Genomic DNA, 54,170 nt, shown 5'->3' with positions numbered 1-54,170 from the left:
ACCGAAGGTAAGCGCCGCAAGATGAAACCGGTTTCGGAAAAGATCTAACAGGAAGTACCGGGCCCTGGTCAGACCGGCCGCACCAGAACGTGTTTCTTCTTGCCGAGCGACAGTTTCGCGACGTTTCCCGGGCCAAGGTCCTGCAGCGTCACCATCCTGCGATCGTCGGAAACTGGCTGGTCGTTGAGGCGCACGGCGCCGCCCTGGATATGCCGCCGTGCCTCGCCGTTGGACCCGGCCAGCCCGGCGGTGACGAACAGCGACAATATGCCGACGCCGGCTTCAAGATCGGCCCTGCCCACCTCGACGGTTGGCAGTGTTTCGGCGAGCGCCCCTTCTTCGAACGTCTTACGCGCCGTTTCGCTGGCCTCCTCCGCCGCCTCGCGGCCATGCAGCATGGCGGTGATTTCGGTGGCGAGGATCTTCTTGGCTTCGTTGATCTCCGAGCCGCCGAGCCGTTCGAGGCGTCCGACCTCGGCGAGTGGCAGGGTCGTGTAGAGCTTCAGGAAACGGCCGACATCGGCATCCTCGGTGTTGCGCCAGTATTGCCAGAACTCGTACGGGCTCAGCATCTCCGCATCGAGCCAGACCGCGCCCGAGGCCGACTTGCCCATCTTGGCGCCGGACGAGGTGGTGAGCAGCGGCGTCGTCAGCGCATAAAGCTGCGCGCCTTCCATGCGATGGCCGAGATCGATGCCGTTGACAATGTTGCCCCACTGGTCGGAGCCGCCCATCTGCAACCGGCAGCCGAGGCGCTTGTAGAGCTCGACGAAGTCGTAGGCCTGCAGGATCATGTAGTTGAATTCGAGGAACGACAGCGACTGCTCGCGCTCCAGCCGGAGCTTGACCGAATCGAAGGCCAGCATGCGGTTAACCGAAAAATGCCGGCCGACATCGCGCAGGAAATTGACGTAGTTGATGTCCATCAGCCAGTCGGCATTGTTGATCATGACGGCGTCGTTGGGGCCGCCGCCAAATTTGAGGTAGGGCGTGAAGTTGCGGCGGATGCCGGCGAGATTGTCCTCAATATCCTGCGGCGTCAAAAGCTTGCGCGCCTCGTCCTTGAACGACGGATCGCCGATCATCGAGGTGCCGCCGCCCATCAGCGCGATCGGCCGGTGGCCGGTCTGCTGCAGCCAGTAAAGCATCATGATCTGGATCAGCGACCCGGCATGCAGGCTCCTGGCGGTGGCGTCGAAGCCGATATAGGCGCTCACCGTTTCCGTGGCGAAAAGCTGGTCGAGGCCGGCATCGTCCGAGGTCTGGTGGATGAAACCGCGCTCGCTCATCGTGCGCAGGAAATCGGATTTGAAGGCGGACATTTTCTTTCCCGAAAAGCTTCCGGCCGAACGCGGCTCGGCTATGCATGAAGGCGGGCGTTTAGCACTCAAGCGCGATCAGCAAAAGTGGAATCCGGTTTTTGCGACACCCTCTTGCCTTCTCCCCTTGTGGGAGAAGGTGGATTGGCGCGCAGCGCCGAGACGGTTGAGGGGTGTTGGACGGAGTGCCGTCGTTGCCAAGCTGGAACACCCCTCATCCGACCGCGCTTCGCGCGGCCACCTTCTCCCACAAGGGGAGAAGGGAGAACCCCAAGCGTGCGGCCTGCTTGCGTCATTGTTTCGGCTGGCGTAATGAGGCGCCGCGCCAGCGGGGCTCTTCCACTGGACCGCGCGGCATCGATCGAATGCCATATCCTGTGACAGAGTCGAGATGCCGGAGATATCCATCGTCATTCCTTGCCGGAACGAGGCGGCGAACCTGCCGCTTCTGCTCGACGAGATCGGCACTGCCATGGCCGGGCGGGACTTCGAGGTCATTGTCGTCGACGACGGCTCGACGGACGATACGCCTTCGGTGCTTGCCGCAGAGGCAGCGCTTCGCCGGTTTCCGCTGCGCCATCTCAGGCATGAAAAATCCGCCGGACAGTCGCTCTCGGTGCGCTCGGGCGCCTGGGCGGCGCGCGGCGATATCGTCGCCACCATCGATGGCGACGGTCAGAACGACCCCGGCTACATCCCGGTGTTGATCGACGCGCTGCGGCAGGCTGGTCCCGAAGTCGGGGCCGCGCAGGGACAGCGTCTGAAGCGCCGCGACAGCAAGATCAAGCAACTGGCGTCGCGTTTCGCCAACGGGCTGAGAAAAGCCATCCTGCACGACGAGACGCGGGATACCGGCTGCGGCCTCAAGGCGATCTACACCGACATTTTGCGGAAATTGCCGTTCTTCGACGGCACCCACCGCTTTGTTCCGGCGCTGGTCATCCAGGAGGGCTACCGCGTCGTCCATTGCGATGTCGTCGACCGCTCCCGCCGTCACGGCAAATCGAATTACGGCATCTTCGATCGCGGCCTGCAGGGCGTGCTCGATCTTGCCGGCGTCTGGTGGCTGCGCCGCAGGCGCCGCAGAATGCCCAAAGTAGAGGAAATCAGGCATGGGTAACGTGCTTCAGGAATTGGCGACCTGGCTTCACGATGTTTTCGTCAAGCAATTCGATGCCTGGGTTCTGCTCGGCTTCGTCGCCCAGTTCTTCTTCACCATGCGCTTTCTGGTGCAGTGGGTGGCGTCGGAAAAGGCCAAGCGCAGCGTCGTGCCGATCGCCTTCTGGTTCTTTTCGCTGTTCGGCGGCGGCCTGCTGCTGATCTACGCCATCCAGCGTCAGGATCCGGTGTTCATCGCCGGCCAGGCCATGGGCCTGTTGATCTACATCCGCAATCTCTGGCTGATCGCCAACGAGCGCAAGGCGGCGATGACCAAGGTCGATTGAGCCCGCCACCGCGGCCTGAACCGGTCGAGCAAGCAATCCGGATTACTTGCCGTCCAGCCCGCCGTAAGACCTTACCAGCCGGACCATGTCGGCCGAATCGGCAGTCTCGCTCTCGAGCCCCTCGGCGACACCGACGCGGTCGGCGGCCGGGCGGTTCTGGCTGACTTTCCATTTGCCGCTGATTTCGGTGATTTCGATCTCCAGGCCGACGATGCCTTTGATCTGCGACTGGATGAAGGGTGCCGGCGCGTCGGTCACCGCCCACGGCGCCGAGCGGCTGCCCTCCTGCGACATCGTCAGATCGGAAATCTGCTCGGCCAGCCAATCCTGGTCTTCGATCACCGCGACGCTGCCGCGCACCTGGACGATGGCGTAGTTCCAAGTCGGTACCACCTTGCCGGTTTCACGCTTGGTCTCGTACCAGGACGGCGTCACGTAGGCATCGGCGCCCTGGAAGACGACCAGCACCGGCGCCGGGGGATTGTCGGCCAAAAGCCGCCATTGCGGATTGGCTTTGGCCAAATGGGCGCGCAGCCTGCCGTTCGGTGGCACATCCGCGTCTAGAAGAAAGGGAATCGCGTTGGCGACCGGCCCCTCGACGCCGTTCGACACCAGCAGGCCAAGCGGATGCGCCCGGACCAGCCCGTGCAGGACGTCCGGCCGTGTTTCCTGGAAGTGAGGCGGTTGGTACATCGCCGATTATCTCAGCCGCTTCGGCCGTGGGTCGGACAGTTCCCCGGCCAGCCGGCGATCGAGGTAGTCCGCGCATTCCTCGATCAGAAGCTCAGCATGGTTGGCAAAGAAATGGTTGGCGCCGGGCAGGGTCTTCTGGGTGATGGTAATGCCCTTTTGCGTGTGCAGCTTGTCGACCAGGCCCTGCACGTCCTTGGGCGGCGCGACCTTGTCGGCGTCGCCGTGGATGATCAGGCCGGACGACGGGCATGGCGCCAGGAACGAGAAATCATAGGTATTGGGCTGCGGCGCGACCGAGATGAAGCCCTCGATCTCCGGCCGGCGCATCAGAAGCTGCATGCCGATCCACGAGCCGAACGAATAGCCGGCAACCCAGCAGCTCTTGGAATCCGGATGCAGCGACTGCACCCAGTCGAGCGCCGCGGCGGCGTCGGACAATTCGCCGGTGCCGTGGTCGAACTCGCCCTGGCTGCGGCCGATGCCGCGGAAATTGAAGCGCAGCGTGGTGAAATTGCGCTTCTGGAACATGTAGAAGAGGTCATAGACGATCTTGTTGTTCATCGTCCCGCCGAACTGGGGGTGCGGGTGCAGGACGATGGCAATCGGCGCGCTCTTTTCCTTCGAGGGCTGATAGCGACCCTCCAGACGGCCGGCCGGACCGGTGAAAATGACCTCAGGCATGAAATACTCCACTTGGCATAAATTGCGCGGCGCCCGGAACAACTTTTCCTCTGGCCTTGACGCAGGGCGAGCGTCTTTCTAGAAGCTAGTTTAGAATTGTTCAAAACTGGGCGGCCAAAAATTGTGGCTCGGCCACCCGCGCCGCAAGCCGCGTAAATAGGACGTCTTGCCTTGCAATTTCAAGGAAATAACGCGCTATCTTCGCGGAACGGCTTTTGAAGGGACCAGTTGGACGGAAATGGCCGGAGCACGCGCCTATGTCGACTACAACGCCAGCGCGCCGCTGCTTGCCTCGGCGCGCGCGGCGGTGGTGGCTGCGCTCGACGTTGCCGCCAACCCGTCCTCGGTTCATGCCGAGGGCCGCGCTGCACGGCGGCTGATCGAGGACGCCAGGCGCGACGTGGCGCGACTGGTCAACGCCAAAGCCGAGCATGTCGTATTCACCTCCGGCGCGACGGAAGCGGCCTCGACGCTGCTGGCGCCGGACTGGCAGATGGGGCGCGGCGCTGTCCGTATGAGCCGGCTCTATGTGTCCGAGACCGATCATCCTTGCCTGCTGAACGGCGGGCGTTTCCCAGCGGCTCAGGTGACACGGATCGGCGTCGACACCGACGGCGTCGTCAGGCTCGACGTTTTGGCCGAGGCTCTCGCCCAGCATGACAAGGCCGAAGGCTTGCCGCTGGTGGGGATACACGCCGCCAACAACGAGACCGGCGTGATCCAGCCGGTTGGCCGCATTGCCGAAATCGTCAAGGCGGCGGGTGGCATCCTGGTGGTCGATGCGGTGCAGGCGGCCGGCCGCATTCCGCTCGATATGTCAGCGGGTTACGCAGATTATCTGATTCTCTCCTCGCACAAGATCGGCGGACCCAAGGGCGTCGGCGCCATTGTCGCGGCGTCGGACCTGATGATGCCAAAGCCGCTGGTCAGCGGCGGTGGCCAGGAAAAAGGCCATCGCGGCGGCACCGAAAACCTAGCGGCGATTGCCGGGTTTGGCGCGGCGGCGCGAGAGGCGTCTGCCGGCTTGCAAACGATCGAAACGGTGCGGCAGCGTCGCGACGAAATCGAGGCGATCGTGAAAACGCTTGTTCCGGACGCCGAAATCTTCGGGACCGGCGCGCCAAGGCTTGCCAATACGACATTCTTCGCTATTGCCGGCATCAAGGCCGAGACGGCGCAGATTGCCTTCGACCTGGCTGGTGTGGCGCTGTCGGCGGGATCGGCCTGTTCGTCGGGCAAGGTCGGCCCGAGCCATGTGCTGAAAGCGATGGGTTACGGTGACGGCCTCGGCGCGTTGCGCGTGTCCATCGGCCACGCGACCAGCGCTGAGGACATTGAGCTGTTTCGTTCGGCGCTGGCGACGATCGTCGCGCGCCAAGCCGGTAAGGAAAAGGCAAACAGGGAACGAGCCGCCTGAGCGCGGCAGACGAAATGTAGGGCCTTGCGGCCTGGTAGAGCCGTGCGTTCGAATTTGGCCGGGTGAATTTCCGGCATGAACGCACTATATGAAACGTACGCCGCCTCGGGTGCCTGATGGGTGCTTGTTTGCGGTGCCATAGTTTGAAAACTGCCGGGCCTTGACCCCGGCGTGGATGGAGAACGCTGATGCCTGCTGTGCAGGAGACGATCGATCGAGTTCGAAAGATCGATGTCGACCAGTATAAATACGGATTCCAGACCGACATCGCGATGGACAAGGCCCCCAAGGGCCTGAGCGAAGACATTATCCGCTTCATTTCGGCGAAGAAGGACGAGCCGTCCTGGATGCTGGAATGGCGCCTGGAAGCCTATCGCCGCTGGCTGACGCTGGACGAGCCGAAATGGGCGCGCGTCCACTATCCCAAAATCGATTTCCAGGATCTCCATTATTACGCGGCGCCCAAGAGCACGCCGGGTCCGACTTCGCTCAGCGAGGTCGACCCCGAATTGCTGAAGGTCTATGAGAAGCTCGGCATTCCGCTCAGGGAACAGGAAATCCTCGCCGGCGTGCAGAAGACCGATGCGTCGGAGCTCGAGGAAGCCAGCGACAACGTCTACAAGTCGGGCCGCGTCGCCGTCGATGCGGTGTTCGATTCCGTCTCCGTCGTCACCACTTTCAAGAAGGAGCTGGCGCAGGCCGGCGTCATCTTCTGCTCGATCTCGGAAGCCATCCGCGAGCATCCGGAGCTGGTGAAGAAGTATCTCGGCTCGGTCGTGCCGACCTCCGACAATTTCTACGCGACGCTGAATTCGGCCGTGTTCACCGACGGCTCCTTCGTCTTCGTGCCCAAGGGCGTGCGCTGCCCGATGGAACTGTCGACGTATTTCCGCATGAACGAGAAGAACACCGGCCAGTTCGAGCGCACGCTGATCATCGCCGAGGAGGGGGCTTACGTCTCCTATCTCGAAGGCTGCACGGCGCCGCAACGCGACGAGAATCAGCTTCATGCCGCGGTGGTCGAGCTGATCGCGCTCGATGATGCCGAGATCAAATATTCGACGGTGCAGAACTGGTATCCCGGCGACGCCGAAGGCAAGGGCGGCATCTACAATTTCGTCACCAAGCGCGGCGACTGCCGCGGCCATCGCTCGAAGATTTCGTGGACGCAGGTCGAGACCGGCTCGGCCATCACCTGGAAATATCCGAGCTGCATCCTGCGCGGCGACGATTCCAGCGGCGAGTTCTATTCGATCGCCGTCTCCAACGGCTATCAGCAGGTCGACAGCGGCACCAAGATGATCCATTTGGGCAAGAACACGTCGAGCCGCATCATCTCCAAGGGCATCGCCGCCGGCTTCTCGCAGAACACCTATCGCGGCCAGGTCTCGGCCCACCGCAAGGCGACCAACGCCCGCAACTTCACTAACTGCGACTCCCTGCTGATCGGCGACCAGTGCGGCGCGCATACCGTCCCCTACATGGAAGCCAAGAACTCGACGGCGCAGTTCGAGCATGAGGCGACAACCTCGAAAATTTCCGAGGACCAGAAGTTCTACGTCATGCAGCGCGGCATCCCGGAGGAAGAGGCGATTGCGCTGATCGTCAACGGCTTCGTCAAGGACGTCATCCAGCAACTGCCGATGGAATTCGCGGTCGAAGCGCAGAAGCTGATCGGGATTAGTCTTGAGGGGAGTGTTGGGTGAGTTAACTGGAACGGCGATCATGGATTTGTTCAAGCGGATAGAAGGCTTGATATTTGCCGTTCTGATGCTCTTGCTGACATTGGCTGTTGGTGGTGCTGTGATGGCGTTGATAGGCGCAGTGTTTGGCTTGAGTTCGACAAAAACTATTGGTGGTTCGATTGCAGGCTTAAGCGCGGCTGGGTTTTTTGGCTGGATGTTGGTCACCAGCAAGTTTGTACGCCCTTTTCGAGCTTTTAGAAAAGTTCCGTCGCAGGCCGGGCACCGCGAACAAGAAAGTGGAAAATAATGCTTGAAATCAGAAACCTCCATGCCCGTATCGTCGATGACGGCACCGAGATCATCCGCGGCCTGAACCTGACGGTCAGGGCTGGCGAGGTTGCCGCCATCATGGGGCCGAACGGCTCGGGAAAATCGACGCTGTCCTATATCCTCGCCGGGCGCGAGGATTATGAGGTCACCGAGGGCGATATCCTCTACAACGGCCAGTCGATCCTCGAAATGGATCCGGCCGAGCGCGCTACCGCCGGCATCTTTCTCGCCTTCCAGTATCCGATGGAGATACCGGGCGTGGCGACGATGGAATTTTTGAAGGTTGCGATGAACGAGCAGCGCAAGGCGCGTGGCGAGGAACCGCTGAAAATCCCGGAATTCCTCAAGCGCGTGAAGGAAGCGGCCGCCTCGCTCAACATGGACATGGCGATGCTGAAGCGGCCGCTCAATGTCGGCTTCTCCGGCGGCGAGAAGAAGCGTGCCGAGATCCTGCAGATGAAGCTGCTCGAGCCGAAGCTGTGTGTCCTCGACGAGACCGATTCCGGACTCGATATCGATGCGCTGAAGATCGTCGCGGACGGCGTCAACACGCTGCGCTCGCCGGATCGGGCCATTGTCGTCATCACCCACTACCAGCGCCTGCTCCAATACATCGTCCCGGATACGGTGCACGTGCTCTACAGGGGCCAGGTGATCAAGTCGGGCGACAAGTCGCTGGCGCTCGACCTCGAGGCCAATGGCTATGCCGGCGTGATCGGGCAAGCCGCGTGAGATGCAAGCGGGCCCGGAAGGCAAGCCAAACAAGGCGATACTGATGAATATGCACACGACACCCCAGCGGACATTAGCCGAAACGGCGCTGATCGACGCCTTTGGCGAGCGGCTGTCGCTGCTGCCCGGCGACGGCGCGGTGATGCTAAAGCGCGACGACGCCATCGAGGCGATCAAGAGCGGCCTGCCGACGCGGCGCATCGAATCCTGGCACTATACGGACCTGCGCCGGCTGCTGATCTCGGTGCCGGACTTCGATCCGGCAGCGGTCGCGAAAGCCATTGCGCCGATCGTCGAAGGCTCCAGCGTTTTACCGGTGCTGAACGGCGTTTCGAGCGCGAAATGGGCTGTTGTCGAGGGCGTCACGGTGCAGCGCCTGTCGGAGAAGCTGACCGACGGCAGCATCGCTCCGGGGTTAGATTCCTATGGCGCCGACGATGCCATCGGCGCGCTCAACACTGCCTTTGTCGCCGACGGCTATTTCGTCGACATCGCCGACGGTGCCCAACTGGAAAAGCCGATCGAATTGCAGAATTTGCAGGCCGGTGGACAGACGCATGTACGCCTGGCCGTCCGTGTCGGCGCCGGCGCCAAGGCTGTCGTCGTCGAGCGCCAGGCAGGCGAGGGGGCGGCGCTGGTCAGTTCGGTCAGCCAGCTTGTGCTTGGCGAGGGCGCCGAAGTGACATGGCTCATCGTGCAGGAGCATCCGGATACGGCGACGCACCTTGCCCAGTTCAAGGCGCATCTCGGCAAGAATTCGAAACTGACGCTGTTCGTCATGAATGCCGGCGGCAGACTGGTGCGCCAGGAGGTCGTCGTGAAGACGATCGGCGAGGGCGCCGAATTCACCTTGCGCGGCATCAATCTGCTCGCCGGCGACACCCATACCGACGTCACCATGGTGCTCGACCACGCCGTACCGCACACAGCCTCGACCGAAGTCATCCGCAACGTGGTGACCGGCAAGGCGCGCGGCGTCTTCCAGGGCCGCATCAACGTCCACCAATATGCGCAGAAGACCAACGCCAAGATGGCCTGCAACACGCTGCTTCTGTCGGACGACGGCGAGTTCTCGACCAAGCCGGAGCTTGAAATCTTTGCTGACGACGTCGTCTGCGGCCATGGCGCGACCGTCACCGAGATCGACCACAGCCATCTGTTCTACCTGATGGCGCGCGGCATCGACGAGAAGACCGCGCGCGGCCTGCTGGTCAAGGCCTTCGTCGCCGAGGTGATCGAGGAACTGGACGACGAGGCCATCGTCGAGGCGCTGGAAGCGAGACTCGACGATTGGTTTTTGACGCACGGGTAGAGGTGACTGAGGGGTTGGTGCCAACACCCCTCATCCGTCGCCTTCGGCGCCACCTTCTCCCACAAGGGGAGAAGGAGAGGCGCTCTTCCTTCTCCCCTTGTGGGAGAAGGTGGCCGAGCGAAGCTCGGTCGGATGAGGGGTGCTGGACGGAATGAGGCGGTGCCTCGAGAGAGCTTGTAATGGACCAGAAAGTCGAAAACATCCCCTACGACGTCGAGGCGATCCGCCGCGACTTCCCGATCCTGTCGCGGCAAGTCTACGGCAAACCGCTGGTCTATCTCGACAATGGCGCCTCGGCGCAGAAGCCACAGGCGGTGCTCGACGCTATCCAGCACGCCTATTCCCAGGAATATGCCAACGTCCATCGTGGCCTGCATTTCCTGTCGAATGCCGCGACCGACGCCTATGAGAAGGCTCGCGAGACGGTGCGCCGTTTCCTCAACGCACCGAGCACCGACAACATCGTCTTCACCTCGAATACCACGGCGGCGATCAACACGGTCGCCTATGGTTTCGGCATGCCGAACATCGGCGAAGGCGACGAGATCGTGCTGTCGATCATGGAGCATCATTCCAACATCGTGCCGTGGCATTTCATCCGCGAGCGGCAGGGCGCGAAGCTGGTCTGGGTACCGGTCGACGATCTCGGCGTCTTCCACATCGAGGAATTCGAAAAGCGGCTGACCGACCGGACAAAACTGGTCGCCATCACCCATATGTCGAATGCGCTGGGCACGGTGACGCCGATCAAGGAGATCGTGCGCATCGCGCATGCCCGCGGCATTCCGGTGCTGGTCGACGGCAGCCAGAGCGCCGTGCATATGCCGATCGACGTGCAGGATCTCGACTGCGATTTCTTCGTCTTCACCGGCCACAAGGTCTATGGCCCGTCGGGCATCGGCGTGCTCTATGGCAAGAAGGATATTCTGGAGCGCATGCGCCCGTTCATGGGCGGCGGCGAGATGATCGAGGAGGTGACGCAAGACATCGTCACCTACAACGATCCGCCGCACCGTTTCGAGGCCGGCACGCCGCCGATCGTGCAGGCAATCGGGCTTGGTGCCGCGCTCGAATACATGGAAAAGATCGGCCGCGAGCGCATCGCCGCGCACGAGGCCGATCTGAAGGACTATGCGCATCAGCGGTTGCGCGCCATCAACTCGCTGCGCATCTTCGGCGATGCGCCCGGCAAGGGCGCCATCATCTCGTTCGAGCTGCAGGGCATCCACGCCCATGACGTGTCGATGGTCATCGACCGGCAGGGCGTGGCGGTCCGCGCCGGCACGCATTGCGCGCAGCCGCTGTTGAAACGCTTCGGCGTAACATCCACATGCAGGGCATCGTTCGGCATGTATAATACCAGGGCCGAAGTCGATGCTTTGGCCGATGCGCTGGAAAAAGCGCGAAAATTCTTCGGGTGACGACCATGGATGATGCCAGCCACACCGCCGAAAGCACTTCGGAAGCGACGACCAATGCGGCGGTTTCCGGATCGACAATCCCCGCCGACGAATTGGCGCGGCTGACCGACGACATCGTCTCGGCGCTGAAGACGGTCTACGACCCTGAAATCCCGGCCGACATCTATGAGCTCGGCCTGGTCTACAAGATCGATATCGAGGACGACCGCTCGGTCAAGATCGACATGACGCTGACCGCGCCGGGCTGCCCGGTGGCCGGCGAAATGCCGGGCTGGGTCGAAAATGCCGTCGGCGCCGTCGAAGGCGTTTCCGGCGTCGAGGTCAACATGACCTTCGATCCGCCCTGGTCGCCCGACCGCATGTCGGAAGAGGCGCAGGTGGCGGTTGGGTGGTACTAGCATGCGACCAGCCGGAGGCTGGCGCACTTGCGCCGGGTACAAAACTTCACCATTTTAGGTGAGGAATGCGCGCAATGGAGAAGGAAAAACATGGGACGCTTTGCCGTCATCACGATGACCGAAAAGGCCGCCGACCGGGTGCGCGAGATCGTTGCGACCCGTGAGAATGCACATGGCATTCGCCTTGGCATCAAGAAGGGCGGCTGCGCCGGCATGGAATATACGGTCGATCTGGTGACCGAGCCCAACACCAAGGACGACCATATCGAGCGCGACGGCGCCCATGTCTATGTCGCGCCGGAGGCGGCACTTTTCCTGTTCGGCACCGAGATGGATTTCGAGCTGACGACGCTGCGCACCGGTTTCACCTTCCGCAATCCGAACCAGAGCTCGGCCTGCGGCTGCGGCGAATCGGTCGAATTGAAGCCGGCTGATCTGAAGGCACTGGCCGAGGCGCGCGCTTCGGCCTGAGGTTTTCGTTCTCCCCGTCACTATACGGGGAGAAGGTGGCCCGAAGGGCCGGATGAGGGGCCGAGCCGGCGTTCGCAATGTTTGCGCCACCCCACATCTGCCTGCCGGCATCTTCTCCCCGTATAGCGACGGGGAGAAGAACGCTAATCCACCCACATCCCCGTTCGCTTGTGCCAGTCTGCGATCGACTCCTCCGGGTAGACATCGAAAACCTTGTCGCCCTTGCCGATGTCGGGCTCGACCCAGTTCGCCTTGTATTTCAGCATCAGATGCACCTTCTCCGGCGGCTTTGGCAGGTCTGTGTCGATCGCCGAGGCGAAGGGGTGCACCAGCTCCGGCCAGGTCGGATCGTAGAGCCAGAGTGCCGTCCCGCATTTCATGCAGAAGTTCCGCTCGCCGGTCGAGGTCTCGCGTTGCGGGTGCTCGTCGTCCTCGATCTCGGCGCGGTAGACGCCGAGATGGCGCTTGCCCTGGATTTTCAGCGTCTCGTAATCGGCGCCGAGATTGATGGCAAAACCGCCGCCGCCCTGCTGCTTGCGGCAGATCGAGCAGTAGCACAGCATGAACGGCACCGGCGTGTGGCTTTCCACCTCGAAACGCACGGCATTGCACCGGCAGGACCCTTTGAGCAGAAGCGGCATGAGAAACTCCGACGAAAGTGATTTGCACTTTGTCAGGATGGCGCCGGTTGCGGCGATGACAAGGGGAAATCCGGATGACATGATCGCCGCATGGACAACGAGCGCATAGAAGAGCTTTTCGAAGGCCTCGGCCCGGTCAGCATCCGCAAGCTGTTCGGCGGCAGGGGCATCTATTTCGACGGCGTCATCGTCGCCATCGTCATCGGTGGCGAATTGATGCTGAAGGCCGACGCCGAAAGCGCGCCCGATTTCGAAGCGGCCGGCTGCCGGCAATGGACCTATACCGGCTCGCGCCACGGCAAGCTCGTGTCGATGCCCTATTGGAGCGTTCCCGACAGCGCGTTCGACGATCCCGACGAGATGGCGATCTGGGCGCGCCGCGCCTACGAGGCAGGACGGCGCGCCGGCAAATAGGCTGCGTCATGCTTCGGCAATTCCGGGCCGCATTTCACGCCAGGTCCCGCGCCTCGGGCACGAGCGCCAGCGCTTCGGCAAAGCCAGCGCTGGTGAAGGCGGCGCGCTCGACGACGAGCATCGCGGCGGCAATGCCTTCGCGCAGTGCCGCGCGCAGCGTCAGGCCGCGCAGCAGGGCAGCGATCGTGGCGCCTGCCAATGCGTCGCCGGCGCCGGCAGCATCGGTCCGCTTTTGCAGCGGCGGTGGCGAGATCGAGAACGCGCTCAATTCGTCGAAACCGAGCACTGGTTCGTCGCCGGCGGTGATCACGCCGCTTTTCAGCCCGGCGCGTCTCAGGCCGTCGACGATGCCTTGATCGATTTGGACGCCGGCGAGCACGCCGGCCTCGCGCCGGTTCATGAAGGCCATCGCCAGACGGTCGAGCACCGGCGTCAGCCGCGCCGCTTTGTTGGGCGAGACCGCAAGCGCAAACACCGGCTTGCCGGCGGCGAGTGCCGCCAGCCGCTCCAGCGCGGTCGACGGCAGGTTGGCGTCGCACAGGACCGCGTCGGCCGAACCGATCGCTTCCCGCACCTTGGCGCGGCGGATCTGCTTGGGAAGCGCCAGCTCGTAGAGCACCATGTCGGCAAGGCCGGCGATCAGCCCGCCGTCGCTGTCGATCAGCATCGTATGGCTTGGCGTTGCTCGGTCGAGGAACACCGCCGACAGGTCGGCAATGCCGGCCTCGGTGACGGCGCGTAAAACCGTGTCGCCAAGGGCATCGCCGCCGCGCACCGAAAGCAGCGAGGCCGAGACGCCGCGGCGCACGGCACAGCGCAAGGCGTTAAAGACGGCGCCGCCGATATGCTCGCGCATCGTGCCGGGATTAGACGCTGCTGGCACGAAGGCGCCGGCAACCCGGCCGCGCCGCTCGATATAGGCGCCGCCCACGGCCAGGATCGTCGAGGATTTGATCATGCCGTCAAAATGCCCTTTAGCTGTTGCCCGGAGAGACTAGGTCGCCGGGCGGAACCCTGCAATCACGGGTCCGATTCGGTTGGTAACGGCAACGGCGCCGCATGCGAGGCGAGACGCATCGGAAGCAATAATTGCGAAACAAAAATAGAACAAATAGGGATATGCGTTATTTTTCAAACCCTTGGTGCTCATTGACAAATGAGAACAAATGAGGTACATTCTTTTAAGGATTGCGGGATTGTCCGGCCTCCATTGACGACCACGGGGTGATGTATCATGGCTCAGAATTCTTTGCGGCTTGTAGAGGACAAAGCGGTGGACAAATCAAAGGCTCTGGATGCGGCGCTGTCGCAAATCGAGCGTGCCTTCGGCAAGGGCTCGATCATGCGGCTCGGCGCGAACGAGCAGGTCGTCGAGATCGAAACGGTGCCGACGGGCTCGCTTGGGCTGGACATCGCGCTTGGCGTCGGCGGCCTGCCGCGCGGCCGCATCGTCGAGATCTACGGGCCGGAAAGCTCGGGCAAGACGACGCTGGCGCTGCACACGGTGGCCGAAGCCCAGAAGAAGGGCGGCATCTGCGCCTTCGTCGATGCCGAGCACGCGCTCGACCCGGTCTATGCCCGCAAGCTCGGCGTCGATCTCGAAAACCTTTTGATCTCGCAGCCCGATACCGGCGAGCAGGCGCTGGAGATCTGCGACACGCTGGTGCGCTCCGGCGCCATCGACGTGCTGGTGGTCGATTCGGTGGCGGCGTTGACGCCGCGGGCGGAAATCGAAGGCGAGATGGGCGATTCGCTGCCCGGCCTGCAGGCCCGCCTGATGAGCCAGGCACTGCGCAAGCTCACCGCCTCGATCTCGCGCTCCAACACCATGGTCATCTTCATCAACCAGATCCGCATGAAGATCGGCGTCATGTTCGGTTCGCCCGAGACGACGACCGGCGGCAATGCGTTGAAATTCTATGCCTCGGTCCGCCTCGACATCCGCCGCATCGGCTCGGTCAAGGATCGCGACGAGGTCGTCGGCAACCAGACCCGCGTCAAGGTCGTCAAGAACAAGCTGGCGCCGCCCTTCAAGGTGGTCGAGTTCGACATCATGTATGGCGAGGGCGTCTCCAAGACCGGCGAGCTGGTCGATCTCGGCGTCAAGGCGGGCGTGGTCGAAAAGTCGGGCGCCTGGTTCTCCTACAATTCGCAGCGTCTTGGCCAGGGCCGCGAAAACGCAAAACTGTTCCTGCGCGACAATCCCGACACGGCGCGCGAGATCGAGCTGGCGCTACGGCAGAATGCCGGGCTGATCGCTGAGAAATTCCTTGAGAACGGCGGCTCCGAAAGCAGCGATGACGGTTTCGAGGACGACGCTGGGGTGATGTAGGGCAAGCGACGCCTCGCTGAGCCTCAGCCAGGTTTCGATTTGATGTTTTGATTTGAGTTTGCGTAATCGATGCGTTTCGAACCGCCGGCCCAGGGCCGGCGGTTCGCGTTTGACGGCGAGGCAGACGCATTTCAAGGCGCTGGTGAAAGCCGGGATTTGAGCCCATTTGGTGTTTCTGGACAGGCTGCGGTGCGACCGCTAAAAGGCCATGTCTATTTTCCGCCGGCAGCCGGCGGTTCTCTCGAAAAGGCAGTATTCATGAGTGGCGTCAACGAGATCCGGTCGGCATTTCTCGACTATTTTCGCAAGGAAGGTCACGAGGTCGTCGCGTCAAGCCCGCTGGTGCCGCGCAACGACCCGACGCTGATGTTCACCAATGCCGGCATGGTGCAGTTCAAGAACGTTTTCACCGGTCTGGAGAAGCGGCCCTATTCGCGCGCCACGACTGCCCAGAAGAGTGTTCGCGCCGGCGGCAAGCACAACGACCTCGACAATGTCGGCTACACCGCGCGCCACCTGACCTTCTTCGAGATGCTCGGCAATTTCTCCTTCGGCGACTATTTCAAGGAGCGGGCCATAGAGCTTGCCTGGAACCTGATCACCAGGGAGTTCGGGCTGAAGAAGGACAAGCTGCTGGTCACCGTCTACCACACCGACGACGAGGCGGCTTCGTACTGGAAGAAGATCGCCGGCCTTTCGGACGATCGCATCATCCGCATCGCGACTTCGGACAATTTCTGGGCGATGGGCGACACCGGGCCTTGCGGGCCGTGTTCGGAGATATTCATCGACCGTGGCGAGCATATCTGGGGCGGCCCTCCCGGCAGCCCCGAGGAGGATGGCGACCGTTTCCTCGAATTCTGGAACCTGGTGTTCATGCAGTATGAACAGGTGACGAAAGACGAGCGCATCGACCTGCCGCGTCCGTCGATCGACACGGGCATGGGCCTCGAGCGCATGGCCTCCATCCTGCAAGGGGTTGAAAGCGTCTTCGAAACCGACCTGTTCCGTCACCTGATCGACGCTGCGTCGTCGGCGCTTGGCCGCGGTCCGGATGCGGACGCCGTCGCATCGTTGCGCGTCATCGCCGATCACCTGCGTTCGTCCTGCTTCCTGGTCGCCGACGGCGTACTGCCGTCCAACGAAGGCCGCGGCTACGTACTTCGTCGCATCATGCGCCGCGCCATGCGCCACGCGCAGTTGCTCGGCGCCCGCGATCCGCTGATGTGGCGCCTGGTGCCGGCGCTGGTCCGCGAGATGGGCCAAGCCTACCCGGAACTGGTGCGCGGCGAACAGATGATCACCGAAACGCTGAAGCTGGAAGAGACGCGCTTCCGCAAGACGCTGGTGCGAGGCTTGGGCTTGCTTTCGGAGGCGACGGAAAAGCTGGCCTCCGGCGACATGCTGGATGGCGAGACAGCGTTCAAGCTCTACGACACCTATGGCTTTCCGCTCGATCTGACGCAGGACGCGCTGCGCCAGCGCAACATCTCGGTCAACCTTGCCGGCTTCACCGAGGCGATGGAGCGGCAGAAGGCGGAGGCGCGCAAAAGCTGGGCCGGCTCCGGCGACGTGGCGACCGAGACGGTATGGTTTCCGGTGCGCGAGAACGCCGGCGCCACCGAGTTCCTCGGCTATGAGACCGAGCAGGCCGAAGGCCTCGTCCAGGCGCTGGTCAGGGACGGCAAGACCGTCGACAGCGCCGGCAAGGGTGACGCCGTTGCCGTGGTTGTCAACCAGACGCCGTTCTATGGCGAGTCCGGTGGCCAGATGGGCGACACCGGCGTCATTTCGGGCGACGGGTTCTCGATAGAGATATCCGATACCCAGAAGAAGGCCGATGGGCTTTTCGTCCATCTCGGCAAGGTGGCTACCGGCACGGTCAAGACGGGCGCGACCGTCGAGCTGAAGGTGGACCACGCGCGTCGCACCAGGCTGCGCGCGAACCATTCCGCCACGCATCTGATCCATGAAGCGCTGCGCGAGGTGCTGGGTACCCATGTCGCGCAGAAGGGCTCGCTGGTTGCGCCCGAGCGTCTGCGCTTCGACATCTCCCACAACAAGCCGATCTCGCATGACGAGCTCGAAGAGGTAGAGCGCATGGCAAACGAGATCGTCGTTCAGAACGGCCCTGTAACCACGCGGCTGATGTCTGTCGACGACGCCATTGCCGAAGGCGCCATGGCGCTGTTTGGCGAGAAATATGGCGATGAAGTGCGCGTCGTTTCGATGGGCACGGGCTTGCATGGCGCCAAGGCCAACCGGCCTTATTCGGTCGAGCTATGCGGCGGCACGCATGTCAGGGCGACCGGCGATATCGGCCTGGTGCGCATCCTGTCCGACAGCGCGGTCGCTGCCGGCGTTCGCCGCATCGAGGCGTTGACCGGCGAGGCGGCCAGAAAGCATCTCGACGAACAGGACAAGCGGCTGAAGGCGGCCGCCGCCGCGCTGAAGATTTCGCCGGCCGATGTGCCGGCCCGCGTCGAGGCGCTGCTCGACGAACGCAAGAAGCTCGAAAAGGAGCTGACAGAGGCGCGCAAGAAGCTGGCGCTGGGCGATCGCTCGCCAGCCGGTGTGCCTGCGGAAAACGAAACCATTGCCGGTGTCGGTTTTCTCGGCAAGGCGGTATCGGGCGTCTCGCCAAAGGATCTTAAGCCGTTGGCCGATGCCGGCAAGAAGTCGCTCGGCTCCGGCATCGTCGTCTTTGTCGGCGCCGGCGAGGACAACAAGGCAAGCGTCGTCGTCGCCGTCACCGATGATCTGACCGGCCGCTTCAGCGCCATCGATCTGGTGCGCGTCGCGTCCGCGGCATTGGGCGGGCAGGGCGGCGGCGGGCGACCCGATATGGCTCAGGCCGGCGGCCCGGACGCCTCGAAGGCCGAAGACGCGATCGCTGCGGTGAAGGCGGCTCTCGAAGCGGCGTGAACCTGCACCGGGGGCGGCACGGCCGAAATGGCGCGTCGCCCAGCGGATATCTTTGAGGGCCGATATGCCGACGCTGACGATGTATCAGGTCGATGCCTTTGCCGAACGGGCCTTCCAGGGTAACCCTGCCGCCGTTCTCCTTTTAGAGGAATGGCTGTCGGAGCAGGTAATGCAGGCCATCGCCAACGAAAACAATCTTGCTGAAACCGCGTTTGTGCGGCCGAATGGCAAAGGTTGGGATTTGCGCTGGTTCACGCCGGTCCACGAAGTCGACTTCTGCGGCCACGCCACTCTTGCGGCCGCCCATGTGCTGGCTACGGAATACAATGGTCAGGGCGAAATGGCCTTCGCCACCCGGGTCGGCGAGCTGCGGGTTTCCCGGTGGGAAGGGGGCTATCAGCTCGATCTGCCTTGTTTTCCGCCGCAGCCCGTCGAGGAAGAGCTGAACTCGGCGCTGCAAGCGATATTGCCTCAGCGGCCGGTTGCGAGCTTCCGCAATTTCGAGAACCTGTTTGTCGAGCTTGCCGACGAGACAACCGTGCGATCTTTCGTTCCCGATCTGCTCAGGATCGGACGTTTTCATCCTCTCGGCCTGGTTATTACCGCGCCTGGGCGAGCCCACGATTTCGTCTCCCGTTACTTCGTGCCTGGGGCGGGCATTCCCGAGGATCCGGTAACCGGCTCCATTCATGCGACGCTGGTGCCTTACTGGTCTGAAAAACTCGGCAAGACGCATCTGTCGGCATTCCAATGCTCGCAGCGCGGCGGGCATTTGCTATGCGAACTGGCCGGAGATCGCGTGCTGATCACAGGCCGTGCGAAGACCTTCATGAAGGCGGAGATCTACCTTCCCGATTGAGCGGCTTGCCTCCGGTTCCTCGCCCCCACGAAGTGGCGGAGAGGTGGCCGCGAAGCGGCCGGAGAGGGGGCCCGCGCAATCAAAAGGCGCTTTAGGAATGCGCCGATTTCCCCTCTCCGTCTCGGCTTCGCCGAGCCAGCTCTCCCCGCAAGCGGGGCGAGGAACCCAGGTCGTGCGAAGTTGCCGCGCCTCGCCGCGGTTTCACCCTGCCTTTTCGGTTTTCGCAAAACTCGCGCGTTGAGTGATGCGCGCATAGCAATCCCGGATCTCGGCAAACTCGGCCAGCAGGGCTTGTCCCTCGGCGACCTTGATGAAATAGCCGATGATCGGTGCGGCGTGCAGGTCGGCCAGCGTCAGGTCCGTTCCCAACAGCCAAGGCCCTTCGGCTTTCAGCGAGGAGAGCGCCTGCAATGCCGTTCTCGCCTGCCGCAACCCGTTGGCGATCACGGCTTCGTCGGGCGGCGTTTTTTCCAGCCGCTCGACAGCGACATCCCAGACCATGGCCCTGTAGGCGTAGGCGTCGAGCAGGCCGGTGATCTGGTTCAGGCGTGCTCGAGGCCGGGCTTCGACCGGTTGCAGCGCCGGGCCGCCAAAGGCTTCGTCGACATAACGGGCAATCGCGCCGGTCTCGTAGAGGCGAAAGCCGTCATGCTCGAAGGCCGGGATGCGGCCGAACGGCTGGTGCTCGAAATACCAGCCGGGAATGCCGTCCGCGGCAAAGATGTCGACGGGCACGAGCTCGTAGCCGACGCCCTTTTCCTCCAGCACCAGCCGCACGATGCGCACATAGACGCTGTAGTCCGCGCCGTAGACGACGGGCTTGCCCATGCCGGTTGGGCTCAGGCCATCGCTTTCTGCAAATTCTCGTCGATCTTGTCGAGGAAGCCGGTGGTCGAAAGCCATGGCTGGTCGGGGCCGATCAGCAGCGACAGGTCCTTGGTCATGAAGCCGGACTCGACCGTCTGGATGCAGACCCTTTCCAGCGTCTCGGCAAAGCGCCTCAGTTCGGCATTGTCGTCGAGCTTGGCGCGGTGCGCGAGGCCGCGCGTCCAGGCAAAGATCGAGGCGATCGAATTGGTCGAGGTCTCCTCGCCCTTCTGGTGCTGGCGATAGTGGCGGGTGACGGTGCCGTGCGCGGCTTCCGCCTCGACGGTCTTGCCGTCCGGCGTCATCAGCACCGAGGTCATCAGGCCGAGCGAGCCGAAGCCTTGCGCCACCGTGTCGGACTGCACGTCGCCGTCATAATTCTTGCAGGCCCAGACATAGCCACCCGACCATTTCAGGCTCGAGGCCACCATGTCGTCGATCAGCCGGTGCTCGTACCAGAGCTTCTTAGCTTTGAATTCTGTTTCGAACTCCGCCTCGTAGACCTCTTGGAAGATGTCCTTGAAGCGGCCGTCATAGGCTTTGAGGATGGTGTTCTTGGTCGAGAGGTAGACGGGGTAATTACGCAGCAGGCCGTAGTTCAGGGAGGCGCGGGCGAATTCGCGGATCGATTCGTCGAGATTGTACATGGCCATGGCGACGCCGGCGCCGGGTGCGTCGAACACGTCGTGCTCGATCACCTGGCCGTCCTCGCCGACGAATTTGATCGTCAGCTTGCCCTTGCCGGGGAAGCGGAAGTCGGTGGCGCGGTACTGGTCGCCGAAGGCGTGGCGGCCGACGATGATCGGCTTGGTCCAGCCGGGCACCAGCCGCGGCACGTTCTTCATGATGATCGGCTCGCGAAAGATGGTGCCGCCGAGGATGTTGCGGATGGTGCCGTTCGGCGACTTCCACATCTTCTTCAGCTTGAATTCCTCGACGCGCTGCTCGTCGGGCGTGATCGTCGCGCATTTCACGCCGACGCCGTATTTCTTGATGGCATTGGCCGAATCGATGGTCACCTGGTCGTTGGTGGCGTCGCGGTGCTCGATGCCGAGGTCGTAATATTCGAGCTTGAGGTCGAGATAAGGGTGGATCAGCTTGTCCTTGATGAACTGCCAGATGATGCGGGTCATCTCGTCGCCGTCGAGTTCGACGACCGGGTTCGCCACCTTGATCTTCGCCATGGAAAGAATGCCTCGCTTTTGGGGAACGGAACGGCCTTGCCCGCACGGCTGCCGGCCCTGGGATGCGGCCCGTATATCAAAGGCTTTTTGGCCGCGCAAACGGCGAACCGCGCCGTAGTGTAGGCATTCCTTGCGAAAGCTTCATTTTCGCCGCCAAATGTGGCAGGGGACTGCGAAATGCCGCAAACAGCAGTTCACTGACAACCATGGCCGCTACCCAGGATCCCGCCACCCCTCTTGCCTCCGGAACTCCAGCGTCCGGACCGGCGATCGTCCTGGTCGAGCCGCAGCTCGGCGAGAATATCGGCATGGTTGCGCGCGCCATGGCCAATTTCGGCCTTTCCGAGCTGCGGCTCGTCAATCCGCGCGACGGCTGGCCGAGCGAGAAGGCGCGTGCCGCCGCAAGCCGCGCCGACCACGTCATCGATGCCGTCAAGGTGTTCGATGACCTGGCCTCGGCGGTTGCCGATTTGAACTTCGTCTTCGCCACCACGGCGCGCGCGCGCGACAATTTCAAGCCGGTGCGCGGTCCGGTCGAGGCGGGCAGGGCAATGCGCGCGCGGCAGCGGGCCGGCCAGCGCACCGGCATCCTGTTCGGCCGCGAGCGCTTCGGCCTCTATAATGACGAGGTCGGCCTTGCCGACGAGATCGTCACCTTCCCCGTCGATCCAGCCTTCTCCTCGCTCAACATTGCCCAGGCGGCCCTACTGATGTCCTATGAATGGATGAAGTCCGGCCTGGAAGACGAGACCAGGACCAACTTGTCCGGCCCCGAAATGCCACCGGCTGCCAAGGAAGAATTGCACGGCCTGTTGGCGTATCTGGAAGGTGCACTGGAGGCGCGCGGCTATTTCCGCCCGGCAGCGAAGAAGCCGAAGATGGTCGACAATTTGCGTGCAGTGCTGACCCGCCCCGGCTTTGCTGAGCCGGAGCTCAAGGTGCTGCGCGGCATCATATCATCGCTGGACAGGTTCTCGCCGGCCATGCCGCGCGGCGACGGATCGCCCGGCGATGATCCAAGGCGGCTCCCGGCGGCCGCGGCACGCGCTGCGAGGGCGAAAGACAAAGACTAGCCTCGGAACTGCCCATACCTCACCAGTAACCGAATGTTATTTGGTGTGATCCATTGTCTGGAAAACGATGGATCTTTCGATGTTCAATTCAAATATCGGGCGTCTTCGCTTTTTCTTCTATTCCGCGGCCTTGCTGGTTGCGGAAATCGTGACATTCGTGCTGTGCGTCGTGGGGACCGTCGGCTTCGAGGGTTTGGCCAATTCGAGGCCCGGACCTTCCAGGGAAGGGCTGGCCGCGGCTGTTCTCGTTACCTCGCTGGTGATCGTTCTGTTCCGCGCGAATTTCGCCTGGCGTCGAAGCCGCGACGCGCAAGGGTCGGGTTGGATCCTTTGGTCCTATATCGTGTTCTCGACGCTGTTTGCGATCCTGCAGGCCGGCACTGTTCTTGTCGTAAAATTCGACGGCGAAGATTCGCATTCCGGCCTTAACCTGCTGGGATTAGCTCTTGTCGGGCTGTGGGCCGTCATCTTGGCGGGCAAGCCGGCGGGTGGCGGCTCTTCGGATATAGCGTCATCCCTGAGTTTCGACGATTTCGACCCGCCCGGGCCGCTGCGCGGCGCCGCCGCGCTCCATTCAGCGTCAGCCGCCGGCGCGACGGCCCTGGCTCCAGCCTACGCCACGCGGGCCGCGCCGGTGCCGTCGAACCACCCTGCATCTCAACCTGCATCTCCGGCGAACGGCCGGCCGCGGCCCGGCGGCTTCGGCAAGCGCGGCCTTGTGTGACCGGCTCGCCGCATCAAGGCCATGATGGTTCCACATAGAAGCGGCCGGGATAAAGCATCATTGGCCGAAGCAGAAAGCATGGGCCGGGCCTTCCCTCGTGATCTCGTTTGTGATTCCCAGCCCTTAGTGATTCCCAGCCCTTAGTGACTCAATGACAATAACCGATCCATCGAGCGCCCGTCCGATCCTGATGTTCGATTCCGGCATTGGCGGCCTCACCGTGCTGCGTGAGGCGCGCGTGCTGATGCCTGACCGCCGCTTCATCTATGTCGCCGACGACGCGGCGTTCCCCTTCGGCGGCTGGGAGGAACCGGCGCTGAGAACACATATCCTGGAGTTGTTCGCCAGGCTGCTCGACCGGTTTTCGCCGGCCATTTCGGTCATCGCCTGCAACACCGCCTCGACACTGGTCATCGATGCCTTGCGCGAGCGGTTTCCCGGCCACCCTTTCGTCGGCACCGTGCCGGCCATTAAGCCGGCGGCGGAACGCACGCGCTCGGGCCTGGTTTCGGTGCTGGCGACGCCCGGCACCGTCAAGCGCCAGTACACGCGCGACCTGATCAGCAAATGGGCGCAGAAATGCCACGTCCGCCTGGTCGGCAGCGACAGGCTGGCTGCATTGGCCGAAGCCTATATGCGCGATGGTTTTGTCGACGAGGACGCCGTGCGCGCCGAGATCGCGCCGTGCTTCGTCGAGCATGACGGGCTGCGCACCGACATCGTCGTGCTTGCCTGCACCCATTATCCGTTTTTGGCCAACCGCATGCGCAAGACAGCACCGTGGCCGGTCGACTGGCTCGACCCGGCCGAGGCGATCGCACGCCGGGCGCTGTCGCTGCTTGCCGATACCGAGGCCCGCTATCGCAGAGAGGCACTGCCGGAAGGCGCCGACCTTGCATTCTTCACCTCGAACAGCGCCGATTTTCCGACGCGCCGGCTGATGCAGGGATTTGGCCTGGCGATATCCTGATCGCAGGCAATTTTCGCTTTGGGAACATCACACCGGACAATGCGTTTTCCTCTCATTGGAAACGGGAGAAACCATCATGCCAGCCACCTCAAAAGCCCAGCAGAAAGCGGCCGGCGCGGCATTGTCAGCCAAGCGCGGCGAGACCAAGAAGGGCGCGCTCAAAGGCGCGTCGAAGGGAATGTATAAATCCATGAGCGAAAAACAGCTCGAGGAATTCGCCGAGACCAAGCGCAAGGGCCTGCCGGAAAAGAAGTCGAAACACTGATCGACTGGCCATTCTGACGGCGGATGCCGGTCAATAAAAGGCCCGCGGCTGAGCCGCGGGCCATGAAGTCTCAACGGGCGAGGACGAAAATTACCAGTTCCAGCCCCACCCGCAGCGCCGCACTTTGTAGCGGATCACCTTGCGATGACCGTGGCGCCACACCACCTTCTTCTTGACCACGATGCGGCAGACCTGGTGATGCCTGTGCCCATGCCAATGCCGGGCCTGCGCCGGCTCGGGCGCGACCGCCATCGTGCCGGCCATCACCGCGGCGCCTACCAACGTAAGGAAGAACTTCTTCATGCGAATTCCAGCTCCTCTGATTTCAGTCCCTTCCTGATGCCGCTGGCGCAACCTCCCGCCACATCCGGCACGTTCTACAACCGTAACACTATCCGGTTCGGCGATTCGCGCCAGCCGGAAGCTTGACAGCGGTTAAATCTCCGTTTAACCAGCCCACCAACACCGGGCCGCAATGCCCGGTGGTTTTCTTTATGTGTGCAAGACGTTTGGGAAGCCGGTTTACTTTCCCTATGTCTTGTTTGAAATGACGTGTCCCGTGGGTTTTCCGTCGCGTTGCGTGGAAAACCCTGTCAGGTCTCGAAAACGGAGGCCAGAGGAGGGCGCGTTTCCTTCGCCCGGACCATGAGGTTCCGGGTGTGTTGTTTTGAAAGGGAATGCGATGAGCAAGCGCGAATCCGCGAAGTACAAGATCGACCGCCGTCTTGGCGAAAACATCTGGGGCCGCCCGAAGTCCCCGGTCAACAAGCGTGAATACGGCCCCGGCCAGCATGGCCAGCGCCGCAAGGGCAAGCTTTCCGATTTCGGCCTGCAGCTGCGCGCCAAGCAGAAGCTGAAGGGCCACTATGGCGACGTTTCGGAAAAGCAGTTCCGCAAGGTCTATGAAGAGGCGGACCGCCGCAAGGGCGACACCTCGGAGAACCTGATCGGCCTGCTCGAATCGCGCCTCGACGCAGTCGTCTATCGCGCCAAGTTCGTGCCGACCATCTTTGCGGCGCGCCAGTTCGTCAATCATGGCCACGTCAACGTCAACGGCAAGCGCGTCAACATCGGCTCGTACCGCTGCAAGCCGGGCGATGTCATCGAAGTGCGCGAGAAGTCGAAGCAGCTGGTCATCGTGCTGGAATCGGTGGGCCTGGCCGAGCGCGATGTGCCCGATTACATCGACGCCGATCACAACAAGATGACCGCAGCTTTCACGCGCATCCCCGGCCTGGCGGACGTTCCGTTTGCCGTGCAGATGGAACCGAACCTAGTCGTCGAATTCTATTCGCGCTGATCGGCGCGTTCGTCGCGATACAATCGAAGGCCGCCCGTCGAGGCGGCCTTTTCTTTTTTCGTTTCCTTTTCCGCGGCGTGATTCCGAAATCGATTTCGGTTTTCGGTCCGATGCGCTACTGCGGGCGGCAACAGGATCTTGGGGCCGACGCGCCATGAATATGCTGCCAGACGCCGAAACACTCGAACCGGTCGCCGACACCGAAGGCGGCTTTCATCCGCTGTTTGCCGATGTGCCGTCCTCCGTCGAGTTCAACAAGCTGCGCAAGCGGCTGTTGCGGCTTGCCCGCCAGGCGATCGACGATTTCGCCATGGTGAGACCCGGCGACCGTTGGCTGGTCGCACTGTCGGGCGGCAAGGATTCCTACGGCCTGCTTGCCGTTCTGCTCGATCTCAAATGGCGCGGGCTGCTGCCGGTCGAGCTGTTGGCCTGCAATCTCGACCAGGGCCAGCCGAACTTTCCCAAGCACATATTGCCCGACTATCTCGACAGCTATGCCATTCCGCATCGCATCGAATATCAGGACACCTATTCGGTGGTCACCGACAAGCTGGCCGAGGGCAGCACCTATTGCTCGCTGTGCTCGCGGCTGCGGCGCGGCCATCTCTATCGCATTGCCCGCGAGGAGGGGTGCTCGGCGCTGGTGCTCGGTCATCACCGCGAGGACATACTGGAAACCTTCTTCATGAACCTGTTCCATGGCGGACGCCTCGCCGCCATGCCGCCGAAGCTGCTCAACGACGAAGGCGATGTCATGGTGCTGCGGCCGCTCGCCTATTGTGCGGAAGCGGATCTCGAGAAATTCGCCGGCGCCATGAAATTCCCGATCATTCCGTGCGATCTGTGCGGTAGCCAGGAAGGCCTGCAGCGCAACGCCATGAAGGCGATGCTCGACGACATCGAGAAGCGCATGCCCGGCCGCAAGGACACGATGATCCGCGCCATGACCAATGTGCGGAGTTCGCATCTGCTCGACAGGAAGCTGTTCGATTTCGCCGCCCTCAACGAAACCCTCACCACCAGGCGTCCCGATGACATTTGACGATAGCGCGATCGACTGGCTTGCAGACCTTCTGTCGGAAGCCGCTGTCGCCGAGATCATGCCGCGCTTTCGCCGGTTGAGCGAGGGCGACGTCCGTCGCAAGACCTCGGCCGCCGATCTCGTCACCGAGGCCGACGTCAATGCCGAACGGCTCATCACCGCCAGGCTGCGCCAGCGTTATCCCCACGCAATGATCGTCGGCGAGGAGGCCTGCTCCGACGACCCGACGCTGCTCGACGGTCTCGGCGATGCCGAACTCGCCTTCGTCATCGACCCGGTCGACGGCACCTTCAACTTCGCCTCCGGCGTGCCGCTGTTCGGCGTCATGCTTGGCGTCGTGATCAAGGGCGAGACGGTCGCCGGCATCATTCACGATCCCGTCGGCAAGGATTGGCTGATCGGCGTTAGTGGCGCCGGCAGCCATATCCGCCATGCCCATGGCAATCTGGAAAAGGTCCATGTCGCCAAACCGGCGCCGATGTCGGAAATGACCGGTGCGGTCTCATGGCACTATGTGCCCGAGCCGGACCGCTCACGTTTGGCGCGCAACCAGACCAAGTCGCTATCGCAGTTCAATTATCGCTGCGCCGCCCACGAATACCGCCTGCTGGCCAGTGGCCACGGCCATTTCGTCGTCTACAACAAGCTGATGCCCTGGGATCACCTGCCTGGCGTGCTGATCCATGCGGAGGCGGGCGGCCATGCCGCGCGCTTCGACGGCAGCGCCTATCTGCCGTCGCATGTCGGAGGTGGCCTGCTGGTCGCGCCGGACCGGGAGAGCTGGCGGGAGCTGCGCCGCGAGCTCTGGGCGGAATAACTCTTCGCTGCCAAAGTTGTCCAATCCTGTGCGAAACCGGAGACCTCGAATGAAACCTCGGTCCGCAATTGTTGCAACGGCCTTTGCCCTTGCCTTGGTTGCCGGTGTCAATGAAGCAAGCGCTGGGGAACGCGCATGTCGCAGTCCCGACTCCGTCGACACCATAGACGAGATGTTCTCCGCGATCTTCGCCTGTTGGAAGCCGCCGCCCGGAACCGCGGGCATGACCCTGACGCTGCAGTTCTCAATTCGCCGAAACGGCACGCTTATCGGCAAGCCGCGCGCCACTTACTCCCATCTAGGGGACGATGGTCCGCTCAATCGGGCCTTCGTGGCTTCCGTCCTCGAGGCGCTCGACAAGGCTCTTCCACTGCCCGTTTCGGACAGTATGGGTGGAGCAATCGCAGGACGTACGCTGTTCCCCCGCTTCACCGCGGTCAGTGAGGGTGCATCCTAGGTGCACGCGCAATGTGCATTAAACCGGCGGGTTATGCGGCTGGAACAGTCTGCCGCGCTCGGCCAGCAGGATCATCAGCAGCGCCGCCACCGACACGCTGCAGAACCCGGCGGCCAGCGGCGTCACCGTGCCGTTGAAGGCTTGGCCGATCAGCGTACCGAGAATGCCGCCAAGAAATGTCTGCATGAACCCAAGGATCGACGACGCAGTGCCGGCCAGGTGCCCCAGCGGCTCCATGGCGAGCGCGTTGAAGTTCGCGCCGAGCGCGCCGAACGGGACCATGGCGCAGGCAAAGAAGGTAATGAAGAGCCAGAGCGGCATCTTTATTTCGATGGAAACGACCAGCCAGGCAAGGCTGATGGCCAGAAACAGCAGCAGCGCGCTTTGCGACAGACGGCGCATGCCGATGCGGCCGACGAGGCGCGAGTTGAGGTAGTTCGAAAAAGCAAGTACGCCGGCAACCCCCGCGAAGATGACGGGGAACATCTCGCCGACATTGAACACGCTGACATAGATTTGCTGGGCCGAGGCGATGAAGCCGAACATGGCGCCGAAGATGAAGGTGCTGGCAAAGGCATAGCAGAGCGCGATGCGGTTGGTGAGAACGATGCGGAAGCCGCCGATGATGGAGGACAGCGTCAGCGGCCGGCGATATTCGGGGTGTAGTGTCTCGGGCAGGCGCAGCAGCGACCAGGCGGACACGATCAGCGCGCCGGCTGCCATGGTGACGAAGATCACATGCCAGGTCGCAAACAGCATGATGAACTGGCCGATACCGGGCGCCACCACCGGAATGGCCATGAACACCATGAAGATCAAGGACATGACTTCGGCCATGCGCCTTCCGTCGAACGTATCGCGCACGATCGAGACGGCAATGACGCGCGTCGCCGCCGCGCCGATGCCTTGCACCGCCCGGCATAGCAGAAGCGTGGCGAATGACGGGGCGATTGCCGCAGCGCCGGCCGCCAGGACGTAGATCACCAGCCCTGCGACAAGCGGCGCGCGGCGCCCGAAGCGGTCCGAGATCGGCCCGAAGAACAGCTGTCCGCCGCCAAAGCCAAGGATATAGGCGGTGACAACATATTGCCGGTGGTTTTCATTTTCGATGCCAAGCGAAGCGCCGATCTGCTGCAGCGCCGGCAAAATAATGTCGATTGCCAGCGAATTGAGCGCCATCAGCGCCGCGCACAGCGCAATGAATTCCCAGCGCGGAATGGGCAAGGTGCTTGCCTTTTGCTGCGCTTGTGCTTGCTGATCCAAGGCCAGTCCGATCCTCAAACGAAAATGCGCCGGCTGGCCGACGCATCCATTCGTTGATTGCCCGATAGCGGGCAGAACTTTTTGCCAAGGTGGGGGCTGCCCCGGCGCTTAGCGCATGACCCCCGAAAATCGCAGGCGGAAGGTCATACGCAAAAACAGAAGTCAGGCGGCGCCTTTGACGCTGACGCCCTTTTCGACGAGGAAGGTCTGCAATTCGCCCGCCTGGAACATCTCGCGGATGATGTCGCAGCCGCCGACGAACTCGCCCTTGACGTAGAGCTGCGGGATGGTCGGCCAGTTGGAATAGTCCTTGATGCCTTGCCGCAGTTCGGCCGACGTCAGCACGTCGACGCCCTTATAGTCGGCGCCGATATAGTCGAGGATCTGCACGACCTGGCCGGAAAATCCGCATTGCGGGAAGCCGGGCGTGCCCTTCATGAAGAGAACGACGTCGTTGCCCTTCACTTCATTGTCGATGTAGTCGTTGATGCCGCTCATGGAATACCCTTTCATGCCTGTGGGAGTCAGGCTCGAACATTACCCTTCAAATAAACCCATGGGTTGCGCGAAACAAGATGTTTGCCGCCTTGCCATGCAAATGGCGCAAAGGAACGTCTGATGTTGGGCCAAGAGCGTTGGCCACCATCTTTCCCGAGGCGCGATGAAAAGACGATATCTCGCCGGGTTCCTTCTCGCCGTTCTGTTCGCCGCACTGTCCTTGATCTGGTGGGCCAGGTCGCCGAGACAGCCATCTCTCGTCGTCGGCGGTGAATTACCGGCGCCGTGCCGCGACGCGAGCTTCGAGGCGGTCGCCTATGTCGTCTGCGAAATCGATCTGCGCCACTATGACATCGGTGTGTTCCACGCAGGCCTTGACGGCAAGGCTTTCGGTTCACTGGACAAATTCGACAAGGCGATGGCGGATCATGGCCGGCCGGTGCTGCTCGCCATGAACGCCGGCATGTATCACCAAGACCTGACTCCGGTCGGCCTTCTCGTCGAAGACGGCCGGGAGAAGGCGCCGATCAACGTCGCCGACAGCGAAGGGAATTTCTTCCTGAAACCGAATGGCGTCTTCCTGGTCCGGAAGGACGGCAAGGCGGCGGTCATGGAGACAAGCGCCTATGCTGCGACCAGACTGGACGTGATGTTTGCCACGCAATCCGGCCCGATGCTGGTGATCGACGGCCGGCTTCATCCCCGCTTCGAGCAAAACGGCACATCGCGCTATATCCGCAATGGCATCGGCGTGCGTGACGAAAACACTGTCGTGCTGGCGATCTCGCGCTCTGAGGTCAGCCTCGGCAGCTTCGCGCGACTGTTTCGAGATGCGCTCAATTGTCCCAACGCGCTTTTCTTCGACGGGGTCGTTTCGGCGCTGTCGAACGGCGAGCGGATGATTGTGGGTGGAAGCTATCCGGTCGGGCCGATCATCGCCGTGACCGGTAAGAAGCTTGCGAGCCGGTAACTGCAAGAGAGCTCAGTCCGGCACGCTGGTCTGCAGGGCAAGCGCGTGCAGTACGCCGCCCATGTTGCCCTTCAGCGCGTCATAGACCATCTGGTGCTGCTGGACGCGGCTTTTGCCGCGAAAGCTTTCGGCCACCACCTCAGCCGCATAATGGTCGCCGTCGCCGGCCAGGTCGCGAATCGTCACCTTGGCGTCCGGAATGCCTTCCTTGATCAGCCGTTCGATGTCGTGGGCGTCCATTGCCATGTGAGGATTCCTTGTTCAGGTCGTGATCTCATAGATATGGTCGAAATGGCGGATGAACCACAGCGAAACGGCCCTCTCGATCACATCACGGGTCCACGACCTCATTTGCCATGAAGCGAGGGAACCAGGATTCGTGGGCGTCGGTCAATTCGCTGACCGGTATCGCACGCGCCTCGCCCAGCTTCAGTTCGCTGCCGCCGGTCGAGCCGATCCACGGCGCAAAAACGCCGAGCTTGTTTTGCTGTTCGCGAATGGCGTCCCATTGCTCGCTCTGCGGGTCGATCGACAGCGTCAAGAGATAGCGGCCCTGGTCCTCGCCGAACCAGACCGGGATTGGATCTGTGCCGATCAGGCCGGGGATGGTCGCGCCGATGCCGGAGGCCATCGCCATCTCGGCCAGCGCCACCGCGATGCCGCCATCGGAAACGTCATGCGCCGCGGTAACGACACCGGAGGCGATCAGTGCCCGCACATGGTCGCCGACCCGCTTCTCGTGGCCGAGATCGACCGGCGGCGGCGGGCCGTCGGCGCGGCCATGAATGTCGCGCATATAGACCGACTGGCCAAGATGCGTGCCCCATATCGTCGGCGCGCCGACCAGCACGATCATCTGGCCTTCGGCGGCAAAGCCGATGCGCACCATTTTCGACCAGTCGGCAATCAGCCCGACGCCGCCAATGGTCGGTGTCGGCAGGATGCCCTGTCCGTTGGTCTCATTGTAGAGGGAGACGTTGCCGGAGACGATCGGAAAGCCAAGCGCCCGGCAGGCATCGCCGATGCCTTTCACAGCACCAACCAGCTGGCCCATGATCTCCGGCCGTTCCGGATTGCCGAAATTGAGGTTGTCGGTGGCCGCGAGCGGCAGAGCGCCGGTGGCGGTAAGATTGCGCCAGCATTCGGCAACCGCCTGCTTGCCGCCCTCGTAAGGGTCGGCCTCGCAATAGCGCGGCGTCACGTCGGAGGAGAAGGCGAGCGCCTTGGTCGGGTGGCCATCGACGCGCACGACACCGGCGTCGCCGCCGGGAAGCTGCAGGGAATTACCCTGGATCAGCGTGTCGTACTGCTCCCAGACCCAGCGGCGCGAGGAAAGGTCTGGTCCGCTCAGCAGCTTGAGCAGTGCGTCGGCCACATCGGCTTGCGGTGCATCGCCGGCCAGCGGCGCCGGCTTCTTCGGATCGACCCAGGGACGGTCATATTCCGGCGCTTGATCGCCGAGATCCTTGATCGGCAGGTTGGCGACCTCGTCGCCCTGGTGCAGCACGCGGAAGCGCAGATCGTCGGTGGTCTTGCCGACGATGGCAAAGTCGAGGCCCCATTTGTGGAAAATCGCCTCGGCCTGTTTTTCCTTTTCGGGGCGCAGCACCATCAGCATGCGCTCCTGGCTCTCCGAAAGCATCATCTCATAGGCGCTCATGCGCTCTTCACGCACCGGCACCTTGTCGAGATCGAGCTCGATGCCGAGGTCGCCCTTGGCGCCCATCTCGACCGCCGAGCAGGTGAGGCCGGCGGCACCCATGTCCTGGATGGCGATAACGGCGCCGGACGCCATCAGTTCGAGGCAGGCTTCGAGCAGGCATTTTTCGGTGAATGGATCGCCAACCTGGACCGTGGGCCGCTTCTCGTCGATCTTGTCGTCGAACTCTGCCGAGGCCATGGTGGCGCCGCCGACGCCGTCGCGCCCGGTCTTGGCGCCGAGATAGACGACCGGCAGGCCGACGCCCTTGGCCTCGGACAGAAAGATTGCATCAGTCTTGGCAAGCCCCGCGGCAAACGCATTGACCAGGATATTGCCGTTGTAGCGGGCGTCGAAATTGACCTCGCCGCCGACCGTCGGCACGCCGAAGGAATTACCATAACCACCGACGCCGGAAACGACGCCGGCAACGAGATGCCTGGTTTTGGGATGGTCCGGCGCGCCGAAACGCAGCGCGTTCATCGCCGCGATCGGCCGCGCGCCCATGGTGAAGACATCGCGCAGGATGCCGCCGACGCCGGTCGCCGCTCCCTGATATGGCTCGATATAGGAGGGGTGGTTATGGCTCTCCATCTTGAAGACGACGCAGTCGCCGTCGCCGATGTCGACCACGCCGGCATTCTCGCCCGGGCCCTGGATGACTTGCGGCCCGGTGGTCGGCAGCGTGCGCAGCCACTTCTTCGAGGATTTGTAGGAACAATGCTCGTTCCACATCGCGGAAAAAATACCAAGTTCGGTAGAGCTCGGTTCGCGCCCGACCAGGTCGAGGATGCGCTGGTACTCGTCGGGCTTCAGCCCGTGCGCGGCAATGAGTTCAGGAGTGATCGGCACGGAATTGGAAATGGTCATGATCGGCAATTGTGTCCTTGGGATCGAGTCCCGTCTTATCGCAAGCGTTGCAGCCGATACACCCCGTTGGATGACTAAAACGATGGAAAGCAACAGCTGACCGCAAGTAGCGAAAGATCGCCACTCGACCCGCCGGTTTCAAGCCGGTTCAGGAAAAGCTGTCGTAGCCGGCGCGGCCCTCGTCCAGAAGCCGCCGGATCACCGCGACGCCGTGCGCGATATCGTCCCGCTGTCGCGGCTGCGAGATGCCAAACCGCACGCCGTGAAAGGCCTGTTCGGAACGCCCTGCCTTGAACTCATCCTCGTCGTCGATGAGCACGCCATGTTCGAGGCAGGCCTGTTTGAAAGTGCCGGAAAGCCACGGGTCGGGCAAAGTGAGCCAGACGAACGGCACGTTATCCAGCGCCTTGAAATCGAAGCCGTCGAGTGTCTCGCGCACGATCGCGATGCGCGCACCGATCTCGGCAATGCTGCGCTTGCGCACCTCAGCGGCCTGACCGGACAGCACCAGCCGGCTGCCCACCTCCGCCAGCAGAAAGGGCAGGCCGCCCGTCATCATCTTGTGGGCAACCCGGATGCGGTGACGATAGGCCGGCGGGCAAGCGAGCCAGCCGCCGCGAACACCCGCCGCAACCGATTTCGACAGGCCGCCGGCAACGATGGTCCGTTCGGGAGCATATTCGGCCATTAAAGGCGTTGGGTCATCGGTCAGTCCGCCATAGAGATCGTCCTCGATCAGGACGACGTTATATTGACGGGCGACATGCGCGATTGCCTCGCGGCGCGATGCCGACAGCGTTGTCAGCGTCGGGTTCTTGGCCGTCGGCATCAAAAACATCATCTTCGGGTGCTTTTGTGCGCAGACGCGCTCGAAATCCTGGGGATCGATGCCCTCGTCGTCAGTCGCCACCAGTGCGGTCCGGCGACCGATCAGGCCGGCACTGCGCGAGATCTGCGAATAGGTGAGGTGCTCGAAGACGACATAGTCGCCGGGGGCGGTGAGCCCCGCAATGGTTGCCATCACCGCGGCGTGGGTGCCGAGCGTGGGAACGATGGCATCCGCCGCCGGGCGATAGGAATTGCGCGACAGCCAGCGCCTGCCCGCTTCGAACCAGCGGTCCGGGAAATCACGAGTATAGCTTGAAATCTCATGCGGATGGTCTTGCGCCGTGCGTGTCAACACGTCGGCGACGATGGCACCCTGGCCGACATCCGGTGCGGCGGTGCTATCGAAGCGCAGCTTGTCGCCGGGCGCATCCATATAGCGCGTGCCTTGTTCGACCGGCCCCAGGAAATCCGCCTTTGCGCTCTCCGACCGTTGAGCGAGAACATAGGTTCCGCGGCCGACCTCGCCGCTGACCAGTCCCCGCTCGCGCAGCAATTGATAGGCCCTGCCAACCGTGCCGACGGTCGTGCCGATGTCGTATGCCAGATCGCGCTGCGGCGGCAGCTTTGCCCCTGCACCGATCAGGCCGCGGTCGATGTCCGTCTCGATGGAATCAGCAAGCCGCTGATAGAGCGGGCCGGTGCGGGCGGTCAGGTCTGGAAGCCAAGTTGTCATGGTGACAATTTTTTACATTGCACCGAAATGAGAGTCAATACATATGGAGCGGGCCGTACGAAAAGGCACAATTGCAATCTTGGCAGAAAGAAAATGGGTACAATAGAGACAATCCGCTACGCGGCAGTTGAATTGACCGGAAGCCGCTCGTCGGGCCGGAGATCCTATGTTCGCGGGCTCGTGCAAGTGGTCACGTCATTCGTCCGATGGATCGACAGCCTGCTGGATCGCCGCCGCAGTCGGCTGGTCCTGCTCGAGATGACCGACGCCCAGCTCAAGGATATCGGCATTTCACGCTGCGATGCCCATCGTGAAGGTCTGAGGCCGTTCTGGGACTGAGGAGTTCGACGGGGCGCTATCGCGCGTTAGCGGACGCCCGCCGCCCTGATCCGCGTGACACCGTGGTCCACAAGCACCGCCACAATGCACAGCATCAGAAAGAGCCCGGTGATGGCCAGAGCCGAGACGGCGACGCTGGTCGCGCCGTTCTTGGCGAGATCGAGGAACGGGTAGGGCACTTCACCGGCAATCGGCGCCCGCAGCAGCGCGTAGGCCAGATAGGCGATCGGATAGATCATCCACCAGGAGATGTCGCGCCACCGCGTCGAGCCGTCGGCGCCTGCCACAAGCCACCACAGCACGAACAACACCGGCGTCACATAGTGCAGGAGCACATCGCAGAGCAGGAACAGCCCTTGCGGCTGCCAAAGCTGCGCCAGGACCGTTGCATAAACGATGAGGACCAGCGTTATGGCGACGGCTACGCCCGCCCGCATCCGTGGCGCGGAAAAGGCCGGAAACCATGCATAACCCGTCGACGACAGCAACGAGGCATGGACGAGCACCGCGCCGATGTTGGTCAGGATGGTGAAGAAGCTGAAATAGAAGACCAGCGAGCCGGCAAAGCCGCGGCCGGCTTCCATTGATGCCGGGACGGTGATGCAGAGCTGCAGGACGAGCCCGGCCAGGCCGACGACCAGACCGGCGATCTGCAGCACGCGACCCATTGGGCTAGGCAGCAGCGCCGCAGGCCGGATTGCCCGCCTGCCAGCGGGCAATGTCCGAGCCGATGCGGGCGCCGAGCGGTTCCGCCATCAATGGGCCGAACACGTCGACGCGGCTCGAATTGCCTTGCGCCTGCACGACCAGCAACGGCTTTCCACCATAATGTTTGGCCGGCACCAGCAGGAAGCGCGGCGTGCCGCTGAACGAATTCAGCTCGTTGGCCATCTGGTACGATTTGAAGGCAGGGTCCTTGCTGGCGATCCAGCATTTGTGGGCAGCTATTGCCACCTGCTCCATGGCAAGCAGTGACGCGCTCTTGCCCGCCGGCGCCGGCGCGCTCTTCGGGCCTGACTGGCAGGAGGCGAGTACAAGACCAGCGGAAGCGGCGAGGGCGAGGCGGGCGAGTGTCGATCGCATGGTCAAGCGGCGCCCATCTCGAGTTCGGACAGAAACACCTTCAGACCGTCTGTCATCTCACCCCAGACGCGCGACAGCGCCGGATGCTGCAAGGCAATCTGCTCGTAGGCATCGAATTTCGGATAGGCGTCAAGCAAATCGGGGCGGCCGATCGTCGCCCTGAAATTGTTGAAGACGAAGCGGGTCGGCGTCAGCCAGGCATCGGCGAAGGAGATGTCGTCGCCGAGCGCGAACGGGCCATGCGCCATGCGGGCCTCGATTGCCGCAAGCCCGTGATGCAATTGGGCGAACTGTGCCTTGATCTCCGCCTCGTTGCGCTGCGGCACGAAATAGAGTTCGAACAGCTTCATCGTCGGGGCGAGCACGTCGAGGTCGGTGATGCGGGCGAACATGCGCACCAGCGCCCGGTCCTTCGAGTCCCTTGGCAGCAGCGCCGGCTCGGGAAAGCGCTCCTCCAGATATTCGGCGATGACCACCGATTCGAAGATCGTTTCACCGGAGCCGGTGATCAGCACCGGAATCCGGTTCAACGGCGAGATGGCACGAAACGCCTCCGGGATGGGAAACCCCGGCGGCGGTGCAATGAGCTTGAGCGGCACGTTCTTGATGTAGGCCAACGCCCGCACGATCGACGAATAGGGCGACAACGGCCGCGAATAGAGTTTCATGACCGTGGCTCCAGGAGGAAAATTGAAGGTATCAAGCGGCGATGCCCAGTGCGCTTTCGAACAGCGCCCGGCCGTCGCTGCCGCCATGCGCCGCTTCGATCAGGTTCTCGGGATGCGGCATCAGGCCGAGCACATTGCCGCGGCCGTTGACGATGCCGGCAATGTCGTTGATCGAGCCATTGGGATTTGTGCCTTCGGCATAGCGGAATACCACCTGGCCTTCCCCTTCGAGGCGGGCCAGCGTTTCGGCATCGGCGAAATAATTGCCGTCATGATGGGCCACCGGCGCGCGGATGACCTGGCCCGGCTGATAGCGGCGGGTAAACATCGTGTTGGCATTAGCAATCTGCAGCTTGACTTGCCGGCAGACGAATTTCAGCGAGGTGTTTCGCATCAATGCGCCCGGCAGCAGGCCTGCCTCGACCAGGATCTGGAAGCCGTTGCAGACGCCGATGACCATGACGCCCTTGGCCGCCTTTTCGGCGACAGCCCGCATCACCGGCATGCGCGCGGCAATGGCGCCGCAGCGCAGATAATCGCCAAACGAAAAGCCGCCGGGAATGGCGATCAGGTCGACATCGGGAATGTCGGTGTCGGTCTGCCAGACGGTGACCGGCGGCGTGCCGGAAATCTTGGTCAGCGCCGCGATCATGTCGCGGTCGCGATTGAGGCCGGGGAGCAGGACGACGGCTGATTTCACCTCAGGCGATCTCCACCGCGTAATTCTCAATCACCGTATTCGCCAGAAGCTTGTCGCACATGGCTTTCAGATCCGCTTCGGCCTTGGCCTTGTCGCTCTCGGCAAGTTCGATATCAAAAACTTTGCCTTGCCGCACCTGGCCGATGCCGCCGAAACCCATTGCGGACAGCGCATGCTCGATTGCCTTGCCTTGTGGGTCTAGCACGCCGTTCTTGAGGGTTACGGTAATGCGGGCCTTGATCACGCTGGACATGTTCCTGTTCATCTGTTGAGCGGGCAAGCCATCAGTGCGGCTTGCCTTTGACACCGTCGGTCGATGCGACGAGCACCGGCCCGGCTGGGCGCGGCGGCTCGTTCTCGTTCATGATGCCGAGTCGGCGGGCAACTTCCTGATAAGCTTCGACCAGCCCGCCCATGTCGCGGCGGAAGCGGTCCTTGTCGAGCTTATCCTGTGTCGCCACGTCCCACAGCCGGCAGGAATCCGGCGAAATCTCGTCGGCGACGACGATGCGCATCATGTCGCCTTCGAACAGGCGGCCGCATTCGATCTTGAAATCGACCAACTGGATGCCGACGCCCATGAACAGGCCGGAAAGGAAGTCGTTGACGCGAATGGCCAGCGCCATGACATCGTCGATCTCCTGTGGGCTCGCCCAGCCGAAGGCGGTGATGTGCTCTTCCGATACCATCGGATCGTCGAGTGCATCGGCCTTGTAATAGAATTCGATGATCGAGCGCGGCAGCACGGTGCCTTCCTCGATGCCCAGGCGCTTGGCCAGCGAGCCGGCGGCGACGTTGCGCACCACCACTTCGAGCGGGATGATCTCGACTTCCTTGATCAACTGCTCGCGCATGTTGAGCCGGCGGATGAAGTGCGTCGGAATGCCCATCCGGTTGAGGTGGTTGAAGATGTGCTCGGAAATGCGGTTGTTGAGCACGCCTTTGCCATCGACGATTTCATGCTTCTTCTTGTTGAAAGCGGTAGCGTCGTCCTTGAAGAACTGGATCAGCGTGCCAGGCTCCGGTCCCTCATAAAGGATCTTGGCCTTGCCTTCATAAATGCGGCGGCGATTTTTCATCTGATTTTTCTCTGGATTTGCGGGCAGGCGGCAAGCGACCAGTTCCTGTCCGTCTGCCTAAAATAAGATGGCGACGGTGGGGTTCAATGCCGGTGTCTATCCCAATCGCACTGTTTGCTCAATCGGCAAATCCTTTCAATCAACCGCTTTCGGGCACCGAAATGCCGCAGCGCAGCAAGCAATGTAGCATATTGACCGGCCTGCGCCCTTTTGGTTTGTGCTCCGGCAACACATATTGGCACAACGAATCGGATTTCACGGAGGGATGCCATGAGCAGCATGAAAGACCGCGAAGAGGGCTTTGAGCGCAAATTCGCATTCGACGAGGAACTTCGGTTCAAGGCTGCGGCACGCCGCAATAGAGCGCTCGGCCTGTGGGCTGCCGAAAAGCTCGGCAAATCCGGCACCGATGCCGACGCTTATGCCAGGGAAGTGGTCGTCAGCGACATCGAGGAAGCCGGCGATCACGACGTTTTCCGCAAGATACGCAAGGATTTCGATGCGGCGGGCATCGACCAGTCGGACCATCAGATCCGCCGCACCATGGATGAATTGATGGCGCAGGCGATCGAGCAGATCAAGAACACCTGATTTTTCAGCCGGTACCGATCGAATGCTGGACCAATCGACCGCCCGGCCTAACCGCGCGGTTTTTCTTTGCCTTTGCGGTCATTTCCGGCTGAATTGCTGCAAGCAAAGAGGAAATCGCCAATGTCCCTGAAGTCACGCCTTGCGGTCGACGAGACGCTGTTCACCGCATGGTCCGGCGTGCCGGATGCCTTGACGGTCGAGATACTGGCCAGGCAAGGGTTCGACGCGGTTACGCTCGACATGCAGCATGGGGGCCATCACGAGGACAGCGTGCTGCGCGGGCTTGTGCCGGTGCTGGCCGCCAACAAGCCGGCTTTGGTGCGCATCCCGGTCGGCCGCTTCGACATGGCCAGCCGCGCGCTCGACTTCGGCGCCGAAGCGGTGATCGCCCCGATGGTGAATTCGGTGGCGGACGCAAAGCTGTTTGCTGCCGCGATGAAATACCCGCCACTCGGCGAGCGCTCCTGGGGCCCGACCTATGCTTTTCCGCGCCATGGCAAGGGCGACTATGCCGACTGGCTGCGCGACAGCAACCAGCGCACCATGGCGTTCGCCATGGTCGAAACGCGGGCCGCGCTTGATGCACTCGACGGCATCCTCGACACGCCGGGCATCGACGGTATCTTCCTTGGCCCGTCGGATTTCTCGATCGCCTGGTCGAAGGGCACCACCGTCAGTTCGACGCTGGAGAGCATGATGGGGACCGTCGCCTCGATCGCCGAGCGCACCCGCAAAGCCGGCAAGCATGCGGCGATCTATGTGATGGAACCGGCCATCGCCGGTCGCGTGGTGTCGATGGGTTACCGGCTGCTGGCGATGGGTTCCGAGCATTCGCTGATTTCGCTTGGGGCAAAGACCCTGCTGAGCAGCGTCAGGGATTCGATCGCTTCCTAGAGCAATTCCAGGAAAAGTGTGAAACGGTTTTCCGTCCGGAATTGCGTCAAAACAAAGAGATAGTGCGGTTCGCCGTTTCCGTGAAACGGTGAACCGCTCTAGAGATCCGTCAGGAATTTCGCGAACGTCATCGAGCCTTCAGGCCAGGGGCCGAAGCCGGAATCCGCGTTGAGATGACCGGCATCCCCGGCGTCGATGAACAGCGAGCCCCACGCCCCGGCAATGTCCTCGGCGACGCCGAAGGCGCAGAACGGGTCGTTGCGGCTGGCGATCACCACCGACGGAAACGGCAGCGGGTCGCGCGGATAGGGGCCGAAGGTCATCAGGTGCCTCGGCTTTATCTCTGGATTGGCGACATCGGGCGGCGCCACGAAGAAAGCGCCGGCGACCGGCCTCTCGAACCGAGGCAATGCTTGAATGACCGCCGCGACGCCAAGCGAATGGGCGACGATGACGACCGGCCGCTCGGCCTCGTTAACCGCCTTGGCGACACCGGCCGTCCAATCCTCGCGCACCGGCTTCGACCATTCCGCCTGTTCGACGCGGCGCGCTGTCGATAGTTTCGACTGCCAGCGGCTCTGCCAATGATCGGGGCCGGAATTGGTGTAGCCCGGCACGATGAGAATATCTGCTTCCCTGACTTTCATGGCGCGCATGTAGCGAGAGGCGCTGTCGGGTGCAACCGGGTATGAACTCAACAGCGACACGCAAACGGCCTCTCATCAGCCCGGTTCTGCTCGCTATTGTGAACACCATGTTCGCTTCTTGCGCTCTTGTGTGAACGATCGCGATCGACGATCTGTCGCTGAGAAAGAATGGCTGTTCCGAGATTTTGGCACGGACACGGCGTAGAATGATTGATGGCGCCGGGTTCCTTCGTTGGAAGCTTGTCGAGCGCCGGCTGAACGGAGCACTTTGATGAGCGAACTGCCTTTTGCCGCGACGACCCCGGTCAGCGTTGCCCGTGTCGGCTTGCGGGCGCGCGATGCAGAAAATCTCGCTGCCTACTATCGCAAAGTCGTCGGTTTGCAGGAACTGACCCGCTCCGGCGGCACGATTACGCTCGGCGCAGTCAATCGCCCTTTGCTCGACATCGAAGCGGATCCGGCTGCGAAACCCGATGACCCGCGCAGCGCCGGTCTTTTCCACACCGCCTTCCTGCTACCCAGCCGGGCCGATCTCGGCCGCTGGATCAATCACGCCATCGCCGGTAAGATCGGCATCGAGGGCGCATCCGACCATCTGGTCAGCGAGGCTCTTTATCTGACCGATCCGGAAGGCAACGGCATCGAGATCTATGCCGACCGCCGCCCCCAGGATTGGAAATGGAATGGCGACAAGATCGCGATGGCGACGGAGCGGCTGAACATTCCGTCGGTCATTGCCGAAGTGCCGGCCGGTGACGCCGGCTGGCAGGGCACGCCGGAAAACAGCATTATCGGCCACGTCCATTTGCGGGTCGGCAGCCCGGAAGAAGCCGAAGCATGGTGGCATCAGGAGTTCGGTTTCGACACAGTGGCAAAGTACGGTGGCGCGGCGGTGTTCCTGTCGTCCGGCGGCTATCATCACCACATTGGCGCAAATGCGTGGCAGAGCGCCGGCGCCGGTCGCCGCGATCCCGCCCGCTCCGGCTTGGCCTGGGTCGAGATGCGCTCGGACAATGCCGCAAGCGAGACCACCCGCGAGGATCCGTGGGGCACGGTAATAAGGACGGTTCCCGGTAAGGCGTAGGTTAGAGGTTCGCTTTTTCGAGCAAGCGGCCAAGCATGAGCAGGCCCGCTGGCCATACGCCCAGGCGCGCCTCGTTTCCCATATGGCCGAGATCGCCGGCATCGGCGATATCCGCGCCCCAGGCTGCGGCAAAAGCGGTCGCCTTGTCGAAGGTGACGCGTGGGTCGCTGCGGCTCGCCACCACCAATGTCGGGAAGGGCAGGCGCTTCAGCGGCATCGGCGCGAACGGGCGCACCGCGTCGAATGAGGGATCGGTATCCTCGACATTGGTCGCGGCAACCAGGAATGCCGCCGCGACCTTGTCGAGTTGGCTTTGACTGGCGCCGGCAGCCCACTTCACCGCCGTCGCCACCGCCAGCGAATGCGCAAGCAGCACGACGCGGCGCGGTGCGGCGGCCACCGCGGCATCCACCTGGTCGATCCAGTCTTCAGGCTTTGGCCGGTCCCACTCGGCCTGCAGCACGCGGCTCGAATTGGGGAACACCCGGCACCAATGCGACATCCAATGATCCGGCCCGGAATTGCCGCGCCCGGGCAGGGCGAGGAAATCGAAATCTCCGGCCGACGAAATCATCAGGCTTCTCCAAACACTCGGCTAAAGATCGTATCGACGTGCTTGGTATGATAGCCCAAGTCGAATTTCTCGCGGATCTCGGCCTCGGGCAAGGCTGCGACAACGTCCTTGTCGGCCAAAAGTTCCTCAAGAAAATCAGCGCCTTGCTCCCACACCTTCATGGCGTTGCGCTGCACCAGCCGGTAGGCGTCCTCGCGCGAAACACCGGCTTGCGTCAGCGCCAGCAGCACGCGCTGCGAATGCACAAGGCCACGGAATTTGTTCATGTTCTTCAGCATGTTGTCGGGGTAGACGAGCAGTTTGTCGACAACGCTGGTCAGGCGTGAGAGCGCGAAATCGAGCGTCACCGTCGCGTCGGGCCCGATCATGCGCTCGACCGAGGAATGCGAGATGTCGCGTTCGTGCCAGAGCGCCACATTCTCCATTGCCGGCAATGCGAAGGAGCGCACCATGCGGGCAAGGCCGGTGAGGTTCTCGGTCAGCACCGGGTTGCGCTTGTGCGGCATCGCCGACGAGCCCTTCTGGCCGGGTGAAAAGTACTCTTCTGCTTCGAGTACCTCGGTGCGCTGCAGATGGCGCACCTCGATCGCCAGCCGCTCGATCGACGAGGCGATGACGCCGAGCGTGGCGAAGAACATCGCATGGCGGTCGCGCGGAATCACCTGCGTCGACACCGGCTCGGGCTTCAGTCCGAGTTTCTTGGCCACGTATTCTTCGACGTAGGGGTCGATATTGGCGAAGGTGCCGACCGCACCCGAGATGGCGCAGGTGGCGATGTCCTCGCGTGCGTGCACCAGCCGCTCGCGGCAACGCGAGAATTCGGCATAGGCCTGCGCCAGCTTGACGCCGAAGGTGGTCGGCTCGGCATGGATGCCGTGGCTGCGGCCGATGGTGATGGTGTCCTTGTGCTCGAAGGCGCGGCGCTTGAGCGCCGCAAGCAGCCCGTCAATGTCGGCCAGCAGGATGTCGCTGGCGCGGGTGAGCTGCACGGCAAAACAGGTGTCGAGAACGTCGGAGGATGTCATGCCCTGGTGGATGAAGCGGGCATCCGGCCCGACGAATTCAGCAAGATGGGTGAGAAAGGCGATGACGTCATGCTTGGTGACGCGCTCGATCTCGTCGATGGCGTCGACGTCGAACTTCGCCGCTCCGCCTTTCTCCCAGATGGTCTTGGCGGCCTCCTTCGGGATGACGCCGAGCTCGGCCAATGCGTCGCAGGCGTAGGCCTCGATCTCGAACCAGATACGGAACCGGGTTTCGGGTGACCAGATGGCCACCATTTCCGGCCGGGAGTAGCGAGGGATCATCAGTCGGTCCTGACTTGTGAGAGCATTTGCCCGCGTCCTAACAGAGGCAGGCAAAATGCTCAACGTTGCTGGCGCGCAAACCAGACACTGGCGACAGCGAGTGCAACGAAACCGAGCGGAAAATACAGCCGGATGCCGAGGACGACGAACTGGTAAAGCGCCGTCAACATCGTGAACACGAACTGGAAAACCCAGGTGATGGTGAGCGCGGGTGCATGCCATTGGACATAGTAGGAGCGGTATTGCAGCCCAAAGAGGCCGCCGGTGAAGGTAATTGTCGCGGCGAGAAGGCAGACGAAGGCGGCGGCGAGGGCGATTTCCCAGTGGCGTCCGAGCGAGACGAGCCGCGCCAGAAACAGCCCAACCGGGAAGGCCAGCGCGCCGCCGGCAGCATAAAGCAGCGAGACGAAGCGGACCTTTGCCGGGGTCTCCCAATCGTACTGCAGCAGATTGAGCAGCGCGCTGGCGCCCATCGCTGCCGCCCACAGCAAGGCACCGGCAAATGCGGTGCGCAGCGACGGCAGAGCACGGCGGAGACGGCGCAGAGCGCGATAGCGCATGGCGGGGAACGTCACAGGCGACCGGTTACCGCGATCCAGCGATAGTCCGGCCCTTCGAAGCCGTATTGGCGCACCGCGATCAGCACGGCATAGGCGCTGAGGCTATCCAGCGAAAATGTCTGAACCGCGCCGATCTGGTAGCCATTCGGACAGCCTCTGCTTTGCGGGATCGATTTGTCCTCGTGAATGATCCTCGTCTGGCCGCCATCCTTCGCCTCGATGCGCAGCAGGCGAAAGCCATTGATCTCGCCCTGGCTCTGGCAGCGTTCGGTGTCATTCATGCCGATCTGGTCGAGCCGGAACTCGAGCGGATCGTCGACCGGCGAGAAGATCGGGCGCGGATTGACCACCATGCGGAAGGGATCGGCAGAAAGCTCGGTCACCGGGTTGAAGCCGGCGGTGATGCCGCGATTTGCCGTGAGTTCCGCCTGACTGACGATCGCTTCGCCCCTTTGCCGGGCCCGCAGCCGCGCTGCGGCCACCGTGGCATTCTCGTCGTCGAGCCGGACACGTATCGGCGAACCCTTCAGGAAACTGTCGTCGGCCGTGTCGATATAATAGCGTGTCGCATAGGGAAATCCCGATCCGTCCTGGACGCCGTATTCCTCGAAGGCAAAGACCCCGCCGTCACTGCTGAAGCCGAGGATCTCAAGCTCGGCGACATCGCCTGCGAAGGCGGCGGCCAAAGTCGCAAGCGGGGCAAGCAGGCAGACTGCAAACAGGGCAAGATTTCGCATGGGGCTTTCCATTCCGGCGGTCGACGCCCTCAAATTCCTATCACGATGCCGTCAAAAGATCGTGCTGACTGAAACACAAAGTCGATGCATCCAATCCGGCCGTCGTTTGTTATTGTCGGCAACTTCACCGCATCGTGCCTTCCGAAAATCAGGATCGATTTTCGGAAGGCACGGTGCATTGATTCAAAATGTTTAGAGCGTCCTTTGCGCGTTCAAAGGGACGCGCGGCGCTCTAAGGGAGACCCCCAATGATTGATGCAGCCAAGATTGGCGAACGTATGGAAGTGATCGGCGCCGACGGCGTCCATGTCGGTACCGTCGACAAGGTTGACGGAGATCGCATAAAGCTGACCAAGCGCGACAGCGGCGAGGGCGCTCACAGGGGCCATCACCACTTCATTCCTCTCAGCCTTGTCGCCGAGGTCGAGGGCCAGAAGGTGCGGCTGTCGGCAAACTCGGATGTTGCGGTCACGTTCGAGGAAGAAAAATCCGAACCCACCTGATCATAATCCAGTCTGACTACGGCTCACCCGAATGAGCGCGCGTTCAGCGCGACGACCAGACCGGGAACAGATCGCCCTCGGCCGGGGTCGCGGCAAAGACGCCGCGGCTGATGGCGCGTGCCATCGTGGCGCCGGCCGCGGCGTAGAGATCGACGGCATCGTTGGGTGCGAGCTCAATGCCGCTCTTGCCCGTTGCCAGCGCGAAGACCAGATCGCCGTCTGCGGGCGTGTGTGTCGGCCAAATGGCACGGACAAAGCCGTCATGCGCCGATATCGCCAGACGTTTGGCGGCGGCCTTCGTGAGTACCGCATCGGTGGCGATCACGGCGATGGTCGTGTTGGCGCCGGTTTCCGCCTGTTCTGCCGCATGCTTGTCACGGAACTTCAGCAGGACCTTTCTGGCATCGTCAGGCATCGGGTGGGGATAGCCTAACCCGCCGAACTCGTCGCCGATCTCGAACGGCGCCGCCCAGAAATGGCGGGTCCCTGCGACCGTCACCGAGCCGGTCGGGTTGACGGCGGCGAGCGCGCCGATGGTGACGCCGCTGTCCAGCACTGTCGAGGCCGAGCCGAGCCCGCCCTTCAGGCCGGAACTCAAAGCCCCGCTACCTGCGCCGGCAGTGCCGAGCGCAAAGTCTATCGCAGCGGCTTGCGCGGCTTCGTAGCCAAGGTCACGGTAAGGCGGATACCGGCCCCAATCCTTGTCGCCGCCATTGCGCAGGTCGAACAGGATCGCCGCCGGCACGATCGGCACGCGAAAGCCGCCGACCTCGACGCCGATGCCCCTTTCACGCAGTGCCGCCTGCACCCCCGACGCGGCGTCGAGGCCAAAAGCAGACCCGCCCGAAAGCACCACGGCATGGATGGCGTGGATCGAATTGTGCGGCTCGAGCAGGTCGGTTTCGCGGGTGCCCGGCGCACCGCCCAGGATTTGCACGCCGGCCACGGCCGGTTCGTCGCAGATGACGGTGGTCACACCGGATTTCAGCTTGGCATTCGCCGCATTGCCGACACGCAGGCCGGCGACGTCGGTGATGAGATTGCGCGGACCCGTATGGAACATCCCTGTGCTGGACATCATTGGCTCTCCGCCGGCACGAAACGGCCGCCGTCGAAACGGAAGGCTCGATAAGGATTTTGCGTCAGGTCACCTTTTTCGTCAAAGCGGATCGGTCCGATCGCCGTGGTGAAGTCATGCGCGGTCAGCACGTTGGCCAGCCTCTCGCCGGAGCTTTGCGTCAATGCTGAAGCCGACTTGGCGATCTCGACCGCGGCATAGGCGGGCAGCGTGTAACCTTCCGGCACGATGTTTTGTCCGGCAAAGCTCTGCAGCACCTTGGGGTCGGCGACATCGACCCATTCGGGCGGCGCGATCATCAGCGTGCCGTCGGCATAAGGCACGTCGCCGAGCGGCGCGCGCAACGCTTCGCCGCCGGCAAACACCATGCCGGTATGTAGCTGGCCAGCATCCCGGCCCATAATGGCGACATCATCGCCGTCGCCGCCGGCAAAGACATGCGTTGCGCCGGCTTTCCTAAGTCGGCCGATCAGGCCGATCTGGTTGTCGAGCTGCGGCCGGAACGTGTCGACGAAAACCGGCTTCAGCGCCGCTTGCTCGGCGGCTGCCCGAAATGTCTCGGCCATTTCGCGGCCATAGATCGTACCGTCGTCGACGATGGCGAACAGCTCGGTCTGCCATAGGCGGGTGAGGATGGCAGCGACGGCATTGCGCTCGTCGTCGCCGCGCGGCCCGAGACGATAGATCGGCCATCCGGTCTTGGCGCGCCGGTCGGTCAGGCTTTCCGTGCGAACGCCGACTGTGATCACCGGTATGCCGGCATCCTTGAGGATCGGCAGAGCCGCCTCGATTGCGTCGGTGCACAAAAACCCGACGACGACGTTGACCTTGGCCGCGGTGAATTCCCGCGCGGCGGCGGCGCCACCGTCGGCCGTGCAGGCGTCATCGATCGTCTTGATTTCGGCATCGTTTGCTTCAGCCGCCATTGTCGCGCCGGCCTCGATCTGTTTGCCGAGGATCGCCGACGGCCCCGACAAAGGTGCCGCGACGCCGACCCGCAGCGTCTCGGCGCTCGCACTACCGGCGACCGAGAGCCAGGCCAGCACCGCTATTGTGGTTGTCCAACGTCGCATGCGAGCGAAGAATTCCTCCGCGCCGATCGCGTGTTCTGCCGGCGCCAATGCCGTCAAGACCTAAAGGCTGGCCAGCTTTGGCGCAACACGCGAATTCGGGATATAGGTCAAGCACTTCGCTTGTGGCCTGCAATATCCCCCCATATATAACGGTTGGTTCTGACTAGTGGAAAATCATCGGTGCTGAAGAAGAATGACATCGGGCCGCAGGCCTACCGCGACGCGATGGCCCATTTTGCTGGCCATGTGCATGTGGTCACCACCGATGGCCCTGCCGGCAGGCGCGGCGCGACGGTGATCGCGGCCTGCTCGGTGTCGGACACGCCGCCAACCATCCTGGTTTGCCTCAATCGTGAAAATCCCAAGAACGAGCCGTTCGTGGAAAACGGCAAATTTGCCCTGAACACGCTGGCTTCGGATCAGGAGCCGCTGTCGATCGCCTTTTCCGGCATTACCGGCCTGCCGGTCGAGGAGCGTTTCGCGTTGGCCGAATGGGATGTGATCTCGACCGGTGCGCCGACGCTGAAGGGCGCGCTCGCAGTCTTCGACTGCGAACTGATCGACTCCAAGGATCTGGCCACCCACCGTGTGCTTTTTGGCAAGGTTACAGGTTTGCGCATCGGCGATAATTTGCGGCCGCTGATCTATCACAACCGCGGCTACCACGCTCTGTAGAGGCTTTCAGATGGCCGCGTCCGCGAAGACAGGATGACCGAGTTGAAAACCGCGTCCGGCGCCGCGGACGATCGACGAGACGCTCGATCTGTTGACCGGTGCGGACTATGTGGCGGACCGGTCGCTGGCAACCGTGCTGTTTTTTATGCGTTCGGTCGACACGCGCCCGTGGATCGAGGCTGGCGTGAAGCGCGTCGCATAACCACATGTCTGCCAGGGAGAAAATCATGGAACGCAGTATCTATCTCGATGAGGCCCGCGACCCGCTGATCATCGCGGAGGGCTGGATGAAGGACGGCAAGGATGTCGCCATTGCCACCGTGGTCGAGACCTGGGGCTCGGCGCCGCGCCCGGTCGGCAGCCACCTGGTCATCGACGCCGAAGGCAATTTCCACGGCTCCGTCTCGGGCGGCTGCGTCGAAGGCGCCGTGGTCGCCGAGGCGGTCGATGTTATCGATAGCGGCAAGGCCAAAATGCTCGAATTCGGCGTCGCAGACGAGACCGCCTGGCAAGTCGGCCTGTCATGCGGCGGCCGCATCAAGGTCTATGTAGAAAGATTGGGTTGATCTCGAATGGATCCCTATGCGCTGAAGACACTCAACGCCGAACGCCGCGCCCGCCGCGCGGCAATCCTGGTCACCGATCTCGGCGACGGCCGCGACCGTGTCGTGCGCGAGGGCGACCGGGTAGCCGGCGAACTCGGGGCGGCCGTCGCCAAGGCATTTCGCACGGGCAATTCCGGTTCGGTCGAAGCTGAGGGACGGACCTTCTTCCTCAACGCACATCTGCCGCAGCCTCGCCTGGTGGTCATCGGCGCCGTCCACATCAGCCAGGCGCTGGCACCGATGGCCAGGATCGCCGGCTATCCTGTCGAGATCATCGATCCGCGAACGGCCTTTGCCACGCCCGATCGTTTTCCCGATATCGCGCTGCATGCCGAATGGCCAGAGGATGTGCTGACGCGTCAGCCGCTCGATAGCTATACGGCGCTGGCCGCTCTCACCCACGATCCGAAGATCGACGATTTCGCGCTGAAGGCGGCGCTCGACGCCGGCTGCTTCTATGTCGGCGCGCTCGGCAGCCGCAAGACCCACGCCAAACGTGTGGAACGCCTGCTGGCTTCGGGAGCGACCGCCGACCAGATCGCCCGCATTCATGCCCCGATCGGCCTCGACATTGGGGCTGCCAGCCCGGCCGAGATCGCCGTCGCGGTGTTGGCGCAAGCGATCCACGCCTTTCGCTCCCGCGGCCTCGAATCCAAAGGCGCGGTCGCGTGAAATTTGGTCCCGTTGCGATCGATACGGCCGAAGGGGCAGTGCTTGCGCACGCCACCAAGGTCGGAGAGCGCCGCTTCCGCAAGGCGCACAGGCTAAGCGCCGGGGATTTGTCCCTGTTGAAGGCCGCTGGCATTTCCGAGGTCGTAGCGGCGGTGTTGGCGCCCGATGATCTCAGCGAGGACGTCGCCGCCGAAAAGATCGCCGCATCCATGATCCATCGCAACATCGAGGCGAAGCCCGCCGCGACAGGTAGGGTCAACCTCCACGCGCAGGCTGCCGGCATGTTCACCGTCGACGCGGCGATGATCAACGCCATCAACGCCGTCGATCCGACGATCACCATCGCCACGCTCGCGCAGCATGCGCCGGTCGAAAAAGGTCAGATGGTAGCAACGGTGAAGATCATCCCATTTGCCGTCGCCTCCGCTTTGGTCGATGCCGTGGCAAGGATCTGCGCCGGCGGCGACATATTTGCGGTCAACGCCTATCACCCGGTGCGCGTCGGTGTCATCCAGACGGTGCTGCCCGGCATCAAACCCAGCGTGCTCGACAAGACGCTGCGCGTCACCGAAGCGCGCCTGGCGCGTTCGGGCGGCAGGCTGACGGCGGAGCGTCGAACCTCGCATGAAATTATCCCCGTCGCCGAGGCTGCGGCCTCGCTGATCCGCGACAACGATATGGTGGTTATCTTTGGCGCCTCGGCGATGGCCGATTTCGGCGACGTCGTTCCCGCTGCCATCGAAAAGGCAGGCGGCACTGTCATCCGCGCCGGCATGCCGGTCGATCCCGGCAATCTGCTGGTGCTAGGCACTCTAGGCGGCAAGCGCATCATCGGTGCGCCGGGCTGCGCCCGCAGTCCCAAGGAGAACGGCTTCGACTGGGTGCTTGACCGGCTGATCGCCGGTCTCGACGTGACCGCCAGGGATATTGCCGGCATGGGTGTCGGCGGGCTGTTGATGGAAATTCCGACGCGGCCGCAGCCGCGCGAGCCATTGCCGGCCAAAGCCGAACCAAAGGTCGAGATCGTGCTTCTGGCCGCCGGCCGCTCCAGCCGCATGGGCGGGCCGAACAAGCTCTTGGCGCTCTTCGACTGCAAGCCGCTGGTCCGTCGCACTGCCGAACGCGCGGTCGGTTCGAAAGCCGCGGCCACCATCGTCGTCACTGGCCACCAGCGCGAGCGCGTGCGCGATGCACTGTCTGGCCTCGATGTGACCTTCGCCGACAATCCGGATTTCGGCGAGGGTCTGTCTTCGTCGCTGAAGGCCGGCATCGCCAAGATTTCCGGCGACGCCGCCGGCGCCATGATTGTCCTCGGCGATATGCCTGGCGTCGCTTCGGCCGACCTCGACAGGCTGATTGAGGCGTTCCGCAGGTCCGAAGGCCGATCGGTGGTGCGGGCCTCGCACGACGGGCGGCGCGGCAATCCGGTGCTGCTGCCGCGTTCGCTGTTTGCCGCGATCGCTCACCTCGAAGGCGATACGGGCGCCCGCCATCTGGTCGAGGCCGAAGGGCTCGATGTCATCGATGTCGAGATCGGCGAAGGGGCAGCCGTCGACGTCGACACGCGCGAGGCGCTGGAAGGCGCCGGCGGCGTGCTGCAGGATTGACAAACCGAAGCCGAAAAACGCATGGCTGAGGGATGGCCTTTCGTTCCTGCTTCCGGTTCCGCTTGCCTTCCTCCGGCCTCCCGGCCCTGCTGATGGCGATTCTTTTGTCGCTCTCTTGTGCCGCCTACGCCAACGCTCTCGAACTCAAACCCTTCAAGGACGATCTGTTCGCCTACCCGGGCACGCTCTCGTCCGAGAGCAACGGCGCCTATACGGTTGTCGATTATCGTGAGCTGCGCGACATCAACGCTCGTGACGAAGTGCCTGAGCGTCGTGTACACGCGCAATACACCGACACCGGCGTGCGTAAGGTGCAGCAGGATCTCTTGCTGCCGACCGATGCAGGCGATGTCCGCCACATTGCCGTCGGCAAGACCGGGGGCGCCAGCATCATCGTGCTTTATCTGCACGGGCAGGGCGGCAGCCGTAAGCAGGGCAGCGACGACTTCACCTTCGGCGGCAATTTCAACCGCATCAAGAACCTGATGGCCGGCAATGGCGGCCTCTATCTGTCGCCGGATTTTTCCGATTTCGGCGACACCGGTGCCACCCAGATCGCCGCGCTGATCAACCACTATGCCGAACAATCGCCGAGCGCAAAAATCTTCGTCGCCTGCGGCTCGATGGGCGGCTCAATATGCTGGAAGCTGGCCGCCCGCCATGACACCGGCGGGCGCATCGACGGGCTGCTGCTGCTCGGCTCGCTATGGGACGAGAGTTTCTTCTCAAGCCCCGCCTTCAAGCGTCGTGTGCCGGTCTTCTTCGGCCAGGGCAGCAAGGACCCGGTGTTTCCAATCGAGAAACAGGAAGCCTTCTTCCGATCGATTCTGGCCAAATCGAAAGCCTATCCGACCCGCTTCGTCCGCTTCGAGACCGGCACGCATGGCACCCCTATCCGCATGACCGACTGGCGCGGCACGCTCAATTGGATGTTGTCGAAGGCTCCCTAAGGCGCGGTATTGTAGTCGACGACCGTCTGCGGATTTTCCTCGCCGTCATAAGACGCGTCGACATCGTACTGGACCAGGGAAAAATCGCCGTTGCGAAACAGATAGGTCCCTGATGAAGAGGCATCGCCGATGCCACGCCATTTGTTGAAGCTGGTGATCGTCTTGGTCTCTTCGTCGTAATCGGAATTAGTTGCCCAGCCGGAGGTCTGGAAGCCAACTATGGTCATGCCCAGCAATTTGCCGTCGCTGTCATTGTTCTCGTAGCGGATGTCCATCTCAGGTTCGGCGAACTGCAATTGTCTCACGCCAAGCACGTCGTCGCTCATGTAATAGATCGAGTTTTCGTTGTAGGCCGCGGCCGAGCAGGCGAAATGGAAAAGCCGGGTTTCGCTTTCGGGATCACTGGCAGACGCATCCTTGCCCTTATAGTGGATCGAGAAAATGTCCGGCTCCTGCGCCAAAAGATCCTTGTCACACTGGTCGCCATAAGTCGCGGCAAACGCCTTTTTGGCTTGCTCAAGCGCTGCGTCCTTCTTCGTCGGCGGCCGTCCTTCGCCGCAGCTTGCCGGCACGGCATCCTCGAAATCGGCCTTTGAGGGTTTCAGCGCACCCTTATCGATGAAGATCGAGCGAAATGGCGGTTCCTGGATCGAGGCGTTGATCTGGCGCAGCGTATAGCAGCCGGCAAAGACATTTTCGCTGCCGTCCTTGGCCGTCGCCCGGATGGCGACCGGAACGCTATAGTAGATGCTGCCGGCAGCCCCGTCTTCGGATACGCCACCGGTTTTGACTTCGACCGTGTCCGTGCTGTCATAGCCTTTGACGAAGGAATTGAAATCCTTGGCCGGCTTGGTGTCGCCGAAATAATCCCAGGCGCGCGCGAATTCGTGCCGGCTGATGGCACTATAAAGTGACCGGATGACCGCTTCGGCATTCGACCTGTCGTCGATATAAGGCGCGTCTGCGGCGAGCGCCGATTGGCCGGCAATGGCAAGAGACACAAAAGCGGTCGCTGCAAAAAGGGCGCGTCTCATCGGGAACCTCCACTCGATGAAAAATCCTATCATATCGATTGCGGCGACGTGGTGACGCTTGAACAATCGCCTGCGAAGGCGCTACCTCTCGCCCTCGGCAGTCGGGCCGCGTGGAGATTTCTTGTGACCATATCAATGTATGAAGCATCCGTGCCGGTATTTTTGGCGAGGCTGAAGGCACTAGCCAATGTGCTGAACATTGCCGAGCAAAATGCGGCTGATCGCAAGATCGATCCGCAGGTGTATCTGACGGCGAGGTTGGCGCCGGACATGTTTGCCCTGACCAGGCAGGTACAGATTGCCACCGATCACGCCAAAGGCGCCCCGTCACGGCTTGCGGGACGCGAGGTGCCAAAATACGAGGACAATGAGGCGAACTTCGCTGATCTGCAGGCCCGCCTTACCAAGACGCTCGACTATCTCGCGACATTTTCGGCGGCCGAATTCGATGGTTCAGATGACAGGATAGTCGAACTGCGGCTTGCGGGACGCGAGGTTTCGATGCCGGGGACGCAGTATCTACTGCATGCCGCCATGCCCAATTTCTATTTCCACCTGACCACCGCCTACGACATCCTGCGCCACAACGGCGTGCCATTGGGCAAGTCGATCTTCCTCGGATCGCGTTGAGATCCGCTCGGGAGATATCCGCCACGGCGGATATCTCACGGTTGTTTAGCGCAGGGACATTTCCCGCGCGATGCGCGGGAAATCGGCCGGCTTGACGCCGATATCGGCGCGATCGGCATTGCTCATCGAATGGAGCAGCGCCAGCGCCGCTCGATAGCGCAGCTGTTCCCGCGGACGCGGACGAGCGAACATTTCAGTGAAGAATCCCATGATTCAAGCCCCTTATTGAACCTCCAAGGCGGTCAATATAAGCAGATCATGACGATTGTGCAGTGCAGCATTCGCATGGCAGCCATGCTGCCCTGATCTTTTTTGACATAGTTCGGCTGGTCCGGCGAAACTTCTGCGGCGCTTTGACCGTAGGCGTCTATGCCGGCACTTGGCCGGTTTTTTCCTCGCCATTCCTGGCGAACTTCCGGACTGCATGAAAATGCAGTCCGGCTTT

General features: G+C 62.5%; 62 protein-coding genes and 1 pseudogene. 35 read left to right on the top strand and 28 right to left on the bottom strand.

Going from position 1 to position 54,170, the window contains the following annotated elements; genetic code table 11:
* Window positions 1–68: 68 nt before the first annotated feature.
* The gene (gene tyrS / locus NKI08_RS24540) at window positions 69–1,322 is read right to left on the bottom strand and encodes a tyrosine--tRNA ligase (protein ID WP_352772807.1); all 1,254 of its coding nucleotides are present in this window, start codon (window positions 1,320–1,322) and stop codon (window positions 69–71) included.
* A gap of 388 nt (window positions 1,323–1,710) precedes the next feature.
* On the opposite strand from tyrS, the gene NKI08_RS24535 reads away from it, so the two are divergent.
* Window positions 1,711–2,439, top strand: coding sequence for a glycosyltransferase family 2 protein (locus NKI08_RS24535; RefSeq protein WP_352474713.1), 729 nt, complete (start codon window positions 1,711–1,713; stop codon window positions 2,437–2,439).
* The gene (locus NKI08_RS24530; protein ID WP_023674681.1) at window positions 2,432–2,764 is read left to right on the top strand and encodes a lipid-A-disaccharide synthase N-terminal domain-containing protein; all 333 of its coding nucleotides are present in this window, start codon (window positions 2,432–2,434) and stop codon (window positions 2,762–2,764) included. The genes NKI08_RS24535 and NKI08_RS24530 overlap by 8 nt, the downstream gene beginning before the upstream one ends.
* A 42-nt stretch (window positions 2,765–2,806) precedes the next feature.
* On the opposite strand, the gene NKI08_RS24525 is transcribed toward NKI08_RS24530, so the two are convergent.
* On the bottom strand, window positions 2,807–3,457 hold the full coding sequence (locus NKI08_RS24525) for an FMN-binding negative transcriptional regulator (protein WP_352772804.1): 651 nt from the start codon (window positions 3,455–3,457) through the stop codon (window positions 2,807–2,809).
* 6 nt (window positions 3,458–3,463) lie between these two features.
* Window positions 3,464–4,138, bottom strand: coding sequence for an alpha/beta hydrolase (locus tag NKI08_RS24520; protein WP_023674683.1), 675 nt, complete (start codon window positions 4,136–4,138; stop codon window positions 3,464–3,466).
* A 238-nt stretch (window positions 4,139–4,376) separates the two neighbouring features.
* On the opposite strand from NKI08_RS24520, the gene NKI08_RS24515 reads away from it, so the two are divergent.
* From NKI08_RS24515 to sufA, 8 genes are all read left to right on the top strand, one after another.
* Window positions 4,377–5,555 (top strand): cysteine desulfurase family protein, encoded by a 1,179-nt coding sequence (locus NKI08_RS24515; protein ID WP_352772801.1) that lies wholly within the window; start codon window positions 4,377–4,379, stop codon window positions 5,553–5,555.
* Window positions 5,556–5,743: 188 nt separating this feature from the next.
* Window positions 5,744–7,261, top strand: coding sequence for a Fe-S cluster assembly protein SufB (sufB, locus tag NKI08_RS24510; RefSeq protein ID WP_352541449.1), 1,518 nt, complete (start codon window positions 5,744–5,746; stop codon window positions 7,259–7,261).
* Window positions 7,262–7,280: 19 nt separating this feature from the next.
* Window positions 7,281–7,547 carry a hypothetical protein gene (locus NKI08_RS24505; protein WP_352501568.1) on the top strand — a complete coding sequence of 89 codons (267 nt, stop codon included), beginning with the start codon at window positions 7,281–7,283 and terminating at the stop codon, window positions 7,545–7,547.
* Window positions 7,547–8,302 (top strand): Fe-S cluster assembly ATPase SufC, encoded by a 756-nt coding sequence (sufC, locus tag NKI08_RS24500; protein WP_352474716.1) that lies wholly within the window; start codon window positions 7,547–7,549, stop codon window positions 8,300–8,302. Before NKI08_RS24505 ends, sufC begins: the two co-directional genes overlap by 1 nt.
* Before the next feature lie 43 nt (window positions 8,303–8,345).
* Complete coding sequence (gene sufD / locus NKI08_RS24495; RefSeq protein WP_352772796.1) at window positions 8,346–9,614, top strand: Fe-S cluster assembly protein SufD; 1,269 nt, start codon at window positions 8,346–8,348, stop codon at window positions 9,612–9,614.
* Window positions 9,615–9,793: 179 nt separating this feature from the next.
* Entirely contained in the window at window positions 9,794–11,035 is a 1,242-nt protein-coding gene (locus NKI08_RS24490) for a cysteine desulfurase (RefSeq protein WP_352506443.1), read from the top strand.
* Window positions 11,036–11,040: 5 nt separating this feature from the next.
* The gene (locus NKI08_RS24485) at window positions 11,041–11,433 is read left to right on the top strand and encodes an SUF system Fe-S cluster assembly protein (protein WP_352772793.1); all 393 of its coding nucleotides are present in this window, start codon (window positions 11,041–11,043) and stop codon (window positions 11,431–11,433) included.
* A 90-nt stretch (window positions 11,434–11,523) separates the two neighbouring features.
* Complete coding sequence (gene sufA, locus NKI08_RS24480; protein WP_352772791.1) at window positions 11,524–11,904, top strand: Fe-S cluster assembly scaffold SufA; 381 nt, start codon at window positions 11,524–11,526, stop codon at window positions 11,902–11,904.
* 143 nt (window positions 11,905–12,047) lie between these two features.
* Here sufA and NKI08_RS24475 read toward each other — a convergent pair whose 3' ends face one another.
* Window positions 12,048–12,545, bottom strand: coding sequence for a GFA family protein (locus NKI08_RS24475; RefSeq protein ID WP_352772789.1), 498 nt, complete (start codon window positions 12,543–12,545; stop codon window positions 12,048–12,050).
* Window positions 12,546–12,635: 90 nt separating this feature from the next.
* On the opposite strand from NKI08_RS24475, the gene NKI08_RS24470 reads away from it, so the two are divergent.
* Window positions 12,636–12,959 (top strand): TfoX/Sxy family protein, encoded by a 324-nt coding sequence (locus NKI08_RS24470; RefSeq protein WP_352772786.1) that lies wholly within the window; start codon window positions 12,636–12,638, stop codon window positions 12,957–12,959.
* Between the two features lie 34 nt (window positions 12,960–12,993).
* On the opposite strand, the gene NKI08_RS24465 is transcribed toward NKI08_RS24470, so the two are convergent.
* Window positions 12,994–13,917, bottom strand: a complete 924-nt coding sequence (locus NKI08_RS24465; protein ID WP_352772783.1) for a PfkB family carbohydrate kinase — start codon at window positions 13,915–13,917, stop codon at window positions 12,994–12,996.
* Window positions 13,918–14,193: 276 nt separating this feature from the next.
* Here NKI08_RS24465 and recA point away from each other — a divergent pair, with 276 nt between their 5' ends.
* The 3 genes from recA (at window position 14,194) to NKI08_RS24450 (ending at window position 19,075) form a co-directional block, all read left to right on the top strand.
* Window positions 14,194–15,291 carry a recombinase RecA gene (gene recA, locus NKI08_RS24460; RefSeq protein WP_023674696.1) on the top strand — a complete coding sequence of 366 codons (1,098 nt, stop codon included), beginning with the start codon at window positions 14,194–14,196 and terminating at the stop codon, window positions 15,289–15,291.
* A 258-nt stretch (window positions 15,292–15,549) separates the two neighbouring features.
* On the top strand, window positions 15,550–18,216 hold the full coding sequence (gene alaS, locus NKI08_RS24455; protein WP_352772818.1) for an alanine--tRNA ligase: 2,667 nt from the start codon (window positions 15,550–15,552) through the stop codon (window positions 18,214–18,216).
* Between the two features lie 64 nt (window positions 18,217–18,280).
* A complete protein-coding gene (locus NKI08_RS24450; RefSeq protein ID WP_352772780.1) occupies window positions 18,281–19,075 on the top strand; it encodes a PhzF family phenazine biosynthesis protein in 795 nt (264 codons plus the stop codon).
* A gap of 201 nt (window positions 19,076–19,276) precedes the next feature.
* On the opposite strand, the gene NKI08_RS24445 is transcribed toward NKI08_RS24450, so the two are convergent.
* Both NKI08_RS24445 and NKI08_RS24440 read right to left on the bottom strand, forming a co-directional pair.
* Complete coding sequence (locus NKI08_RS24445) at window positions 19,277–19,903, bottom strand: glutathione S-transferase family protein (RefSeq protein WP_352772777.1); 627 nt, start codon at window positions 19,901–19,903, stop codon at window positions 19,277–19,279.
* Between the two features lie 11 nt (window positions 19,904–19,914).
* On the bottom strand, window positions 19,915–21,126 hold the full coding sequence (locus NKI08_RS24440) for an NADP-dependent isocitrate dehydrogenase (protein ID WP_352449387.1): 1,212 nt from the start codon (window positions 21,124–21,126) through the stop codon (window positions 19,915–19,917).
* 206 nt (window positions 21,127–21,332) lie between these two features.
* Between NKI08_RS24440 and NKI08_RS24435 the strand changes: the two genes are divergently transcribed.
* From NKI08_RS24435 to NKI08_RS24420, 4 genes are all read left to right on the top strand, one after another.
* On the top strand, window positions 21,333–22,199 hold the full coding sequence (locus tag NKI08_RS24435) for an RNA methyltransferase (protein ID WP_352772774.1): 867 nt from the start codon (window positions 21,333–21,335) through the stop codon (window positions 22,197–22,199).
* Between the two features lie 79 nt (window positions 22,200–22,278).
* Window positions 22,279–22,923 carry a DUF805 domain-containing protein gene (locus NKI08_RS24430; protein ID WP_352772771.1) on the top strand — a complete coding sequence of 215 codons (645 nt, stop codon included), beginning with the start codon at window positions 22,279–22,281 and terminating at the stop codon, window positions 22,921–22,923.
* Between the two features lie 151 nt (window positions 22,924–23,074).
* Entirely contained in the window at window positions 23,075–23,893 is an 819-nt protein-coding gene (gene murI / locus NKI08_RS24425) for a glutamate racemase (RefSeq protein ID WP_352772768.1), read from the top strand.
* Window positions 23,894–23,969: 76 nt separating this feature from the next.
* A complete protein-coding gene (locus NKI08_RS24420) occupies window positions 23,970–24,158 on the top strand; it encodes a DUF3008 family protein (protein WP_023674705.1) in 189 nt (62 codons plus the stop codon).
* Window positions 24,159–24,248: 90 nt separating this feature from the next.
* Here NKI08_RS24420 and NKI08_RS24415 read toward each other — a convergent pair whose 3' ends face one another.
* Window positions 24,249–24,461, bottom strand: coding sequence for a hypothetical protein (locus tag NKI08_RS24415; RefSeq protein ID WP_023674706.1), 213 nt, complete (start codon window positions 24,459–24,461; stop codon window positions 24,249–24,251).
* A gap of 379 nt (window positions 24,462–24,840) precedes the next feature.
* On the opposite strand from NKI08_RS24415, the gene rpsD reads away from it, so the two are divergent.
* From rpsD to NKI08_RS24395, 4 genes are all read left to right on the top strand, one after another.
* Window positions 24,841–25,458: a 30S ribosomal protein S4 gene (gene rpsD / locus NKI08_RS24410; RefSeq protein ID WP_352772765.1), complete on the top strand. Its 618-nt coding sequence runs from the start codon at window positions 24,841–24,843 to the stop codon at window positions 25,456–25,458.
* A gap of 154 nt (window positions 25,459–25,612) precedes the next feature.
* Window positions 25,613–26,500, top strand: coding sequence for a tRNA 2-thiocytidine(32) synthetase TtcA (ttcA, locus tag NKI08_RS24405; protein WP_352772763.1), 888 nt, complete (start codon window positions 25,613–25,615; stop codon window positions 26,498–26,500).
* Window positions 26,490–27,317, top strand: a complete 828-nt coding sequence (locus tag NKI08_RS24400) for an inositol monophosphatase family protein (RefSeq protein WP_352772761.1) — start codon at window positions 26,490–26,492, stop codon at window positions 27,315–27,317. Before ttcA ends, NKI08_RS24400 begins: the two co-directional genes overlap by 11 nt.
* 49 nt (window positions 27,318–27,366) lie before the next feature.
* Window positions 27,367–27,774, top strand: coding sequence for a UCP034077 family protein (locus NKI08_RS24395; protein WP_352501584.1), 408 nt, complete (start codon window positions 27,367–27,369; stop codon window positions 27,772–27,774).
* Between the two features lie 18 nt (window positions 27,775–27,792).
* Here NKI08_RS24395 and NKI08_RS24390 read toward each other — a convergent pair whose 3' ends face one another.
* Window positions 27,793–28,992, bottom strand: coding sequence for a multidrug effflux MFS transporter (locus NKI08_RS24390; protein ID WP_502893744.1), 1,200 nt, complete (start codon window positions 28,990–28,992; stop codon window positions 27,793–27,795).
* Between the two features lie 207 nt (window positions 28,993–29,199).
* Complete coding sequence (gene grxD / locus NKI08_RS24385) at window positions 29,200–29,535, bottom strand: Grx4 family monothiol glutaredoxin (RefSeq protein WP_023674712.1); 336 nt, start codon at window positions 29,533–29,535, stop codon at window positions 29,200–29,202.
* Window positions 29,536–29,698: 163 nt separating this feature from the next.
* On the opposite strand from grxD, the gene NKI08_RS24380 reads away from it, so the two are divergent.
* Entirely contained in the window at window positions 29,699–30,505 is an 807-nt protein-coding gene (locus NKI08_RS24380; RefSeq protein WP_352684188.1) for a phosphodiester glycosidase family protein, read from the top strand.
* 12 nt (window positions 30,506–30,517) lie between these two features.
* Here NKI08_RS24380 and NKI08_RS24375 read toward each other — a convergent pair whose 3' ends face one another.
* The 3 genes from NKI08_RS24375 to NKI08_RS24365 form a co-directional block, all read right to left on the bottom strand.
* Entirely contained in the window at window positions 30,518–30,751 is a 234-nt protein-coding gene (locus NKI08_RS24375) for a BolA/IbaG family iron-sulfur metabolism protein (RefSeq protein ID WP_023674714.1), read from the bottom strand.
* An 85-nt stretch (window positions 30,752–30,836) separates the two neighbouring features.
* Entirely contained in the window at window positions 30,837–33,074 is a 2,238-nt protein-coding gene (gene purL / locus NKI08_RS24370; RefSeq protein WP_352772758.1) for a phosphoribosylformylglycinamidine synthase subunit PurL, read from the bottom strand.
* A gap of 148 nt (window positions 33,075–33,222) precedes the next feature.
* Window positions 33,223–34,635 (bottom strand): aminotransferase-like domain-containing protein, encoded by a 1,413-nt coding sequence (locus NKI08_RS24365; protein WP_352614099.1) that lies wholly within the window; start codon window positions 34,633–34,635, stop codon window positions 33,223–33,225.
* Window positions 34,636–34,728: 93 nt separating this feature from the next.
* Here NKI08_RS24365 and NKI08_RS24360 point away from each other — a divergent pair, with 93 nt between their 5' ends.
* Window positions 34,729–34,974, top strand: a complete 246-nt coding sequence (locus tag NKI08_RS24360; protein ID WP_352449398.1) for a DUF1127 domain-containing protein — start codon at window positions 34,729–34,731, stop codon at window positions 34,972–34,974.
* A 26-nt stretch (window positions 34,975–35,000) separates the two neighbouring features.
* Here NKI08_RS24360 and NKI08_RS24355 read toward each other — a convergent pair whose 3' ends face one another.
* From NKI08_RS24355 to purC, 6 genes are read right to left on the bottom strand one after another with little or no spacing between them, the layout of a single operon-like run.
* Window positions 35,001–35,642, bottom strand: coding sequence for a Pr6Pr family membrane protein (locus NKI08_RS24355; protein ID WP_352501588.1), 642 nt, complete (start codon window positions 35,640–35,642; stop codon window positions 35,001–35,003).
* Window positions 35,643–35,646: 4 nt separating this feature from the next.
* Window positions 35,647–36,057, bottom strand: a complete 411-nt coding sequence (locus NKI08_RS24350; RefSeq protein ID WP_352474652.1) for a hypothetical protein — start codon at window positions 36,055–36,057, stop codon at window positions 35,647–35,649.
* Window positions 36,058–36,059: 2 nt separating this feature from the next.
* Complete coding sequence (locus NKI08_RS24345; protein WP_352614097.1) at window positions 36,060–36,725, bottom strand: glutathione S-transferase family protein; 666 nt, start codon at window positions 36,723–36,725, stop codon at window positions 36,060–36,062.
* A 31-nt stretch (window positions 36,726–36,756) separates the two neighbouring features.
* Window positions 36,757–37,425 (bottom strand): phosphoribosylformylglycinamidine synthase subunit PurQ, encoded by a 669-nt coding sequence (gene purQ / locus NKI08_RS24340; protein ID WP_352614096.1) that lies wholly within the window; start codon window positions 37,423–37,425, stop codon window positions 36,757–36,759.
* Between the two features lies 1 nt (window position 37,426).
* Window positions 37,427–37,669 carry a phosphoribosylformylglycinamidine synthase subunit PurS gene (gene purS / locus NKI08_RS24335; RefSeq protein ID WP_352541430.1) on the bottom strand — a complete coding sequence of 81 codons (243 nt, stop codon included), beginning with the start codon at window positions 37,667–37,669 and terminating at the stop codon, window positions 37,427–37,429.
* Window positions 37,670–37,709: 40 nt separating this feature from the next.
* Window positions 37,710–38,504 carry a phosphoribosylaminoimidazolesuccinocarboxamide synthase gene (gene purC / locus NKI08_RS24330; protein ID WP_023674725.1) on the bottom strand — a complete coding sequence of 265 codons (795 nt, stop codon included), beginning with the start codon at window positions 38,502–38,504 and terminating at the stop codon, window positions 37,710–37,712.
* Between the two features lie 270 nt (window positions 38,505–38,774).
* Here purC and NKI08_RS24325 point away from each other — a divergent pair, with 270 nt between their 5' ends.
* Together NKI08_RS24325 and NKI08_RS24320 are read left to right on the top strand one after the other, a co-directional pair.
* Window positions 38,775–39,095, top strand: a complete 321-nt coding sequence (locus NKI08_RS24325) for a DUF1476 domain-containing protein (protein ID WP_254817651.1) — start codon at window positions 38,775–38,777, stop codon at window positions 39,093–39,095.
* A gap of 120 nt (window positions 39,096–39,215) precedes the next feature.
* Complete coding sequence (locus NKI08_RS24320) at window positions 39,216–39,989, top strand: HpcH/HpaI aldolase family protein (RefSeq protein ID WP_352772754.1); 774 nt, start codon at window positions 39,216–39,218, stop codon at window positions 39,987–39,989.
* Between the two features lie 98 nt (window positions 39,990–40,087).
* Here the strand turns inward: NKI08_RS24320 and NKI08_RS24315 are convergent, their stop codons facing one another.
* Entirely contained in the window at window positions 40,088–40,636 is a 549-nt protein-coding gene (locus NKI08_RS24315) for an RBBP9/YdeN family alpha/beta hydrolase (RefSeq protein WP_023674728.1), read from the bottom strand.
* A gap of 271 nt (window positions 40,637–40,907) precedes the next feature.
* Here NKI08_RS24315 and NKI08_RS24310 point away from each other — a divergent pair, with 271 nt between their 5' ends.
* Window positions 40,908–41,720: a VOC family protein gene (locus NKI08_RS24310; protein ID WP_352772752.1), complete on the top strand. Its 813-nt coding sequence runs from the start codon at window positions 40,908–40,910 to the stop codon at window positions 41,718–41,720.
* Window position 41,721: 1 nt separating this feature from the next.
* On the opposite strand, the gene NKI08_RS24305 is transcribed toward NKI08_RS24310, so the two are convergent.
* Genes NKI08_RS24305 through NKI08_RS24290 form a run of 4 tightly spaced genes read right to left on the bottom strand, consistent with a single transcriptional unit; the run spans window position 41,722 to window position 44,898 of the window.
* Complete coding sequence (locus NKI08_RS24305; protein ID WP_352772750.1) at window positions 41,722–42,294, bottom strand: alpha/beta hydrolase; 573 nt, start codon at window positions 42,292–42,294, stop codon at window positions 41,722–41,724.
* The gene (purB, locus tag NKI08_RS24300) at window positions 42,294–43,601 is read right to left on the bottom strand and encodes an adenylosuccinate lyase (protein ID WP_352576020.1); all 1,308 of its coding nucleotides are present in this window, start codon (window positions 43,599–43,601) and stop codon (window positions 42,294–42,296) included. The genes NKI08_RS24305 and purB overlap by 1 nt, the downstream gene beginning before the upstream one ends.
* A 59-nt stretch (window positions 43,602–43,660) precedes the next feature.
* Entirely contained in the window at window positions 43,661–44,161 is a 501-nt protein-coding gene (locus NKI08_RS24295; protein WP_352614092.1) for a hypothetical protein, read from the bottom strand.
* 11 nt (window positions 44,162–44,172) lie between these two features.
* The gene (locus NKI08_RS24290; protein WP_352772745.1) at window positions 44,173–44,898 is read right to left on the bottom strand and encodes a DUF2259 domain-containing protein; all 726 of its coding nucleotides are present in this window, start codon (window positions 44,896–44,898) and stop codon (window positions 44,173–44,175) included.
* A gap of 248 nt (window positions 44,899–45,146) precedes the next feature.
* On the opposite strand from NKI08_RS24290, the gene NKI08_RS24285 reads away from it, so the two are divergent.
* On the top strand, window positions 45,147–45,401 hold the full coding sequence (locus tag NKI08_RS24285) for a DUF2171 domain-containing protein (protein WP_352772743.1): 255 nt from the start codon (window positions 45,147–45,149) through the stop codon (window positions 45,399–45,401).
* A gap of 43 nt (window positions 45,402–45,444) precedes the next feature.
* Here NKI08_RS24285 and NKI08_RS24280 read toward each other — a convergent pair whose 3' ends face one another.
* Window positions 45,445–46,464: a P1 family peptidase gene (locus tag NKI08_RS24280; protein ID WP_352474065.1), complete on the bottom strand. Its 1,020-nt coding sequence runs from the start codon at window positions 46,462–46,464 to the stop codon at window positions 45,445–45,447.
* A gap of 14 nt (window positions 46,465–46,478) precedes the next feature.
* Window positions 46,479–47,552, bottom strand: coding sequence for a branched-chain amino acid ABC transporter substrate-binding protein (locus NKI08_RS24275; RefSeq protein ID WP_352772740.1), 1,074 nt, complete (start codon window positions 47,550–47,552; stop codon window positions 46,479–46,481).
* Between the two features lie 180 nt (window positions 47,553–47,732).
* Between NKI08_RS24275 and NKI08_RS24270 the strand changes: the two genes are divergently transcribed.
* The 6 genes and pseudogenes from NKI08_RS24270 to NKI08_RS24250 all read left to right on the top strand — a co-directional run bounded on the left by NKI08_RS24270 (window position 47,733) and on the right by NKI08_RS24250 (window position 52,061).
* Entirely contained in the window at window positions 47,733–48,227 is a 495-nt protein-coding gene (locus tag NKI08_RS24270) for a flavin reductase (protein ID WP_023674737.1), read from the top strand.
* 33 nt (window positions 48,228–48,260) lie between these two features.
* Window positions 48,261–48,369 (top strand): annotated as a pseudogene (locus tag NKI08_RS34735) (AAA family ATPase); the annotation flags it as partial.
* A gap of 85 nt (window positions 48,370–48,454) precedes the next feature.
* Window positions 48,455–48,793: an XdhC family protein gene (locus NKI08_RS24265; RefSeq protein ID WP_352474017.1), complete on the top strand. Its 339-nt coding sequence runs from the start codon at window positions 48,455–48,457 to the stop codon at window positions 48,791–48,793.
* A 6-nt stretch (window positions 48,794–48,799) separates the two neighbouring features.
* Window positions 48,800–49,504, top strand: a complete 705-nt coding sequence (locus NKI08_RS24260; protein WP_352474019.1) for an XdhC family protein — start codon at window positions 48,800–48,802, stop codon at window positions 49,502–49,504.
* A complete protein-coding gene (locus NKI08_RS24255) occupies window positions 49,501–51,111 on the top strand; it encodes an NTP transferase domain-containing protein (protein WP_352772735.1) in 1,611 nt (536 codons plus the stop codon). Before NKI08_RS24260 ends, NKI08_RS24255 begins: the two co-directional genes overlap by 4 nt.
* A 92-nt stretch (window positions 51,112–51,203) precedes the next feature.
* Window positions 51,204–52,061 (top strand): alpha/beta hydrolase, encoded by an 858-nt coding sequence (locus tag NKI08_RS24250; RefSeq protein ID WP_352772732.1) that lies wholly within the window; start codon window positions 51,204–51,206, stop codon window positions 52,059–52,061.
* Here the strand turns inward: NKI08_RS24250 and NKI08_RS24245 are convergent.
* On the bottom strand, window positions 52,058–53,095 hold the full coding sequence (locus tag NKI08_RS24245; RefSeq protein WP_352772729.1) for a DUF1176 domain-containing protein: 1,038 nt from the start codon (window positions 53,093–53,095) through the stop codon (window positions 52,058–52,060). The genes NKI08_RS24250 and NKI08_RS24245 overlap by 4 nt on opposite strands.
* A 123-nt stretch (window positions 53,096–53,218) precedes the next feature.
* On the opposite strand from NKI08_RS24245, the gene NKI08_RS24240 reads away from it, so the two are divergent.
* Window positions 53,219–53,725: a DUF1993 domain-containing protein gene (locus tag NKI08_RS24240; RefSeq protein ID WP_352772726.1), complete on the top strand. Its 507-nt coding sequence runs from the start codon at window positions 53,219–53,221 to the stop codon at window positions 53,723–53,725.
* Window positions 53,726–53,770: 45 nt separating this feature from the next.
* Here NKI08_RS24240 and NKI08_RS24235 read toward each other — a convergent pair whose 3' ends face one another.
* Window positions 53,771–53,935 carry a hypothetical protein gene (locus NKI08_RS24235; RefSeq protein WP_023674744.1) on the bottom strand — a complete coding sequence of 55 codons (165 nt, stop codon included), beginning with the start codon at window positions 53,933–53,935 and terminating at the stop codon, window positions 53,771–53,773.
* Window positions 53,936–54,170: the final 235 nt, after the last annotated feature.

Source organism: Mesorhizobium sp. M0768 (assembly GCF_040320195.1).
GTDB lineage: Bacteria > Pseudomonadota > Alphaproteobacteria > Rhizobiales > Rhizobiaceae > Mesorhizobium.
Note: the sequence above shows the minus strand (reverse complement) of the source record. Positions and strands in the feature narration are given on the sequence as shown.

Coding starts and splice junctions, on each gene's coding strand:
- tyrS (WP_352772807.1), bottom strand. CDS start 1,322: ATGTCCGCCTTCAAATCCGATTTCCTGCGCACGATGAGCGAGCGCGGT.
- NKI08_RS24535 (WP_352474713.1), top strand. CDS start 1,711: ATGCCGGAGATATCCATCGTCATTCCTTGCCGGAACGAGGCGGCGAAC.
- NKI08_RS24530 (WP_023674681.1), top strand. CDS start 2,432: ATGGGTAACGTGCTTCAGGAATTGGCGACCTGGCTTCACGATGTTTTC.
- NKI08_RS24525 (WP_352772804.1), bottom strand. CDS start 3,457: ATGTACCAACCGCCTCACTTCCAGGAAACACGGCCGGACGTCCTGCAC.
- NKI08_RS24520 (WP_023674683.1), bottom strand. CDS start 4,138: ATGCCTGAGGTCATTTTCACCGGTCCGGCCGGCCGTCTGGAGGGTCGC.
- NKI08_RS24515 (WP_352772801.1), top strand. CDS start 4,377: ATGGCCGGAGCACGCGCCTATGTCGACTACAACGCCAGCGCGCCGCTG.
- sufB (WP_352541449.1), top strand. CDS start 5,744: ATGCCTGCTGTGCAGGAGACGATCGATCGAGTTCGAAAGATCGATGTC.
- NKI08_RS24505 (WP_352501568.1), top strand. CDS start 7,281: ATGGATTTGTTCAAGCGGATAGAAGGCTTGATATTTGCCGTTCTGATG.
- sufC (WP_352474716.1), top strand. CDS start 7,547: ATGCTTGAAATCAGAAACCTCCATGCCCGTATCGTCGATGACGGCACC.
- sufD (WP_352772796.1), top strand. CDS start 8,346: ATGAATATGCACACGACACCCCAGCGGACATTAGCCGAAACGGCGCTG.
- NKI08_RS24490 (WP_352506443.1), top strand. CDS start 9,794: ATGGACCAGAAAGTCGAAAACATCCCCTACGACGTCGAGGCGATCCGC.
- NKI08_RS24485 (WP_352772793.1), top strand. CDS start 11,041: ATGGATGATGCCAGCCACACCGCCGAAAGCACTTCGGAAGCGACGACC.
- sufA (WP_352772791.1), top strand. CDS start 11,524: ATGGGACGCTTTGCCGTCATCACGATGACCGAAAAGGCCGCCGACCGG.
- NKI08_RS24475 (WP_352772789.1), bottom strand. CDS start 12,545: ATGCCGCTTCTGCTCAAAGGGTCCTGCCGGTGCAATGCCGTGCGTTTC.
- NKI08_RS24470 (WP_352772786.1), top strand. CDS start 12,636: ATGGACAACGAGCGCATAGAAGAGCTTTTCGAAGGCCTCGGCCCGGTC.
- NKI08_RS24465 (WP_352772783.1), bottom strand. CDS start 13,917: ATGATCAAATCCTCGACGATCCTGGCCGTGGGCGGCGCCTATATCGAG.
- recA (WP_023674696.1), top strand. CDS start 14,194: ATGGCTCAGAATTCTTTGCGGCTTGTAGAGGACAAAGCGGTGGACAAA.
- alaS (WP_352772818.1), top strand. CDS start 15,550: ATGAGTGGCGTCAACGAGATCCGGTCGGCATTTCTCGACTATTTTCGC.
- NKI08_RS24450 (WP_352772780.1), top strand. CDS start 18,281: ATGCCGACGCTGACGATGTATCAGGTCGATGCCTTTGCCGAACGGGCC.
- NKI08_RS24445 (WP_352772777.1), bottom strand. CDS start 19,903: ATGGGCAAGCCCGTCGTCTACGGCGCGGACTACAGCGTCTATGTGCGC.
- NKI08_RS24440 (WP_352449387.1), bottom strand. CDS start 21,126: ATGGCGAAGATCAAGGTGGCGAACCCGGTCGTCGAACTCGACGGCGAC.
- NKI08_RS24435 (WP_352772774.1), top strand. CDS start 21,333: ATGGCCGCTACCCAGGATCCCGCCACCCCTCTTGCCTCCGGAACTCCA.
- NKI08_RS24430 (WP_352772771.1), top strand. CDS start 22,279: ATGTTCAATTCAAATATCGGGCGTCTTCGCTTTTTCTTCTATTCCGCG.
- murI (WP_352772768.1), top strand. CDS start 23,075: ATGACAATAACCGATCCATCGAGCGCCCGTCCGATCCTGATGTTCGAT.
- NKI08_RS24420 (WP_023674705.1), top strand. CDS start 23,970: ATGCCAGCCACCTCAAAAGCCCAGCAGAAAGCGGCCGGCGCGGCATTG.
- NKI08_RS24415 (WP_023674706.1), bottom strand. CDS start 24,461: ATGAAGAAGTTCTTCCTTACGTTGGTAGGCGCCGCGGTGATGGCCGGC.
- rpsD (WP_352772765.1), top strand. CDS start 24,841: ATGAGCAAGCGCGAATCCGCGAAGTACAAGATCGACCGCCGTCTTGGC.
- ttcA (WP_352772763.1), top strand. CDS start 25,613: ATGAATATGCTGCCAGACGCCGAAACACTCGAACCGGTCGCCGACACC.
- NKI08_RS24400 (WP_352772761.1), top strand. CDS start 26,490: ATGACATTTGACGATAGCGCGATCGACTGGCTTGCAGACCTTCTGTCG.
- NKI08_RS24395 (WP_352501584.1), top strand. CDS start 27,367: ATGAAACCTCGGTCCGCAATTGTTGCAACGGCCTTTGCCCTTGCCTTG.
- grxD (WP_023674712.1), bottom strand. CDS start 29,535: ATGAGCGGCATCAACGACTACATCGACAATGAAGTGAAGGGCAACGAC.
- NKI08_RS24380 (WP_352684188.1), top strand. CDS start 29,699: ATGAAAAGACGATATCTCGCCGGGTTCCTTCTCGCCGTTCTGTTCGCC.
- NKI08_RS24375 (WP_023674714.1), bottom strand. CDS start 30,751: ATGGCAATGGACGCCCACGACATCGAACGGCTGATCAAGGAAGGCATT.
- purL (WP_352772758.1), bottom strand. CDS start 33,074: ATGACCATTTCCAATTCCGTGCCGATCACTCCTGAACTCATTGCCGCG.
- NKI08_RS24365 (WP_352614099.1), bottom strand. CDS start 34,635: ATGACAACTTGGCTTCCAGACCTGACCGCCCGCACCGGCCCGCTCTAT.
- NKI08_RS24360 (WP_352449398.1), top strand. CDS start 34,729: ATGGGTACAATAGAGACAATCCGCTACGCGGCAGTTGAATTGACCGGA.
- NKI08_RS24355 (WP_352501588.1), bottom strand. CDS start 35,642: ATGGGTCGCGTGCTGCAGATCGCCGGTCTGGTCGTCGGCCTGGCCGGG.
- NKI08_RS24350 (WP_352474652.1), bottom strand. CDS start 36,057: ATGCGATCGACACTCGCCCGCCTCGCCCTCGCCGCTTCCGCTGGTCTT.
- NKI08_RS24345 (WP_352614097.1), bottom strand. CDS start 36,725: ATGAAACTCTATTCGCGGCCGTTGTCGCCCTATTCGTCGATCGTGCGG.
- purC (WP_023674725.1), bottom strand. CDS start 38,504: ATGAAAAATCGCCGCCGCATTTATGAAGGCAAGGCCAAGATCCTTTAT.
- NKI08_RS24325 (WP_254817651.1), top strand. CDS start 38,775: ATGAGCAGCATGAAAGACCGCGAAGAGGGCTTTGAGCGCAAATTCGCA.
- NKI08_RS24320 (WP_352772754.1), top strand. CDS start 39,216: ATGTCCCTGAAGTCACGCCTTGCGGTCGACGAGACGCTGTTCACCGCA.
- NKI08_RS24315 (WP_023674728.1), bottom strand. CDS start 40,636: ATGAAAGTCAGGGAAGCAGATATTCTCATCGTGCCGGGCTACACCAAT.
- NKI08_RS24310 (WP_352772752.1), top strand. CDS start 40,908: ATGAGCGAACTGCCTTTTGCCGCGACGACCCCGGTCAGCGTTGCCCGT.
- NKI08_RS24305 (WP_352772750.1), bottom strand. CDS start 42,294: ATGATTTCGTCGGCCGGAGATTTCGATTTCCTCGCCCTGCCCGGGCGC.
- purB (WP_352576020.1), bottom strand. CDS start 43,601: ATGATCCCTCGCTACTCCCGGCCGGAAATGGTGGCCATCTGGTCACCC.
- NKI08_RS24295 (WP_352614092.1), bottom strand. CDS start 44,161: ATGCGCTATCGCGCTCTGCGCCGTCTCCGCCGTGCTCTGCCGTCGCTG.
- NKI08_RS24290 (WP_352772745.1), bottom strand. CDS start 44,898: ATGCGAAATCTTGCCCTGTTTGCAGTCTGCCTGCTTGCCCCGCTTGCG.
- NKI08_RS24285 (WP_352772743.1), top strand. CDS start 45,147: ATGATTGATGCAGCCAAGATTGGCGAACGTATGGAAGTGATCGGCGCC.
- NKI08_RS24280 (WP_352474065.1), bottom strand. CDS start 46,464: ATGTTCCATACGGGTCCGCGCAATCTCATCACCGACGTCGCCGGCCTG.
- NKI08_RS24275 (WP_352772740.1), bottom strand. CDS start 47,552: ATGCGACGTTGGACAACCACAATAGCGGTGCTGGCCTGGCTCTCGGTC.
- NKI08_RS24265 (WP_352474017.1), top strand. CDS start 48,455: ATGGAACGCAGTATCTATCTCGATGAGGCCCGCGACCCGCTGATCATC.
- NKI08_RS24260 (WP_352474019.1), top strand. CDS start 48,800: ATGGATCCCTATGCGCTGAAGACACTCAACGCCGAACGCCGCGCCCGC.
- NKI08_RS24250 (WP_352772732.1), top strand. CDS start 51,204: ATGGCGATTCTTTTGTCGCTCTCTTGTGCCGCCTACGCCAACGCTCTC.
- NKI08_RS24245 (WP_352772729.1), bottom strand. CDS start 53,095: ATGAGACGCGCCCTTTTTGCAGCGACCGCTTTTGTGTCTCTTGCCATT.
- NKI08_RS24235 (WP_023674744.1), bottom strand. CDS start 53,935: ATGGGATTCTTCACTGAAATGTTCGCTCGTCCGCGTCCGCGGGAACAG.